Annotated in this window: 67 protein-coding genes and 1 tRNA gene (1 of these 68 running past the window's edge); 13 read left to right on the forward strand and 55 right to left on the reverse strand. The window is 70.8% G+C overall.

Going from position 1 to position 52718, the window contains the following annotated elements; translation table 11 throughout:
- The first annotated feature begins 143 nt into the window (after positions 1–143).
- Both HZF07_RS00005 and HZF07_RS00010 read left to right on the forward strand, forming a co-directional pair.
- Positions 144–1079 carry a tetratricopeptide repeat protein gene (locus HZF07_RS00005; RefSeq protein ID WP_181644573.1) on the forward strand — a complete coding sequence of 312 codons (936 nt, stop codon included), beginning with the start codon at positions 144–146 and terminating at the stop codon, positions 1077–1079.
- A gap of 293 nt (positions 1080–1372) precedes the next feature.
- Complete coding sequence (locus HZF07_RS00010; RefSeq protein ID WP_157345991.1) at positions 1373–1906, forward strand: DUF3145 domain-containing protein; 534 nt, start codon at positions 1373–1375, stop codon at positions 1904–1906.
- Positions 1907–1918: 12 nt separating this feature from the next.
- On the opposite strand, the gene HZF07_RS00015 is transcribed toward HZF07_RS00010, so the two are convergent.
- The 7 genes from HZF07_RS00015 to HZF07_RS00045 all read right to left on the reverse strand — a co-directional run bounded on the left by HZF07_RS00015 (position 1919) and on the right by HZF07_RS00045 (position 8943).
- Positions 1919–2392, reverse strand: a complete 474-nt coding sequence (locus HZF07_RS00015) for a hypothetical protein (protein ID WP_157345993.1) — start codon at positions 2390–2392, stop codon at positions 1919–1921.
- A gap of 67 nt (positions 2393–2459) precedes the next feature.
- Positions 2460–3890 carry an acyl-CoA carboxylase subunit beta gene (locus HZF07_RS00020; protein WP_157345995.1) on the reverse strand — a complete coding sequence of 477 codons (1431 nt, stop codon included), beginning with the start codon at positions 3888–3890 and terminating at the stop codon, positions 2460–2462.
- Between the two features lies 1 nt (position 3891).
- Positions 3892–5145 carry a beta-ketoacyl-[acyl-carrier-protein] synthase family protein gene (locus tag HZF07_RS00025; protein WP_157345997.1) on the reverse strand — a complete coding sequence of 418 codons (1254 nt, stop codon included), beginning with the start codon at positions 5143–5145 and terminating at the stop codon, positions 3892–3894.
- 34 nt (positions 5146–5179) lie between these two features.
- Positions 5180–5425: an acyl carrier protein gene (locus HZF07_RS00030; RefSeq protein WP_157345999.1), complete on the reverse strand. Its 246-nt coding sequence runs from the start codon at positions 5423–5425 to the stop codon at positions 5180–5182.
- 67 nt (positions 5426–5492) lie between these two features.
- Positions 5493–6494 carry a beta-ketoacyl-ACP synthase III gene (locus HZF07_RS00035; protein WP_157346001.1) on the reverse strand — a complete coding sequence of 334 codons (1002 nt, stop codon included), beginning with the start codon at positions 6492–6494 and terminating at the stop codon, positions 5493–5495.
- Positions 6494–7678, reverse strand: coding sequence for an acyltransferase domain-containing protein (locus HZF07_RS00040; protein ID WP_181644574.1), 1185 nt, complete (start codon positions 7676–7678; stop codon positions 6494–6496). Before HZF07_RS00040 ends, HZF07_RS00035 begins: the two co-directional genes overlap by 1 nt.
- Positions 7679–7758: 80 nt before the next feature.
- Positions 7759–8943, reverse strand: coding sequence for a PucR family transcriptional regulator (locus HZF07_RS00045; protein ID WP_309504117.1), 1185 nt, complete (start codon positions 8941–8943; stop codon positions 7759–7761).
- A 120-nt stretch (positions 8944–9063) separates the two neighbouring features.
- On the opposite strand from HZF07_RS00045, the gene HZF07_RS00050 reads away from it, so the two are divergent.
- A complete protein-coding gene (locus HZF07_RS00050) occupies positions 9064–9999 on the forward strand; it encodes an alpha/beta fold hydrolase (protein ID WP_309504119.1) in 936 nt (311 codons plus the stop codon).
- A 63-nt stretch (positions 10000–10062) separates the two neighbouring features.
- On the opposite strand, the gene aceE is transcribed toward HZF07_RS00050, so the two are convergent.
- Positions 10063–12798, reverse strand: coding sequence for a pyruvate dehydrogenase (acetyl-transferring), homodimeric type (gene aceE / locus HZF07_RS00055; protein ID WP_309504457.1), 2736 nt, complete (start codon positions 12796–12798; stop codon positions 10063–10065).
- Positions 12799–13077: 279 nt separating this feature from the next.
- Here aceE and HZF07_RS00060 point away from each other — a divergent pair, with 279 nt between their 5' ends.
- The 5 genes from HZF07_RS00060 to HZF07_RS00080 all read left to right on the forward strand — a co-directional run bounded on the left by HZF07_RS00060 (position 13078) and on the right by HZF07_RS00080 (position 16862).
- Positions 13078–13455 carry a DUF3052 domain-containing protein gene (locus tag HZF07_RS00060; protein WP_157346002.1) on the forward strand — a complete coding sequence of 126 codons (378 nt, stop codon included), beginning with the start codon at positions 13078–13080 and terminating at the stop codon, positions 13453–13455.
- A 9-nt stretch (positions 13456–13464) separates the two neighbouring features.
- A complete protein-coding gene (locus HZF07_RS00065) occupies positions 13465–15066 on the forward strand; it encodes an AMP-binding protein (protein WP_181644576.1) in 1602 nt (533 codons plus the stop codon).
- A gap of 59 nt (positions 15067–15125) precedes the next feature.
- Positions 15126–15590: a peroxiredoxin gene (locus HZF07_RS00070; protein ID WP_157346005.1), complete on the forward strand. Its 465-nt coding sequence runs from the start codon at positions 15126–15128 to the stop codon at positions 15588–15590.
- A 202-nt stretch (positions 15591–15792) separates the two neighbouring features.
- Positions 15793–15864 (forward strand) — tRNA-Val (locus HZF07_RS00075).
- A gap of 92 nt (positions 15865–15956) precedes the next feature.
- On the forward strand, positions 15957–16862 hold the full coding sequence (locus HZF07_RS00080; protein ID WP_181644577.1) for a tyrosine-type recombinase/integrase: 906 nt from the start codon (positions 15957–15959) through the stop codon (positions 16860–16862).
- On the opposite strand, the gene HZF07_RS00085 is transcribed toward HZF07_RS00080, so the two are convergent.
- From HZF07_RS00085 to HZF07_RS00095, 3 genes are read right to left on the reverse strand one after another with little or no spacing between them, the layout of a single operon-like run.
- Positions 16859–17086, reverse strand: coding sequence for a DUF3263 domain-containing protein (locus HZF07_RS00085; RefSeq protein WP_157346009.1), 228 nt, complete (start codon positions 17084–17086; stop codon positions 16859–16861). The two genes, HZF07_RS00080 and HZF07_RS00085, sit on opposite strands and share 4 nt — an antisense overlap.
- Positions 17083–17337 (reverse strand): hypothetical protein, encoded by a 255-nt coding sequence (locus HZF07_RS00090; protein ID WP_157346011.1) that lies wholly within the window; start codon positions 17335–17337, stop codon positions 17083–17085. Before HZF07_RS00090 ends, HZF07_RS00085 begins: the two co-directional genes overlap by 4 nt.
- A gap of 36 nt (positions 17338–17373) precedes the next feature.
- Positions 17374–17574 carry a hypothetical protein gene (locus HZF07_RS00095; RefSeq protein WP_157346013.1) on the reverse strand — a complete coding sequence of 67 codons (201 nt, stop codon included), beginning with the start codon at positions 17572–17574 and terminating at the stop codon, positions 17374–17376.
- A 158-nt stretch (positions 17575–17732) separates the two neighbouring features.
- Here HZF07_RS00095 and HZF07_RS00100 point away from each other — a divergent pair, with 158 nt between their 5' ends.
- Positions 17733–17945: a hypothetical protein gene (locus HZF07_RS00100; RefSeq protein ID WP_157346015.1), complete on the forward strand. Its 213-nt coding sequence runs from the start codon at positions 17733–17735 to the stop codon at positions 17943–17945.
- A 92-nt stretch (positions 17946–18037) separates the two neighbouring features.
- Here the strand turns inward: HZF07_RS00100 and HZF07_RS00105 are convergent, their stop codons facing one another.
- From HZF07_RS00105 to HZF07_RS00245, 29 genes are all read right to left on the reverse strand, one after another.
- A complete protein-coding gene (locus HZF07_RS00105; RefSeq protein ID WP_157346017.1) occupies positions 18038–18352 on the reverse strand; it encodes a hypothetical protein in 315 nt (104 codons plus the stop codon).
- Positions 18349–19368 carry a hypothetical protein gene (locus HZF07_RS00110; RefSeq protein ID WP_157346019.1) on the reverse strand — a complete coding sequence of 340 codons (1020 nt, stop codon included), beginning with the start codon at positions 19366–19368 and terminating at the stop codon, positions 18349–18351. The genes HZF07_RS00105 and HZF07_RS00110 overlap by 4 nt, the downstream gene beginning before the upstream one ends.
- A 42-nt stretch (positions 19369–19410) precedes the next feature.
- Positions 19411–19851: a hypothetical protein gene (locus HZF07_RS00115; protein ID WP_157346021.1), complete on the reverse strand. Its 441-nt coding sequence runs from the start codon at positions 19849–19851 to the stop codon at positions 19411–19413.
- Positions 19851–20525 carry a hypothetical protein gene (locus HZF07_RS00120; protein ID WP_157346023.1) on the reverse strand — a complete coding sequence of 225 codons (675 nt, stop codon included), beginning with the start codon at positions 20523–20525 and terminating at the stop codon, positions 19851–19853. The genes HZF07_RS00115 and HZF07_RS00120 overlap by 1 nt, the downstream gene beginning before the upstream one ends.
- A 10-nt stretch (positions 20526–20535) precedes the next feature.
- Positions 20536–20895, reverse strand: coding sequence for a hypothetical protein (locus HZF07_RS00125; RefSeq protein ID WP_157346025.1), 360 nt, complete (start codon positions 20893–20895; stop codon positions 20536–20538).
- Positions 20896–20909: 14 nt separating this feature from the next.
- Complete coding sequence (locus HZF07_RS00130) at positions 20910–21524, reverse strand: hypothetical protein (protein ID WP_157346027.1); 615 nt, start codon at positions 21522–21524, stop codon at positions 20910–20912.
- A gap of 16 nt (positions 21525–21540) precedes the next feature.
- Positions 21541–21681 carry a hypothetical protein gene (locus HZF07_RS00135; RefSeq protein ID WP_157346029.1) on the reverse strand — a complete coding sequence of 47 codons (141 nt, stop codon included), beginning with the start codon at positions 21679–21681 and terminating at the stop codon, positions 21541–21543.
- Between the two features lie 4 nt (positions 21682–21685).
- Positions 21686–21871, reverse strand: coding sequence for a hypothetical protein (locus tag HZF07_RS00140; RefSeq protein ID WP_157346031.1), 186 nt, complete (start codon positions 21869–21871; stop codon positions 21686–21688).
- The gene (locus HZF07_RS00145; RefSeq protein WP_157346033.1) at positions 21868–22968 is read right to left on the reverse strand and encodes a hypothetical protein; all 1101 of its coding nucleotides are present in this window, start codon (positions 22966–22968) and stop codon (positions 21868–21870) included. The genes HZF07_RS00140 and HZF07_RS00145 overlap by 4 nt, the downstream gene beginning before the upstream one ends.
- Before the next feature lie 23 nt (positions 22969–22991).
- Positions 22992–23390, reverse strand: coding sequence for a hypothetical protein (locus HZF07_RS00150; RefSeq protein WP_157346035.1), 399 nt, complete (start codon positions 23388–23390; stop codon positions 22992–22994).
- A gap of 65 nt (positions 23391–23455) precedes the next feature.
- Positions 23456–23830: a hypothetical protein gene (locus HZF07_RS00155; protein WP_157346037.1), complete on the reverse strand. Its 375-nt coding sequence runs from the start codon at positions 23828–23830 to the stop codon at positions 23456–23458.
- A complete protein-coding gene (locus HZF07_RS00160) occupies positions 23830–24243 on the reverse strand; it encodes a hypothetical protein (protein ID WP_157346039.1) in 414 nt (137 codons plus the stop codon). Before HZF07_RS00160 ends, HZF07_RS00155 begins: the two co-directional genes overlap by 1 nt.
- 18 nt (positions 24244–24261) lie before the next feature.
- Positions 24262–24597, reverse strand: coding sequence for a hypothetical protein (locus tag HZF07_RS00165; protein ID WP_157346041.1), 336 nt, complete (start codon positions 24595–24597; stop codon positions 24262–24264).
- A complete protein-coding gene (locus HZF07_RS00170; protein ID WP_157346044.1) occupies positions 24594–25625 on the reverse strand; it encodes a hypothetical protein in 1032 nt (343 codons plus the stop codon). The genes HZF07_RS00165 and HZF07_RS00170 overlap by 4 nt, the downstream gene beginning before the upstream one ends.
- Positions 25612–27420 (reverse strand): hypothetical protein, encoded by a 1809-nt coding sequence (locus HZF07_RS00175; protein ID WP_157346046.1) that lies wholly within the window; start codon positions 27418–27420, stop codon positions 25612–25614. Before HZF07_RS00175 ends, HZF07_RS00170 begins: the two co-directional genes overlap by 14 nt.
- Positions 27420–30803: a phage tail tape measure protein gene (locus tag HZF07_RS00180; RefSeq protein ID WP_157346048.1), complete on the reverse strand. Its 3384-nt coding sequence runs from the start codon at positions 30801–30803 to the stop codon at positions 27420–27422. Before HZF07_RS00180 ends, HZF07_RS00175 begins: the two co-directional genes overlap by 1 nt.
- Before the next feature lie 44 nt (positions 30804–30847).
- Positions 30848–31207, reverse strand: a complete 360-nt coding sequence (locus tag HZF07_RS00185; protein WP_157346050.1) for a hypothetical protein — start codon at positions 31205–31207, stop codon at positions 30848–30850.
- A gap of 65 nt (positions 31208–31272) precedes the next feature.
- Positions 31273–31929, reverse strand: coding sequence for a hypothetical protein (locus HZF07_RS00190; protein WP_157346052.1), 657 nt, complete (start codon positions 31927–31929; stop codon positions 31273–31275).
- 122 nt (positions 31930–32051) lie between these two features.
- Positions 32052–32561: a phage tail tube protein gene (locus HZF07_RS00195; RefSeq protein WP_157346054.1), complete on the reverse strand. Its 510-nt coding sequence runs from the start codon at positions 32559–32561 to the stop codon at positions 32052–32054.
- A 4-nt stretch (positions 32562–32565) separates the two neighbouring features.
- Positions 32566–32991, reverse strand: a complete 426-nt coding sequence (locus HZF07_RS00200; RefSeq protein ID WP_157346056.1) for a hypothetical protein — start codon at positions 32989–32991, stop codon at positions 32566–32568.
- Complete coding sequence (locus HZF07_RS00205) at positions 32991–33314, reverse strand: hypothetical protein (RefSeq protein ID WP_157346058.1); 324 nt, start codon at positions 33312–33314, stop codon at positions 32991–32993. The genes HZF07_RS00200 and HZF07_RS00205 overlap by 1 nt, the downstream gene beginning before the upstream one ends.
- Before the next feature lie 39 nt (positions 33315–33353).
- Entirely contained in the window at positions 33354–33839 is a 486-nt protein-coding gene (locus HZF07_RS00210; RefSeq protein WP_157346060.1) for a hypothetical protein, read from the reverse strand.
- Positions 33839–34207: an HK97-gp10 family putative phage morphogenesis protein gene (locus tag HZF07_RS00215; protein WP_198346512.1), complete on the reverse strand. Its 369-nt coding sequence runs from the start codon at positions 34205–34207 to the stop codon at positions 33839–33841. The genes HZF07_RS00210 and HZF07_RS00215 overlap by 1 nt, the downstream gene beginning before the upstream one ends.
- Positions 34208–34225: 18 nt before the next feature.
- A complete protein-coding gene (locus HZF07_RS00220) occupies positions 34226–34654 on the reverse strand; it encodes a DUF6093 family protein (protein ID WP_157346062.1) in 429 nt (142 codons plus the stop codon).
- Positions 34654–34992, reverse strand: a complete 339-nt coding sequence (locus HZF07_RS00225; protein ID WP_157346064.1) for a hypothetical protein — start codon at positions 34990–34992, stop codon at positions 34654–34656. The genes HZF07_RS00220 and HZF07_RS00225 overlap by 1 nt, the downstream gene beginning before the upstream one ends.
- 75 nt (positions 34993–35067) lie before the next feature.
- Positions 35068–35406 carry a hypothetical protein gene (locus HZF07_RS00230; protein WP_157346066.1) on the reverse strand — a complete coding sequence of 113 codons (339 nt, stop codon included), beginning with the start codon at positions 35404–35406 and terminating at the stop codon, positions 35068–35070.
- A gap of 14 nt (positions 35407–35420) precedes the next feature.
- On the reverse strand, positions 35421–36590 hold the full coding sequence (locus tag HZF07_RS00235) for a phage major capsid protein (protein WP_157346068.1): 1170 nt from the start codon (positions 36588–36590) through the stop codon (positions 35421–35423).
- A gap of 22 nt (positions 36591–36612) precedes the next feature.
- A complete protein-coding gene (locus HZF07_RS00240; protein WP_157346070.1) occupies positions 36613–36969 on the reverse strand; it encodes a DUF2190 family protein in 357 nt (118 codons plus the stop codon).
- A 5-nt stretch (positions 36970–36974) separates the two neighbouring features.
- A complete protein-coding gene (locus HZF07_RS00245; RefSeq protein WP_157346072.1) occupies positions 36975–38171 on the reverse strand; it encodes a hypothetical protein in 1197 nt (398 codons plus the stop codon).
- 194 nt (positions 38172–38365) lie between these two features.
- Here HZF07_RS00245 and HZF07_RS00250 point away from each other — a divergent pair, with 194 nt between their 5' ends.
- Positions 38366–39016 (forward strand): hypothetical protein, encoded by a 651-nt coding sequence (locus tag HZF07_RS00250; RefSeq protein ID WP_157346074.1) that lies wholly within the window; start codon positions 38366–38368, stop codon positions 39014–39016.
- On the opposite strand, the gene HZF07_RS00255 is transcribed toward HZF07_RS00250, so the two are convergent.
- Positions 39013–40083, reverse strand: coding sequence for a structural protein (locus tag HZF07_RS00255; protein ID WP_157346076.1), 1071 nt, complete (start codon positions 40081–40083; stop codon positions 39013–39015). The genes HZF07_RS00250 and HZF07_RS00255 overlap by 4 nt on opposite strands.
- Before the next feature lie 7 nt (positions 40084–40090).
- A complete protein-coding gene (locus tag HZF07_RS00260; protein WP_157346078.1) occupies positions 40091–41725 on the reverse strand; it encodes a hypothetical protein in 1635 nt (544 codons plus the stop codon).
- A gap of 236 nt (positions 41726–41961) precedes the next feature.
- Here HZF07_RS00260 and HZF07_RS00265 point away from each other — a divergent pair, with 236 nt between their 5' ends.
- The gene (locus HZF07_RS00265) at positions 41962–42336 is read left to right on the forward strand and encodes a DUF6221 family protein (RefSeq protein WP_157346080.1); all 375 of its coding nucleotides are present in this window, start codon (positions 41962–41964) and stop codon (positions 42334–42336) included.
- 96 nt (positions 42337–42432) lie between these two features.
- Here the strand turns inward: HZF07_RS00265 and terL are convergent, their stop codons facing one another.
- Both terL and HZF07_RS00275 read right to left on the reverse strand, forming a co-directional pair.
- Positions 42433–43962 carry a phage terminase large subunit gene (terL, locus tag HZF07_RS00270; RefSeq protein ID WP_309504137.1) on the reverse strand — a complete coding sequence of 510 codons (1530 nt, stop codon included), beginning with the start codon at positions 43960–43962 and terminating at the stop codon, positions 42433–42435.
- Positions 43963–43994: 32 nt separating this feature from the next.
- The gene (locus tag HZF07_RS00275) at positions 43995–44336 is read right to left on the reverse strand and encodes a hypothetical protein (protein ID WP_157346082.1); all 342 of its coding nucleotides are present in this window, start codon (positions 44334–44336) and stop codon (positions 43995–43997) included.
- A gap of 368 nt (positions 44337–44704) precedes the next feature.
- On the opposite strand from HZF07_RS00275, the gene HZF07_RS00280 reads away from it, so the two are divergent.
- Positions 44705–45814 carry a three-Cys-motif partner protein TcmP gene (locus HZF07_RS00280; protein ID WP_157346084.1) on the forward strand — a complete coding sequence of 370 codons (1110 nt, stop codon included), beginning with the start codon at positions 44705–44707 and terminating at the stop codon, positions 45812–45814.
- Here HZF07_RS00280 and HZF07_RS00285 read toward each other — a convergent pair.
- The 9 genes from HZF07_RS00285 to HZF07_RS00325 form a co-directional block, all read right to left on the reverse strand.
- Positions 45811–46557: a DUF5131 family protein gene (locus HZF07_RS00285; protein WP_157346086.1), complete on the reverse strand. Its 747-nt coding sequence runs from the start codon at positions 46555–46557 to the stop codon at positions 45811–45813. The genes HZF07_RS00280 and HZF07_RS00285 overlap by 4 nt on opposite strands.
- Before the next feature lie 256 nt (positions 46558–46813).
- A complete protein-coding gene (locus HZF07_RS00290; RefSeq protein ID WP_157346088.1) occupies positions 46814–46954 on the reverse strand; it encodes a hypothetical protein in 141 nt (46 codons plus the stop codon).
- Entirely contained in the window at positions 46951–47118 is a 168-nt protein-coding gene (locus HZF07_RS00295; RefSeq protein WP_157346090.1) for a hypothetical protein, read from the reverse strand. Before HZF07_RS00295 ends, HZF07_RS00290 begins: the two co-directional genes overlap by 4 nt.
- Complete coding sequence (locus HZF07_RS00300) at positions 47115–47915, reverse strand: DUF7341 domain-containing protein (RefSeq protein WP_157346092.1); 801 nt, start codon at positions 47913–47915, stop codon at positions 47115–47117. Before HZF07_RS00300 ends, HZF07_RS00295 begins: the two co-directional genes overlap by 4 nt.
- Positions 47912–48049 carry a hypothetical protein gene (locus tag HZF07_RS00305; protein ID WP_157346094.1) on the reverse strand — a complete coding sequence of 46 codons (138 nt, stop codon included), beginning with the start codon at positions 48047–48049 and terminating at the stop codon, positions 47912–47914. Before HZF07_RS00305 ends, HZF07_RS00300 begins: the two co-directional genes overlap by 4 nt.
- 452 nt (positions 48050–48501) lie before the next feature.
- Positions 48502–48669, reverse strand: a complete 168-nt coding sequence (locus tag HZF07_RS00310) for a hypothetical protein (protein WP_157346096.1) — start codon at positions 48667–48669, stop codon at positions 48502–48504.
- Between the two features lie 181 nt (positions 48670–48850).
- Complete coding sequence (locus tag HZF07_RS00315) at positions 48851–49171, reverse strand: hypothetical protein (RefSeq protein WP_157346098.1); 321 nt, start codon at positions 49169–49171, stop codon at positions 48851–48853.
- A gap of 136 nt (positions 49172–49307) precedes the next feature.
- Positions 49308–49520 (reverse strand): hypothetical protein, encoded by a 213-nt coding sequence (locus tag HZF07_RS00320; protein ID WP_157346100.1) that lies wholly within the window; start codon positions 49518–49520, stop codon positions 49308–49310.
- A complete protein-coding gene (locus tag HZF07_RS00325) occupies positions 49517–49819 on the reverse strand; it encodes a hypothetical protein (RefSeq protein ID WP_181644578.1) in 303 nt (100 codons plus the stop codon). Before HZF07_RS00325 ends, HZF07_RS00320 begins: the two co-directional genes overlap by 4 nt.
- A gap of 24 nt (positions 49820–49843) precedes the next feature.
- On the opposite strand from HZF07_RS00325, the gene HZF07_RS00330 reads away from it, so the two are divergent.
- The gene (locus HZF07_RS00330) at positions 49844–50353 is read left to right on the forward strand and encodes a hypothetical protein (protein ID WP_157346104.1); all 510 of its coding nucleotides are present in this window, start codon (positions 49844–49846) and stop codon (positions 50351–50353) included.
- A gap of 7 nt (positions 50354–50360) precedes the next feature.
- On the opposite strand, the gene HZF07_RS00335 is transcribed toward HZF07_RS00330, so the two are convergent.
- Together HZF07_RS00335 and HZF07_RS00340 are read right to left on the reverse strand one after the other, a co-directional pair.
- Complete coding sequence (locus HZF07_RS00335; protein ID WP_157346106.1) at positions 50361–51002, reverse strand: hypothetical protein; 642 nt, start codon at positions 51000–51002, stop codon at positions 50361–50363.
- Positions 51003–51320: 318 nt separating this feature from the next.
- A protein-coding gene (locus HZF07_RS00340; protein ID WP_396954795.1) for a DnaB-like helicase N-terminal domain-containing protein crosses the window boundary here: on the reverse strand, positions 51321–52718 show its 3' portion. Its footprint extends 192 nt past the window's final position; 1398 of the gene's 1590 nt are visible here — the last part of the coding sequence; its start codon lies off the right edge, out of view; it ends in the stop codon at positions 51321–51323.

A 52718-nucleotide genomic window follows, 5' to 3' on the forward strand; every position in this document is an offset into this window, starting at 1 on the left:
AAGCCTTTCAGCGCCGATGGTACTGCAACCGAGAGGTTGTGGGAGAGTAGGACGCCGCCGGACATACACTCAGTAGAGGCCACCGTAAGGTGGCCTCTACTCATTTCTGCACCTTCCCGTACCAGCCCAGCAGGAGCACAGTCGTGGCCGATCAGCGTCGCAGCCAGCGTCCGTCCGGTGACGGTCCCCGCCGCGGGGGTCGTCCGAGCGGGGGCAAACCTCAGTCGGGCGGGAAGCCCGCGTCGTCGCGAGGCGGCAAGCCGGCGCAGGCCCGCGACGGGAAGCCCGGGCAGTCGCGAGGCGGGAAGCCGGCCGGCAAGGGCGCGCCGCCGCGCCGCGGCGGCAAGCCGCCCGCGCGCAGCGGCCCGCGCGAGCAGGCGCCGCGCTCCGCCGAGCAGGCGGTCTACGACGGCCCGGACCTGCCGGCCGACATCACCGGCGCCGAGCTCGACCGGGCGGTGTCCGCCCAGCTGAAGGGACTGCCCGAGAAGCTCGCGAACCGGGTGGCCCGCCACATGGTCGCCGCCGGCATGCTGGTCGACGACGACCCGGAGACCGCCTACCAGCACACGCTGGCCGCGCGGGCCAGGGCGCCCCGGATCGCGGTCGTGCGCGAGGCGACGGGCGAGGCGGCCTACGCCGCCGGCCACTACGCGGAGGCGCTCGCCGAGCTGCGGGCCGCCAAGCGGATGAACGGCGCCACGGCGTACCTGCCGATCATGGCCGACTGCCACCGCGCACTGGGCAAGCCGCAGGAGGCGCTCAAGCTCGCGAAGAGCCCGGGTGTCGCGAACTTCGGTCCGGAGGCCAAGGCCGAGATGACGATCGTCGAGGCCGGCGCCCGCCGCGACCTCGGCCAGCTCGACGCCGCGCTGCGGACCCTCGAACTCGCGCCCCTGCAGTCGAAGAGCCGGTCCTCGTGGGTCGTGCGGCTGCGCTACGCGTACGCCGACACGCTCGAGGCCGCGGGCCGTGAGCAGGACGCGCTGGCCTGGTTCCACCGCACGCACGCCATCGACAGCGACGAGCTCACCGACGCGGCCGAGCGTGCCGAGCTGTTGGAGAAGCACCAAGGCTGAGCGCATCTGCGCTTCGGGGGCGAGGGCGTCGCGCTGGCCCCCGAGAGCCTGGGAGCGGCGGTCGGGGTGGGCGACGGCCTCGTCCTCGGAGCGTTGACGGACCCGGCCCACAGCGTCGTGGACCCGGCATCGGTGCGCGCGGCGCCTGACCGCGACACGCGTGTGTCCTGCGCGGATCTGCTGGCGTTCGGCGGCCCCATGGGCCACAATGGAGCCACAATTTCACGTTCGTCACTCCCGCCTCATTTCATCCCGGAGAGAGACCGCTGGGGAAGGCGCATCTCGCGCTGGAGATGAAGGAGGCAACGGTGACGACTAGCACTGCCACGCGCACCGCGACGCGAGGTGTCCTCTACGTGCACTCAGCGCCGTCCGCGCTGTGCCCGCACATCGAGTGGGCCGTCAGCGGTGTCCTCGGCGTACCCGTGAACCTGGACTGGACCCCGCAGCCGGCGCAGTCCGGCACCTACCGTGCCGAGCTGTCCTGGAGCGGGTCGGTCGGGTCGGCGGCCGCGGTCGCCTCCGCGCTGCGCGGCTGGAACCACCTCCGCTTCGAGATCACCGAGGAGCCCACCGCCGGATCGGAGGGCGCCCGCTACTCCTTCACGCCCGAGCTCGGCGTCTTCCACGCCGTCACCGGCCTGCACGGTGACCTGATGATCCCCGAGGACCGGCTCAAGGCCGCCGTCGTGAAGGCGGCGCTGGGCGACACCACGCTGCTCGTCGAGATCGACAAGCTGCTCGGGAAGCCGTGGGACGACGAGCTCGAGACGTTCCGGCACGCCGGCGACGGCGCCCCGGTGCGCTGGCTGCACCAAGTCGTCTGACGCCCACGTCGGCTAGCGGGGCCGGCGCAGCCGGAAGCGCGTCTCGCCGAGCCACTGGCGGTGGCCGGTGCCGTCCGCGTCGTACCAGTGCAGGAGCGACCGGACCGTGAACCAGCCCGGTCGCGTGGAGTAGCGGCAGAAGCGGAAGCGGGCGGCCCGCTCGGTGGGATCGCTGTCGGAGATGAAGGTCCCGGACGCGAGGTTGCGACCGTCGCGGTCGCGCAGGAACACCTCGAGCGTCCACTCGTCGGTCGGCGTGCTGATCGCGTAGCGGTAGGGGTAGTCGCGACACCCGTGGCGCAGGACCCCGTCGAACCCCCAGGCCGACCCGGAGGCGGTCGCTGTCCTCGGGGTGGTCGGGCTGGGCGCCGACGCGGAGGAGGGCGGACCGAGGAGCTGGCCGACCAGCCCCGAGATCGGGTCGGACGGCCCGTCGGCAGATGCCGGAGCGACGAGGAGCGCCAGCACGAGCGGGGTGCTGGCCAACGCCGTCGCTCCACGTGTGGCCCACGTCATACCTGTCCAACGCGAGGCCGCGCCGTGGGTTATGGGGCTACAGCGGGATGTTGCCGTGCACGCCGCGGCGTACGCCGTCGGCCTGGACGGCGGCCTCGAGCGCCTGGGCGAGCGCGGACCGGGTCCGGGTCGGGTCGACGACCTCGTCGACGACCCCGATCTCGACGGCCTTGTCGACGCCACCGGCGATCCGCTCGTGCTCCGCGGCCAGCTCCGCCTCCACCTGCGGGCGGATGTCCGGAGCGACCTCGGCGAGCCGGCGCCGGTGCAGGATCCGGATCGCGGCGACGGCGCCCATGACGGCGACCTCCGCCCCCGGCCAGGCGAAGACCTTGGTCGCGCCGAGCGAGCGGGAGTTCATCGCGATGTAGGCACCGCCGTAGGTCTTGCGGGTGACCAGCGTGACGCGGGGGACCACGCACTCGCCGAAGGCGTGCAGCAGCTTCGCGCCGCGGCGGACCACGCCGTCCCACTCCTGGCCGACACCGGGGAGGTAGCCGGGGACGTCGACGACCACGACCAGCGGGACGCCGAACGCGTCGCACATCCGCACGAAGCGGGACGCCTTCTCGGCGGAGAGCGAGTCGAGGCAGCCGCCGAGGCGCAGCGGGTTGTTGGCGACGACGCCGACGGTGCGCCCGCCGAGCCGGCCGAGCGCGGTGACGATGTTGGGGGCCCAGCGGGCGTGCAGCTCCTGGGCGGTGCCCTCGTCGAGGATCGACTCGACGAGGGGGTGCACGTCGTAGGCGCGCTTCTTGGACTCCGGCAGCAGGGCCGCCAGGTCGCGGTCCTCGACCTCGTCGACCTTCATCGAGCCCTGCGAGCCGAGCAGCGACGCGAGGTCGCGGGCGCGGTCCAGGGCGTCGCGCTCGGAGTCGGCGAGGACGTGCACGACGCCCGAGCGGCGGCCGTGGGGCTCCGGGCCGCCGAGCCGCAGCATGTCGACGTCCTCGCCGGTCACCGACCGGACGACGTCGGGGCCGGTGACGAAGATCCGGCCCTCGGGGCCGAGGATCACGACGTCGGTGAGCGCGGGTCCGTACGCCGCGCCGCCGGCGGCCGGGCCGAGGACGACGGAGATCTGCGGGATCTTGCCGGAGGCCTGGGTCATCGCCTGGAAGATCCGACCGACGGCGTGGAGCGACAGCACGCCCTCGGCGAGGCGGGCGCCGCCGGAGTGCCAGAGCCCGATGATCGGGCTGCCGTCGGTCATGGCCCGGTGGTAGGCGTCCACGACGACGCGGCAGCCGAGGTCGCCCATCGCGCCGCCCATGACGGTGGCGTCGGAGCAGAACGCGACGACGCGCGTGCCCCGGACCGTGCCGACCGCGGCGAGCATGCCGGAGTCGTCGTCGGGGGTGATCAGCTCGAGGGTGCCCTCGTCGAAGAGCGCGGTGAGCCGGTGCACCGGGTTGCGCGGGTCCTCCTCGCGGGGCAGCTTCGTCGGTCGGGCGACGGTGGCCGTCATCTCAGACGCTCCCGAACGCGACCGCGACGTTGGCGCCGCCGAAGCCGAAGGAGTTGTTGAGGGCCACGATGTCGCCGAGCGGCAGGTCGCGGGCCTTGGTGGCGATGTCGAGCTCGACCTGCGGGTCCTGGTTGTCGAGGTTGATCGTCGGTGGCGAGATGCGGTGGTGGAGGGCGAGCACGGTGGCGACCGCCTCCAGCGCGCCGGCGCCGCCCAGCAGGTGACCGGTCATCGACTTGGTGCTGGTGACCACGACCTCGTTGACGTGCGAGCCGAGGGTGGCGTGCAGCATCAGGCCCTCGGCGATGTCGCCCTGCGGGGTCGACGTGGCGTGGGCGTTGACGTGCGCGACCGTGGTGGGGTCGACGTCGCCCTCCTCGAAGGCCATCCTGATCGCGCGGGCTCCGCCGCGACCGCCGGGGTCCGGCTGCGCGATGTCGTGGGAGTCGGCGGTGATGCCGGCACCGAGCACCGTGGCGTAGATGCGGGCGCCGCGGGCACGAGCGTGCTCCTCGGACTCCAGCACCAGGACGCCGGCGCCCTCGCCGAGCACGAAGCCGTCGCGGGCGAGGTCCCACGGCCGGGAGACGGTGGTGGGGTCGCCGCCCTCGGGGCCGCTGGCGGTCTTGGAGAGCGCCATCATGTTGGCGAACGCCGCCATCGGCAGCGGGTGGACCGCAGCCTCGGTGCCGCCGGCGACCACGACGTCGGCGCGGCCGAGGCGGATCTGGTCGACGGCGTGGGCGATCGCCTCGTTGCCGGACGCGCACGCCGAGACCGGCGTGATGACCGCCGCGCGCGCTCCGACGTACAGGCTGATGTTCGCCGCCGGGGCGTTGGGCATCAGCATCGGGACCGCGAGCGGGGAGACCCGCCGTGGACCCTTGGTGATCAGGTTGTCGTACCCCTCGAGGAGCGTGGTGACGCCGCCGATGCCGGAGGCCATCGCGACGCCCAGGCGGTCGCCGTCGACCTCGGCGCCTTCGAGGCCGGCGTCCTTCCAGGCCTCCATCGCGGCGACCAGCGCGAACTGCGAGCTGCGGTCGAGGCGACGGGCCTTGACCCGCTCGAGCACCTCGGTCGGCTCGACGGCGATGCGGCCGGCGATCTTGACCGGCATCTCCTCGGCCCAGTCGTCGGTCAGGAACCGGACGCCGGAGCGCCCGCTGACCAGGGCGTCCCAGGTGCTGGGGGCGTCACCGCCGACGGGGGAGGTGGTCCCGAGACCGGTGACGACGACTCGTGTGGAAGACATGCTGCTCCTTGAGGGGTACGACGAGCGGGTCAGCTCAGGACTGGGCCCGCTCGATGAATGCGACGGCGTCGCCGACGGTCTTGAGGTTCTTGACCTCGTCGTCGGGGATCGAGACGCCGAACTTCTCCTCGGCGGCGACGACCACCTCGACCATGGACAGCGAGTCCACGTCCAGGTCGTCGATGAACGACTTGTCGAGCTGCACGTCGTCGGCGTCGATGCCGGCGACCTCGTTGACGATCTCGGCGAGGTCGGCGCGGATCTCTTCGGTGGTGGCCATCTGGCGGTTTCCTTCTCTCTGGGGGTTTTCCGTCGGGTGGTGCGTGAACCGTGTGGAACGGGGTGGGTCAGGGGACGGTGACGACCTGCGCGGCGTACGCGAGGCCGGCGCCGAAGGCGATGAGCAGGGCGGTGTCGCCGCTCTTGGCGTCGCCCTCCTCGATCATCCGGTCCAGGGCGAGCGGGATGGACGCGGCCGAGGTGTTGCCCTGCTCGGCGATGTCGCGGGCGATCTTGACGCGCTCGGGCAGCTTCATGGCGCGGGCCATGGCGTCGGTGATGCGCATGTTGGCCTGGTGGGGGACGAAGACGTCGAGGTCGTCGATGCTCACCCCGGCGCGGTCGAGGGCCTGCTGGCCGGTCTTCGCCATCTGGTAGGACGCCCAGCGGAACACGGCGTTGCCCTGCATCACCAGGTGCGGCATCTCGGGGCGCTCGGAGGCGACGACGTCGCGCCAGTCCTCGCGCTGGCGGATCAGGTCGAACTGCTCGCCGTCCGAGCCCCAGACCACCGGCCCGATGCCCGGGGTCTCGCTGGGACCGACGACCACGGCGCCGGCACCGTCGGCGAAGATGAACGCCGTGCCGCGGTCGCCGATGTCGGTGATGTCGGAGAGCCGCTCGACGCCGATCACGAGGGCGTAGCCGGCGCTGCCGCCGCGGACCAGGTCGGACGCGAGCGCGACGCCGTGGCAGAAGCCCGCGCAGGCGGCGGAGATGTCGAACGCCGCGGCCTGGTCGGTGCCGAGCTCGTGGGCGATGGCCGTGGCCACGGCCGGGGTCTGGAACATGTGGGTGACCGTCGCGACGATGACGCAGTCGATCTGGCGGGCGTCGACGCCGGCGCGCTCGAGCGCGGTGCGCGCGGCGGCGACCGACATCATCTGCACGGTCTCCTCGGGCGTGGCCCAGCGCCGCTGCTTGATGCCCGAGCGCTGCTGGATCCACTCGTCGCTGGAGTCGATCGCCTCGACCACCTCGGCGTTGGGGATCACCCGGCTCGGCCGGTAGCTGCCGAGGCCGAGGATCGCGGCGTGCTGGGCGCCCGTGGCGGGGGTGAGCGCGGCCATCACTGGCCACCCTCGGGGTGCAGGCGGAGCAGCGGCTGCCCGGGGGAGACCAGGTCGCCGTCCTCGACGAGCCACTCGACCACCCGGCCGCCGTGCGCCGCGGTGATCGCGCTGCGGTCCCGCAGGCTGGCGATCTCGCCGATCGTCGTGCCGGGCGGGAGCACGTCGGCGTCGGCCGCTTCGGCGGCCACGTGGAACGTGCCCTTGGCGGGGGAGACGACGATCCGCCACGTGGGCGTGGTCTCCATGCCGGAGGACTCGCCGTGCTTGGCGCAGAACGCGCGTGCGTCCTCGAGCTGGTCGGGCGTCTTGAGGGCGAACGTCTCGACGCCCTTGAGCGCCCGCTTCGCGATGCCGGTGAGGGTGCCCGCCGGCGGCATCTCGAGGATGCCGGTGACGCCGAGGTCGGCCATCGTCTCGAGGCACAGGTCCCAGCGCACCGGGCTGGCGATCTGGCCGACGATCCGGGCGAGCACGTCGCGGCCGTCGTGCACGACCTTGCCGTCCCGGTTGGAGATCACCCGGGTGCGCGGGTCGTGCACGGACACCGACTGGGCCAGCCCGGCGAGGTGGCCCACCGCGGGCTCCATGTGCTGGGTGTGGAAGGCGCCGGCGACGCTGAGCGGGACCAGCCGGGCCTTGGCGGGCGGCTCCTCGGCGAACGCCGCGAGCTGCTCGAGCGTGCCGGCCGCGACGATCTGGCCCGGGCCGTTGTCGTTGGCCGGGGTCAGGCCGTGCTTGTCGATGGCCGCCAGCACGTCCTCCCGGTCCCCACCCAGCACCGCGGTCATGCCGGTCGGGGTGACCGCGGACGCCTGGGCCATCGCCTTGCCGCGCTCGCGCACCAGCACCATCGCCTGCTCGGCGGTGATCACCCGGGCACCGGCCGCGGCCGCGATCTCGCCGACGCTGTGGCCGGCGACCGCGCCGACCTGGTCGTAGGCGTCGGCGGGATGCGGGAACAGCTCGAGCGCGGCGACCAGCCCCGTCGCCACCAGCAGCGGCTGGGCGATCTGGGTCTCGCGGATCGTCTCCGCGTCGGCCTCGGCGCCGTAGTGGGCGAGGTCGAGGCCGGCGACGGTCGAGAGCCAGTCGAAGCGGGCCGCGAACGTGGGGTCCTCGAGCCAGGGCACGAGGAAGCCGGGAGTCTGAGCACCTTGACCGGGAGCGACGATGACGAGCACGTTGTCCACTCTGCCCCGCGGAGCGACCGAACCTCGACCGCGGCCCGCACGAAATCACTGCGCGAGTCTTTGTAGGGTTCCTACAAACGCCCGGAGAGCCGACCGAGGATGAGCGCGATCTCCAGCGTGAGCGACTCGCGCGGGTCGGTCGCCGAGAAGCCGGTCAGCTCCGCGACCTGGCGCAGCCGGTAGCGGACGGTGTTGGGGTGCACGAACAGCGCCCGCGCCGTGGCCTCGAGCGAGGAGCCCTGCTGGAAGTACGCCGAGAGCGTCTCGATCAGCGTGCCGCGGGCGTGCACCAGCGGCAGGTAGACCTCGTCCACCAGGTGCCGGCGCGCGTGGCCGTCGCCGCTGAGGGCGCGCTCCGGGAGCAGGTCGGCGCTGCGCACCGGCCGCGGCGCGTCCGGCCAGCCGGGCGAGGCGCGGTGGGCGGCCAGCGCGGCCCGGGCGGAGACGTGCGCCTGACCGAGGCCGTCGGTCACCGGCCCGACGACGACCGCCCCGGGGCCGAACAGGTCCGCGATGACCGCGGCCGCCTCGCGGCTGCGGTCCGCGCCGCCGAGGACCACGACCAGCCGGTCGCCCTGCACCGCGCACAGGGCGTCCATGCCCGCCGCGCGAGCGGTACGGCGTACCTCGTCGAAGGTGTCGGTGTCGCTCCGCTCCGCGGGCACGGTGCCGAGCACGACGGCCACGTCGCCCCGGCCCGCCCAGCCGAGGGCGCTGGCGCGGGACAGCAGCGCCTCGTCGGGGTCGGAGCGGAGCACCGCGTCGACGACGAGGGCCTCGAGCCGGGCGTCCCAGGCACCGCGGAGCTCCGCGGCCCGGGCGTAGACCTCGGCCGTCGCGAAGGCGACCTCACGGGCGTAGCGCAGCACCGCGGCGCGCACCTCGGCGGCGTCCACGGGCTCCAGCAGGTCGGGCACGTTCTCCTCGACCACCTCGATCGTGAGCCGCACGAGGTCCACGGTCTGCTGGAGGTTGATGACGCCCGCCAGGGCGCGCGGGGCGGCGCCGAAGACCGAGGCGACCATCTCGGTGCCGGCGGGCGCGGGCTGGTCGGCCACGCGGTACCAGTCGACGAACCCGCGGATGCCGGCCTGCAGGATCGTGGCGACCCAGGCGCGGTCCTCGGCGCTGAGCGCCTGGAACCAGGGGACCTCCTGGTCCATCCGGGTCATCGCAGCCGTGCTGAGCGCGCCGCTCGCGCGCTGCAGCGCGTCGGCCGCCCGCTGGTGGGGCGACACACCCGGTCGAGTGGCCACGCCGCGAACCTATCGGGCGAGCAACGATTGCGTTAAGACCCGGGCGCCGAGCGGGATCCCTGCTCGGTCGGCGATCCGTCATCTGGTTGAATCGACCCTTCACGTCGGGGGGAGCACACCGTGACCCAGCACGAGGTCCAGTTCGTCACGATCCACGGCCATCGCCGCGCGTTCGTGCGGGTCGGCTCCGGTCCGGCCGTGCTCCTGCTGCACGGGCTCGGCTGCGACCACCGCACCTGGGAGCCCGTGATCGACGCGCTCAGCCGGCGCTACACGGTGATCGCACCCGACCTGCTCGGCCACGGGCAGTCCGACAAGCCGCGGGCCGACTACACGCTCGGCGGCTTCGCCAACGGGATGCGCGACCTGCTGACCGTGCTGGGCATCGACAAGGTCACGGTCGTCGGGCACAGCTTCGGCGGCGGGGTGGCGATGCAGTTCGCCTACCAGTTCCCCGAGCGCACCGAGCGGCTGATGCTGGTGGCCTCCGGCGGCCTCGGCCCCGAGGTGCACCCGGGCATCCGCGCGATCGGCACACCGGGCTTCCACGAGGTGATGGGCGTGCTGACGCTGCCCGGCGTACGCCACCTCGGCATGGCCGGCCTGCGCACCCTCGCCAACCTGGGCCTGAAGTCGACCCGCGACTTCGACGAGGTCGCCCACATCTACGACTCGATGCGCGACCCGAAGGCGCGGGCGGCCCTCCGGCACGTCGTGCGCGCGGTCGTCGACTGGCAGGGCCAGATCGTGTCGATGGCCGACCGGGCCTACCTCACCGAGGAGATGCCGATGTGGGTCGTGTGGGGGCGCGACGACCGGGTGATCCCGGTGCGCCACGCCAACCACGCCGCGGCCCTGGCGCCCCGCTCGCGGGTCGAGGTCATCCCCGACGCCGGGCACTTCCCGCACAAGGACCACCCGCTGCGGTTCGCCCAGGTCGTGCACGAGTTCATCCGCACCACGCAGCCGGCGACGTACTCGCGGGCGCGGTTCCGGGCGCTGCTGCGCAACGGCGCGACGCAGCCGCGGCTGCGGGCCGTGGAGGACACGGCCTAGCAGCGCCGGAAATGCCACAGGGCGGTGACCAGCGGTCACCGCCCTGCGTGCGTCCGGGAGCGACTACGCGTCGCCGCCCTCCTGCTTGACGTCGGCGACCGCGGTCGGGTCGTCGATGCGGTAGCGGTTGAACGCCTCCTCGACCTTGTCCCGGCCGATCTGGCCGGCGTCGGCGAGCGCCTGGAGCGCCTGGACGACGACCGACTGCGCGTCGATGTGGAAGAAGCGCCGGGCGGCCGGGCGGGTGTCGGCGAAGCCGAACCCGTCGGCGCCGAGCACGCGGTAGTCGCCGGGCACCCAGCGGGCGATCTGCAGCGGCACCGCGCGCATGTAGTCGGACACCGCGACGACCGGGCCCTCGACCGCCTGGAGCTTGTCGGCGACGTACGGCGTGCGCGGGGACTCGCCCGGGTGGAGCAGGTTCCACTCCTCGGCGGCGGCACCGTCGCGGGCCAGCTCGTTCCACGACGTCACCGACCAGGTGTCGGCGGACACGCCCCACTCCTCGCGGAGCAGGCGCTGGGCCTCCTCGACCCACGGGAAGCCGACGCCGGAGGCGAGCAGCTGCACCCGCGGGCCCTCGCCCTCGCCCGCCTTCACGTGGTGGATGCCCTTGAGGATGCCCTCGACGTCGACGCCCTCCGGCTCGGCCGGCTGCGCGACCGGCTCGTTGTAGACCGTCAGGTAGAAGATGACGTTCTCGCCGGTGCCGTCGAAGCCGCCCTCGCCGTACATCCGCTCGAGGCCGGACTTCATGATGTGGCTGATCTCGTAGGCGAACGCCGGGTCGTAGTGCACGACTGCGGGGTTGGTCGCCGCGAGGAGCGGCGAGTGGCCGTCGGCGTGCTGGAGGCCCTCGCCGGTCAGCGTGGTCCGCCCGGCGGTCGCGCCGACCAGGAAGCCGCGCGCCAGCTGGTCGGCCATCGCCCAGATCGAGTCACCGGTGCGCTGGAAGCCGAACATCGAGTAGAAGATGTAGAACGGGATCATGTGCTCGCCGTGCGTGGAGTACGCCGAGCCCGCGGCGGTCGCCGAGGCCAGCGCGCCGGCCTCGGAGATGCCCTCGTGGAGCATCTGGCCCTGCGGCGACTCCTTGTAGGAGAGCAACAACTTCCGGTCGACCGACTCGTACTGCTGCCCGGCCGGGTTGTAGACCTTCGCGCTCGGGAACATCGAGTCCATGCCGAACGTGCGGTACTCGTCGGGCGCGATCGGCACGATGCGCTTGCCGATCTCCGGGTCCTTCATCCAGTCCTTGAGCAGCCGGACGACGGCCATCGTGGTGGCGATCTTGTGCTTGCCGCCGCCCTGCTTGAGCTCGGCGTACATCGCGTCGCCCGGCAGGGTGAGCGCCTTGGCGCGCACCTCCCGCTTGGGCAGCGAGCCGCCGAGCGCCTTGCGCCGCTCGAGCATGTACTCGATCTCGGGGGAGTCGGCGCCCGGGTGGAAGAACGGCGCGCTGCCGGTCTCCTCGTAGGAGCGCTCGAGGTCGCGGTCCGAGATCGGCATGTAGAGGCGGTCCCGGAACTTCTTGAGGTCGTCCTGGGTCAGCTTCTTCATCTGGTGGGTGGCGTTCTTGCCCTCGAGGGCGTCGATGGTCCAGCCCTTGACGGTCTTGGCCAGGATCACCGTCGGCTGCCCGACGTGCTTGGTGGCCGCGTCGAAGGCGGCGTAGACCTTGCGGTAGTCGTGGCCGCCGCGGGGCAGCTTGCGGATCTGGTCGTCGGTCATGTGCTCGACCATCCGGCGCAGCCGCGGGTCGCTGCCGAAGAAGCTGTCGCGGATGTACTCGCCGGTCTCGACCGAGTAGGTCTGGAACGCGCCGTCCGGGGTGTTGTTCATCCGGTTGACGAGCACGCCGTCGACGTCGCGCGCGAGAAGCTGGTCCCACTCGCGGCCCCAGACGACCTTGATGACGTTCCAGCCGGCGCCGCGGAAGTTGGCCTCGAGCTCCTGGATGATTTTGCCGTTGCCGGTGACCGGGCCGTCGAGCTGCTGGAGGTTGCAGTTGACGACCCAGACCAGGTTGTCGAGCTCCTCGCGGGCCGCGGTGCGGATCGCGCCGAGCGACTCGGGCTCGCCCATCTCGCCGTCGCCGAGGAAGGCCCACACGCGCTGGTCGCTGGTGTCCTTGATGCCCCGGTTGTGCAGGTAGCGGTTGAACCGCGCCTGGTAGATCGAGTTGAGGCCGGTGAGGCCCATGGACACCGTCGGGAACTCCCAGAAGTCCGGCATCAGCCGGGGGTGGGGGTAGGACGACAGGCCGGCGTGGGCCCCGTGCTGGACCTCCTGCCGGAAGCGGTAGAGCTGCTCCTCGGTCAGCCGGCCCTCGAGGAAGGCGCGGGAGTAGATGCCGGGGGAGGCGTGGCCCTGGATGTAGATCTGGTCGCCGCCGCCGGGGTGGTCGTGGCCGCGGAAGAAGTGGTTGAAGCCGACCTCGTAGAGGCTGGCCGAGGACTGGTACGTCGCGATGTGGCCGCCGACCTCGAGCCCCTTGCGGTTGGCGGAGGACACCATCACGGCGGCGTTCCACCGGATGAACGCCCGGATCCGGCGCTCGGTCTCCTCGTCGCCGGGGAACCACGGCTCCCGCTCCGGCGGGATGGTGTTGATGTAGTCGGTGCTCCGCAGCGCGGGCACGCCGACCTGCATCTCGCGCGCCCGCTCGAGCAGGCGCAGCATCACGTAGCGCGCCCGCTCGCGGCCGCGCTCGTCGACCATGCTGTCGAACGAGTCGAGCCAGTCGCGGGTCTCGTCGGGGTCGATGTCGGGCAGCTGGGTGGGCAGTCCTTCGTGGATGACGGTCGGGGTGGTGCCGCTCCGCTGGGTGTCCGTGGGGGTTACGTCTTCGGTCACGTCGCCAATCGTTGCACGCGCTCAGACGGGGAGAAATCTACCGACGAGTACGCGGAACCTCGGTCTCTCGTGGTGGAGACGGGTTGCGCCCTCGGGGGAACTCCGCTGGACTACTCCCCACTTCGATCCCAACCCCGGGATCCGACCGACGGGAGGCAGGCGTTGAGCTCGACGCAGGGTGGTGGGTCCACCCAGACCGGACCTACTGGCCCGGCCGACCGCATGGGCTTCAAGCCCGGCATGGTCGTCCAGGAGCTCGGCTGGGACGCCGACGCCGACGACGAGCTGCGCGTTGCGGTCGAGGACCGCATCGACGCCGACCTGGTCGACGCCGACTACGGCAACGTCGTGGACTCGGTGCTCCTGTGGTGGCGCGCCGAGGACGGCGACCTCGTCGACGGCCTCGTCGACGCACTGACCGACCTCGTCGGCGGTGGCGCGATCTGGCTGCTCACCCCGAAGGTCGGTCGCTCCAACGCGGTCGACCCCGCCGACATCGCCGAGGCCGCGCCGATCGCCGGCCTGTCGCAGACCACCACGGCTGCCGTGAGCAAGGACTGGTCCGCGACCCGCCTGGTCGCCCCCAAGTCGCTCGCGTAGCCTGCGGGGGTGCTCCAGAAGGTTCGCTCGGGACTGACGGCAGCCGGGACGACAGCGCGCGTCCTCGGCAAGTCGGGCGTCATCCGGCCGCACAGCCCTGCGGGACTGGTCCGGGGCGGACTGGCGCTGAGGAGCTGGGGCCTCGGCCCCGCGGGCGGCTTCACCGCCGCCGCCCGGCTGGACCCGCACCGCACGGCCGTCGTCGACGAGCTCGGCTCCCTGACGTACGACGAGCTGCACCGGCGCTCCAACGCGCTCGCGCGGGCGTTCGCCGACCACGGCGTCGGGTCGGGGGACGGCGTCGCGATCATGTGCCGCAACCACCGCGGCTTCATCGACGCGAGCATCGCCACCGCCAAGCTCGGCGCCGACAGCCTCTACCTCAACACCGCGTTCGCCCGGCCCCAGCTGCTGGAGGTCGTCGAGCGCGAGCGCCCGAAGCTGATCGTGCTGGACCAGGAGTTCGCCGGCCTGCTGGAGGGTGCCGAGGTCGACGTCCGCGTGCTCGCCTGGACCGACGGACCGACCGAGGGTCCGACGATCGAGTCGCTGGTCGCCAGCCGCTCCGACGCCGACGTGCCGCCCGCGAGCCGGCACGGCCGCATCGTGATCCTCACCTCGGGGACCACCGGCACTCCCAAGGGCGCCCCGCGCAGCGAGGCCGGCCTGGAGGCCGCGGTGTCGCTGCTGTCCCGGATGCCCCTGCGCTACGGCTGGCGCACCCACATCGCGGCGCCGCTCTTCCACACCTGGGGCTTCGCCCACTTCGCGCTCTCGATGCTCCTCGGCTCGACGATGGTGCTGCGCCGGCGCTTCGACCCGGAGTCCTGCCTGGCCGTCGCCACCGACGAGCGGTGCGACTCGATCGCGGTGATCCCGGTGATGCTCCAGCGGATCCTCGCCCTGCCGGCGGAGACGCTCGACCGCTACGACCTGTCCCGCGTCAAGGTCGTCGCGTCGTCCGGCTCCGCGCTGCCCGGCGACCTGGCGCTCACCTGGATGGACCGCTTCGGCGACAACCTCTACAACATCTACGGGTCGACCGAGGTCGCCTACGCCTCGATCGCCACCCCCGAGGACCTCCGCGCCGCTCCGGACGCGGCCGGGAAGCCGCCGTACGCGACGGTGGTGAAGATCCTCGACGAGGCCGGCGTGGAGGTGCCGCACGGCGACAGCGGGCGGATCTTCGTCGGCAACGGGCTGCTCTTCCCGGGCTACACCGGTGGCGGCGGCAAGGAGCTCATCGGCGGGCTCATGTCGACCGGCGACGTCGGCCGGTTCGACGCCGACGGCCGCCTGCACGTGGAGGGTCGCGACGACGAGATGATCGTGTCCGGCGGCGAGAACGTCTTCCCCAAGGAGGTCGAGGACTGCCTGGCCCGCCACGACGCCGTGCTCGAGGTGGCGGCGGTCGGGGTCGACGACGCCGACTTCGGCAAGCGCCTGCGGGCGTACGTCGCCGTCGCCCGCCCGGTGACCGAGGCGGAGCTCAAGGAGCACGTGAAGGACAACCTCGCCCGCTTCAAGGTGCCGCGCGAGATCGTGTTCCTCGACGAGCTACCGCGCAACGCGACCGGCAAGGTGCTCAAGCGCGACCTCTCGACCGAGTGACCGACGCCGATCGGAGGACCGGTTGAAGGTCTGTCCCCGGCCGGTGACAGGATTGAGCCATGACCGGTCTCGAGCTCGGCGCGCCCGCACCTGACTTCACGCTGCGCGACCAGTTCGGCCAGGACGTCACGCTGTCGTCCTACCGCGACAAGAAGGCCGTCGCGATCCTGTTCTACCCCTACGCGTTCTCCGGGGTGTGCACGGGCGAGATGACCGGCGTGCGCAACCGGCTGGCGGAGTTCCTCACCTTCGAGACCGAGGTGCTCGCGATCTCGTGCGACCCGGTCTACTCGCTGCGTGTGTTCGCCGACCAGGACGGCCTGAACTTCCCGCTGCTCTCCGACTTCTGGCCGCACGGAGAGGTGGCCCGCGCCTACGGGGTCTTCGACGAGGCCAAGGGCTGCCCGCAGCGCTCGTCGTACGTCGTCGACAAGCAGGGTCTGCTGCGCTGGGCCGTGCACAACGCGATGCCCGAGGGTCGTGACCTCGACGAGCACCTGCGCCAGCTCGCGGCCGCGATCTGAGCGCCGGCGCGCGACGTCTAGACAGCGCGGCCGGATTCGGCGGAGTCCCCGGACAGGCCACACGCGTCTCGCCTAGACTCCGGCTCGTCGGACCGCAGGTGACCCGAGACGCCTGCGGTCCGACCTCATTTCAGGCCGGGTTCGTGCCGACGTCCGAACCTGCGTAGTCTGTCCCCGCTCCGAACGCGTGTCCGGGAGCGTCGGGCGTATAGCTCAGCGGTAGAGCACCTCCCTTACAAGGAGGTGGTCGGGGGTTCGATCCCCTCTGCGCCCACAAATGTCGGCGTGACCTGCAAGAATGACCCTCGGGTCGAACACGTAAGCGAACGCACAGCGTTCACACACCACCTCTTGCAGGAGACACACGTGGCCGACGCCTACGCGCTCAACGCGCTCATCGACAGCTGGGAGCTGACCCTCCGCCAGGAGCGAAAGAGCCCCCGCACCATCGGGAACTACCGCGAGGCCATGAGCCTCCTCGCCACCTGGCTCGTCGACGAGGGCAAGCCCCACGACCCCCGCGAGATCACCACCGAGGTGCTCAGGGAGTGGCTGGTGCACCTCGACGAGACCCGGTCGGCGGCCACGGCCCGGACGAGGTGGACCGCGCTGCGGTCGTTCTGGGCGTGGGCGCTCGAGGAGCAAGAGATCGAGGCCAACCCGATGGAGCTCGTGAAGCCCCCGCAGCTGCCGGAGAAGCTCGTCGACTTCCTCACCGCCGATCAGCTCCGCGACGTCATAGCCGCGTGCGACGGACCCCGGATGGTCGACCGCCGGGACGCGGCGCTCATCCTGCTCTACGCCGACAGCGGGGGACGGCTGTCCGAGATCGCCGGCGCGGGACGCGCTGGGCTCGACCTGCGGGCCCGCGAGCTCCTGGTGGTCGGGAAGGGCGACCGGGAGCGGATCCTGCCGTTCGGGGCCACGACGGCCCGGGCGCTCGACCGGTACCTGCGGATCCGGGCTCGGCAGCCGTACGCCGAGTCGAAGTGGCTGTGGCTGTCGGGGAAGGACGGGAAGGCGATGAGCGCGAACGCGGTGCACCAGATGCTGAAGCGCCGCGGCGCGGCCGCTGGCGTGCCGGAGCTCCACGCGCACATGTTCCGGCACGGGTTCGCCGACGCCTGGTTGTCGTCGGGTGGCAGCGAGAGCGACCTGATGGAACTCGCGGGGTGGCGGTCGCGGCAGATGCTGAACCGGTACGGTGCGAAGCGCCGCTCTGAGCGTGCGCGGGAGGCGTACCGGGGTCGGTCGCCGATGGACAACCTCTAGCGAGCGGCGCGCTGGCGTTTCCGGGCGTCGCGGACCCGGCGGAGCCGGTGGACCTCGGCGGGCATCTTGGCGAGCGCGTCGGGGCGGTCGAGGAGGTGGTCGACGAGCGCCCAGTAGCGCGTCGGGGTGAGGCCGAGCTGCTCCATGGCGTGGGTCTCCCGTACGGCGGGGTGGCGGTAGTGGATGGCGGCCAGCGTGAGGGCGGTGCGCTCGTGGTCGGTCACGGGGTCGGCTCCAGGAGGGCGTCGAGGAGGTCGGCGACCTCGAGGTACTGGGCGCGGCCGGGCTCGGGGCGCTGCTCGTACCAGGCGCGGCGGGAGGCGGCGGTCTCGGCGATGAGGTCGGCTGGCGCGCCGATGCTGCGGAGGTCCTCGAGTGCATCGTGGCGTGGGATCTGGTGCTCGAGCAGGTAGCGGGCACGGCCGTCGAGTTGGGCGGCGACGATGCCGGGTTCGATGTTGGAGCGGGATGCCATGGCCGGGAGGCTAGACGGCGGCGCCGACAGCCCGGGTCAGCGCAGGCAGATGGTCTGGACGACAACCTGAGAGGTGGGCTCTGCGGTACCGACGCGGACGACGTAGGCGTTCTGCGCTTGGTCGATGAAGGAGGAGGAAGCATCCATGGCGAAACCTCCGGACTTCACGTAGCCGCCGACGGCCAGCGTGCCGACAGGGCACGGCGATGCGACCTGCTTGACCTCGCCGTTGTTCACGGTGAACGCGTTGTCGACGTACTCGACGGTCGGCGCGAGCTCCTGGACGGTCTCGTCGGTCAGCGCGTCGGGCGTGACGGAGTTGTCGGCGAGCTGCTGCTGGGTGATCGCGTCGGCTGCGATGCGGTCGGACCGGATCGCGCCCTTCTTTGATCTGCGTGCCTCCGACGCTGCCCTTCTGGATCCGGTTCGCGGGGATCGAGTTCTTCTCGATGCGCTTGCCGTCGATCCACTTCGCGCCGGCGACGGCGCCGGCCGTGGTGGTGCCGAAGAGCAGCATGACCGCTGCGATGGCGATGACGACGACGTGGGAGGTGCGGAGGTGGATGTTCATGGAGGGACGGTACGCCGCGGCACCCCCACTCGCTTGACCCTTTCGGGCGACCTGTGGATAACCCCTGGACGCGACGGAGCTGCCCCGCCGAGCGCGAGGCTCGACGGGGCGGGTGCTGGGTGGCGGCGGCTAGTAGAGGTGGACCCGACCAACGTGGATGACCGGCGTCTCGCCGTTGGCGACATCGAGACGGGCGTAGAGCCCGTAGAGCTCCTCGGGGTAGGCGTCGTCGAGCTCGATGACGGCGGTCGTGCGCGCGGTCCGGGTCGTTCCCGGGTCTCCGACCCAGACCGCCGGGTGCCAGGCGGTGTCGACGTGGATGCCGTCGCGGGAGAGCGCGAGCTCGACCCCCATGTCGAGGGTGACGTTCGCCTTCACGCTGCCCTCGAGCAGCTCGGTGCTGCCGCGAGGCCGGTGGAGCAGGGGGAGTGGGGCGTCTGTCATGGGCTGCTCCATCGATGTGGGGTGGCGGCACCGCCGTAGCGGTGGAGGGTGGCCGCTGTGCTCCAGCGGGCGTCGGTCTCGACGCCGTCGGCGATGACCTTGGGGATGGTCGTGTCGAGGATCGCGAGCGAGGCCAGGTCGATAGCGGTGGCCGTGTCGGTCCGGGCGAGCAGCGCGGACAGCTGGGAGGCGGTGTCGATGCCGTTCGCGGCGTCGGTCGCGGTGAGGACGACGGTGACCGTGGCGGCGTCGACCGCGGTCGCCGTGTCCGCCCTGGTCGTCGACGCGGTGAGTGAGCTCGCTCCCTCGACACCGGTAGCGGTGTCGGTGCCGGCCTTCGCGGTAGCTCCGGTGTCGAGGACGGCCATCGCATCGGTGCCGTTGGCCGTATCTGAGCCGCTCACAGCGACTGTGACGGCTCCGGCGTCCGTGCCTGCCGCCGAGTCGCCGCGCGTCAGCGAGACGGCCACCTGGGCAGCGTCAGCACCTGTCGCGGCGTCGGCCGCGGTCGCCGTGGTGCTGAGCGAGGACGCGTCGGCAGCTGCTGCGGTGTCCGCGCCGGTGAGAGCGACCGTCAGCGAGGCTGCGATGTCGGTTCCGGTCGCGGCGTCGGTGCCGGTCTTCGCGGTCGCGCCGGTGTCGAGGGTCGACATGCCGTCGACGGCGGTGGCCGTGTCGGTACCGGTGACCGCGACGGTCAGGGTGCTCGAGGCGTCCGTCGCGGTGCCCGTGTCAGAACCGCTGGCGGCCGCGACGGGCGAGGACGCATCGGCCGCGGTGGCGGTGTCGGATCCGGTGACCTGGACAACGAGCGCGGACGCATCAGCCGCGGTGGCGGAGTCTGAACCGGTGACCGCGACGGTCAGCGAGGACGAGGCGTCGGTGGCGGTCGCGGTGTCGGTGCCGGCGACCGGTGTGGGGCCGCCGCCGGCCGCAGCTGGGGCGACTCGGAACGACGGCCGGTGTCCGCCGCCGGGTCGGGTGCGGGGCACGCCGTAGCGGATCAGGTTGGACACGGCGTCTCCCTCCGCTCGGTGCTGGTCAGATCAGCGGCGGGGTCACTCGCTCCACTTGAAGTACACCTGGAGGGCTTGGCCGGTGCCGTTCTCGACGAGGATGCCGACGCCGGCGTTGGCGGCTGCGTCGACACAGAGGTCGAAGTCATCGAAGGTCCACACGAACCCGGAGCCGACCGCGGCGCCGAGGACGGCTCGGAAGCCGAGGTCCGTGGTCGTCGGCGCGGTGCTGGAGTAGGTGTTCCTCAGTGCCGCGACCGCCGCTTCGGGGTTCCTGGGGTTCATCGCCACTGCGCCGAGTGATGCGCCGGGGGTGCCGGCGGTCGTGAGGCGGCAGAGCTTGAGCGCCACCGCGGTCGAGGTGGTGTTGAAGACACCGATCTCGCGGATGCGGGGCAGCACCGCCGCGGAGCCGACGAGGGCGGCGACCGGGAGTGTGGTCGAGCCCGCGGAGGTCAGTCCGCCGGCAACGAAGTTGGCCATCAGAATCTCCTGGGTGGCTGGACGAGGATCGGCGGAAGGGCAGGTCCGCCGCCGCCGGACTTCAGAATTTCGATGGCGCCTGTGGTGAAGGAGGCGCCGGTCGGGGTGGAGAGCCCGACGGACGTGGTGGCGCCAGTCAGGTCGCAGTGGGCGCCGTACTGGGTGCTGTCGGTGCTCGAGAACTGGTACATGTCCTCGACGGCCGACGCGAGCCACGCGCGCGACGCGCCGCTGCCGCCGGACCAGTCGCCGACGGCGACGATGCCGAGGTTGCCTGAGGCGCCGGACAGGCTGGCGGACGACCCCGTGGTCGAGGTCGCCGTGTTCGGCGTGGCGGCGAGGCTGTAGCCGTCCGCGGTGGGGCAAACGTAGAGGGTGCCGTTGTGGATGCTGTTCGACGCGGCGAGGACCGAGCAGGTCACGACGACGCTGGAGCCGGCGCTCGAGGCGACGGCCGTCCAGATGTAGACCCGGGTATGGCTCGCGGCGTTGGCCGCGAGGCGTTGCGTGAACGTGAGCCCGGTCCCGGACGGCGGGTTGAGGGTGTTCGCCTGGTCCCAGGTGACAGCCGCGACCACCACGACGTCGCCGACAGCGAGCGTCGGGATCGTCCACGACAGCGTGCGCTGGTCCTGGGTGATCGCGACGTTGCCGGAGACGACAGTCAGCGCCATCTGTCAGTCCTCAGAGAGTGGGATCGACGAACGAGAACTGGACCGAGCGCACGTCGCTCGCGTTCGACAGCCCGAGGTTGCTCAGCGTGCCCTTCTGGGTGACCGTGACGTCGGTCTGCGGGTCGAGCTTGATCCACAGGTTGCCGCGCTTCTTGTCGGGCAGCATGGCCCAGGCCGGCGAGGTGCCGGTGTTCCTGGTCCAGAGGAAGATGACCGGCCCGTCGCAGCCGGTCGCCTTCGTCGAGACGCCATCCCAGGTGTACCGGCAGTCGATGAGCACATAGCCGGTCCGGTCGGGCAGCGGGAGCTCGATCGCGAACTCGTTGTACGCCTCGCCGCGCGCGTTGTGGTCGCAGGTGCCGATGGGCATGTCGCCGCCAGCCCTCAGGCGATCGTGATCGTGACAGTGAGAGCCCAGGCGCCGGAGACCTTCGTGCCGAGCGACTCGACCTTCCGGTTCAGCATGACCGCGTTGACCGTGGTGCCGTCCGCGACCGTGGGGGTGCCGATGTCGAGGCACCACTCCTGCCAGGCGAAGTTTGCCTCACCGGTGGCGAAGGTCGACTTGGCGGTCACGACCCCGTTGGACTGCTGCGGGTAGGTGGCGTCCATGACCTTGAACTGCCGGTTGGCGGAGCCGGCCGAGGCCTGCAGGTCGGTCTGTCCGACCGCGGCGGCGGTTGTGGAGTTCCCGACGCCGAGCCGCGCGGACGTGTTGGTCAGGGCCTGGCCGCCGGCGCCGATCAGCAGCGACGTGAGCCGGTTCAGGCCTGCGGTGGTGAGGAGGTTCCCGGCCGCCTCGGCGACGTCGTACGGGGCGACGTGAGCGGCCAGGAGGTCACCGGACGGGACGAGGACGCCGGTGCGCCGGGCGACCCAGTCGACCTGCTCCTGGTCCCACTTCTCGACGAGGGCGTGGGGGCGCCAGGTGAAGCCGTCCTTGCTGGGCAGGTCGGCGAAGACGCTGCCGGCGTCGTGTGCGATGGAGGTCTCGTGCATGACCGGTTCTCCTAGCTCAGAACTCGATGAGGTTGTCGTCGACCGCGCGGAGCGCCCGGCCGAGGAGGATCAGCGCGACGCCGCCAAGGAAGACGCCCGCGTGGATGAGGTTCTCGGTGACCGAGCCCTGGTCGAAGCGGCGCGGCTTCTTGGCCATCGGACTACTCAGCCCTGGGCGTGGTGTTGAGGCCCGCGAGGAGGAAGGCTGCAGAGACCTCGCCGCTCCAGAGCGTGACCTCGAGCTGGCCGATCCAGCCCTTGGCGAAGCAGTAGGCGACCAGGGGTGCGCCGACGACGTTGGCGATGTAGATGGCGGCGCGGACTCGGCGCGGCGGGTTGAGGTTCACGGCTTCTCCTGGTTGCGGTGGATGGCATCGACGTCCACGGCCCGGAAGTCGGCGCACTCCGATGCCAGGACGACGTGCGGCTTGAGGGCGAGGCCGGCCGCGAGGATCTCCGACGACTTGGCCGCGCCGGCGGAGACCGACATGGCGTTGATGACGAGGATGCGGACGACGACGCCGGTCTTCTTGTGGCGCATCCTGGCGAGCACGGCTTTGTGGTCGCCGCCCACATCGACCGCGACAGTGGAGAGCACCTCCCAGCCCAGCCGGGGGACCGTCATCCACAGCACGCCATCGCCGACGACCCGGCGACCCGTGAGGCGCGCTGCAAGGGGGCCGCTGACGTTCATGTCGCCGCCCTTGAAACGGGCCGGGACCTTGGCGAGCTTCGTCATGAAGGCCGACCGTGCCTTCGGCGCTCGAGGCGGTGGGGCGTGGCCCGCAGCGACTGGGAACGACAGGCGCTTGCGAGGTGGCGTGGTCACGACGCGCGCGCGGAGGATGGATCGCCGACGGATCCCGCCGCCCTCACTGGTCGCGTTCGAGCCGACGACGACAGTCGGGTCGAGGAGGTCGCCGAACGACTTGCGCACGCCGAGTGCCGACCCGGACTCGGCGGAACCGAGGTCGCCGGGCTGGAACCAGTGGTAGGCGGCCTGCTGACGCCGAGCCCACTCGATGCCCTCTCGCCAGGTGCGCCCAGAGAGCGGCCTGGGGCCGTCGTCAGGACCACCCCGGCCCTCGCGTCCGAGGCCGTTGAAGCCAGCGTCGACAGCGTCGATCTGGTACCGCGCAGGGCCGTTGTGGGGGCAGTCACGCAGCACGCCGTGCGTGTGTCGGTTGCTCGCGAAGGCTCCGGTTGTTCGAGCCCAAGTGGCGTCGGCGCCCATCTGCCGCGCGACCTCGACAGCCTCGCGCTGGGTCTGGCCGATGTCGAACGCGCCGCCCTTGGAGTGGACGCCAGCGCTGGCGGGGGCGTTGCCGATCAGCTGGAAGATGTCGATGTTGAACTGGATGACGCCGCGCCGAAGCAATTCGGCCTCGTAGACGGGGAGCCATTGCACGAGGCACGGGCAGGCCGGGCGGCCGCGGAGCGTCACGGCGTAGGACGGCAGGGTGCTCATCAGCACTGGCTCCAGACGCCGTGCTCGATGTAGCCGTGGAACGGCTCGCTGGTCTCGGGACCGCCTGTGATGAGGATGCTGTTGCTGCTGCCGTCCCCGGGGCGCACGCTGATCGTGCCGTCGTCGTGCTCGCGGACGGTGTGGATGCTGAGCATTCCGTAGCGGCCGGTCGGATCGATGACGCCCCAGACGCCGCCGGTCAGGTTGCCGGCGAAGCGCGGGTCGTCGGCGTCGCCCCACCAGCGTCGGTCCTGGGTGTTGTCGCGGACGTTGAGCGGCCGTGGGTAGTCGGGGTGCTTGTCGCGCACGGTGACGCGCCAGTAGTCGCCCGGCTGGAGGTCGTCGTACTCGATGGGGAACGAGCCGATCGGGGCGTCGGGAAGTCGTCGTCCCTGCATGGGTGCCTCCTTCGGGCAGGCGGAGATGGCGTCGAGCAGCTGCGCGACGCGGACGCGGAGACGGGTCAGGGCTCGTCGGGGAACGCGAGCCGCAGGGCGTTCTTCGCGGTGTCGAGCTCGGCGCGGCAACCGGCGAGTTCCCGCTCGAGGTCCGTCACCCGGGCCTTCAACCCGGCGACGTCGCCCTCGAGCTCGTGGATCTCCCGGTCCTGCCGGTCGATGGTGTCGGTGTAGTAGGTCTTCGCCCGCTCGAACGCCTCAGCCTCGATCACCGCGCGGCTCGTGGTGTCGGTGTTCTTCACCGACGCGTTCGCGGCTGCACGCTGCGAGGCGAACGCCGCCAGCGCAGCGACGACCGCGACAACGACCGACGCGATGCTGGTGAGCAGCGGCGCGTCGATCGCGTAGGCCGCGAGCTGCTCGGCGGCGTAGACAGGCATCAGTCGGCTCCGGGGTTCACCAGGCCGGAGATGGCCCACCACAGGAAGGCGACTAGCCCCCACGCCAGCACGCCGGAGATCCCCTGGTGGGGCGCGCCCATGATGATCCCCACGGCGTAGAAGGCGGCCCACCCGGCGGAGAGCCCGGTCATGGTCGTGTAGCCCCACGTCTCGGACGCTGGCGGCCAACGGGAGGAGAGGATCGCCAGGAGCCCGACCAGAATCCACACGCCGCCCCACGCGGGCAGCGGCATCCAGCTGATTGCGAGCTGTAGTGATGCCTCCCGGGACGGGGTCGCCTCCGAGAAGATGTACGACAGGCCGATGCACACGTAGACCGCGCCCGCCACCGCGAGCACCAGCGAGTGCCGTTGCCACGGCCGCAGGGTGAGCAGGTGTCGGTAGGGGTTCACGGTGCCTCCCACATCGGGCTAGTCGGTCCCGGACAGGTCGTTGACTGTGAGCCGAATGAGCGTGTTCATCTGTCGGGTCAGCGCCCGAACTTGGGCGATGACCTGCGCGTTGGTCGGCGATGTGAGCGCGAGGAAGGCCCGGTTCCCGGTCAATGCCGCGTGGACCTGGTCCGCCAACGTCGCGCGGTTCGCTTCAGCTTCGGCCTTCGCGGCGCGCTCGTCGGCTGCCGCGTTGTCCTCCGCGGTGTACGGCGCCGTTGCGTAGGGGGTCTCGGTGAAGTCGTAGTGCAGCCGCGTCTCGTCGTCGGTCCAGTAGCGCCGGTCGCCGGCCGGCCAGGCGTCCTCGGGGATCACGAGGCCTCCTCCACCGTCAGGACGCCCTCGAGGCTGCGGTCTGCGAAGCCCATCGGCGTGATGGTGATCTGGTCAGACCCGTCGGTGTACCTCGAGCCGCCGATCACGATGTCGGTGTACGCGGGCATCTGGTTCGCTCGCGAAGTGTCGATGGTGCCCGCTAGGCGCACCAGCTGCAGGGACCGAACCTGCACGAACGGCGCGCGGGTCCCGCCCAAGTTCGTGAGCTGGGTGGATGACAGCTCGAGGCCCTCAGCCCAGCCCATGCGGGCACCAGCGAGCAGGAACATGCCGGTGAGCACCGAGTCGGCGCGGGCCGGAGTGATGACTCCCATCGGGGTCAGGTCGACCCACTTGGTCTTGCGCCCGAATGCGTTGGCCGCAGCCGCCGACCCGATCGTCCTGGTGCTGTAGGTCGAGGCGCCGGACAGGTAGGTCCCGACGAGGTGGGTGGCGAACTCGTCATCCGCCGGGGTGAGCCCGCGGCCGGCGACGACATGGGGCACCACCCACAGTGGTGTCGTCGGATCCGCTTGCATGACGATCAGTGCGTTCGGCGTGACCGACCAGCGCAGGCCGTTCTCGTTCGCGTAGTTGTCGAGCAAGTACGCGAGCTTCATCTTCGGGTCCGGGCTCGTGCCGCCCCAGGTGGCTGCGGAGACCGAGCCGCCCCAGCTGATCTCGCCGCGGGCGCCTGCGCCGGCGATGGCGGCGTCGGGAACGGTGGTTGGCACGTTGGACGAGTCCATCGCCAACGCCGTCTCCGCCTGGTGCCACAGGCCGATCGCCTCGTACTCTCCGGTCGACCCCGGTTCCAAGAGCGTGCCGATCCAGACGCAGAGGCCCGCTTCGTAGATCTGCACGAGCTGGTTGCCGCGCAGCAGCGGGTGCCGGAAGTCGGGGTCCATGGTCCACGACGCGGCCTCGGAGCCGTGCTTGCCGTACTCGATGGTGACAGGGCCGTAGGAGGCGGAGGGGGCGAGGATGGACAGCCAGACGCCGCCGATCTTGACGCTAAGACTCCGCATGGGTGTGGGACCTGCGGTAGTGCTCGAACGACACGGAGGCGTCGGTGACGTTGGGCGTCACGGTGAAAGTGACGGAGCCGTCGGGGTCGAAGAGGTGGCCGGTCTGGTCGCACAGGATGGCGGACGTTGCGGGGGTGAAGGCGTCGGACCAGTCCGCGGCGGTGCCGATCATGATCGACCCGTTCGGCTCGTCCAGCGACGGGGCCGCGATCTTGAGCCGGTTCGCGGACCCGCCCGGCGACGGGGCCGCCGACCCGCAGTCGACGACCGTGAGACGCCCGCGCTCGGTGGCGAACAGGTACGCCTCGTCGAAGTAGACGAGCTTGGTGCTGTTGTCGCCGGCCTGGATCTCCACGAGCGTTCGGCCCGCGACTCCGGCTCGTGCGACGGGCAGCGGGAACGATGCGATCGGGAAGAGGTAGTTGGTTGGCGCGATCGCGGGGAAGGTGATTGTGGTCGAGCCCTGTAGCAGGACGCCGCCGATGATCCCGCCGGGCAGGGCGGCGTAGACCGACCAGAACATGGTGGTGGAACCGACGAAGCCGGACGCCGCCCGTACCCAGAGCTGGCAGCCGCCCTCGGGGATCGCGGTGTTCGGGATGCTGAACTGGGAGACCGTGTCGAGGAGGTTGTAGGCGCCGGAGACGCGGGTGGAGTCCGCGGTGACTGCGCTCGAGGCGACGCGCCACTGACGCAGCGGCGGGGAGTAGCCGCCCATGACCGGGTGTGAGAACACGACGGTGGTGCCGAGCGCCGTGGTGGGGTGCTGGACGAGGATGGTCCCCTCGGTCGGCAGCGATCCGCCAGGGTTGATGGTGCGCGACAGCTGTCGGGCGGTGCCGGAGATCGGCAGGGTCGCGGCGGTCTGCACGAGGTCGATCTCGAGGGTCGCGCTGCCGGTGCTCGCGGGGTGGACGATGCCGAACTGGATCCACGCGAGCGACGTGACCGAGTCGGGCACCTGGTACCACGAGCGCGTGAACCCAGCGACGGCCCCGGGCTCGCGCCGGACTTCGGGAAGGTTCCCCGTCGTGGCGTTGGTCTGGGCTCCGACGATCGAAGGGATCGACGTCTTCCAGTCGATCGAGATGTACTTTTCGGTCGACGTCGAGACCGCAGCCGTGCGCCGCAGTGCCGAGCCGTAGAGGCCGGCGCCGATGCTGGTGGCCGGGTTGTACGTCGACCGCACCGCGCCAGAGACGACGGAGAGCGTCGCGCCCGCGGGTGAGAGGACGGCCCAGTTGGTCGTGGACGCGGCGCTGTCGATGACTGTCGGCGTCGCGGTGGCGACCGCCGGGGTGATGATCTTGGTGGCGCCGCGGGCGCCCGGGAGGGCCTGCAACGCGATCGCGTACGACCGGCGAAGGAAACGCTCCCCGATCGAGCCGACCGAGTCCATCTTGTGGTCGAGCCGCGACCAGACCACGTCGAAGACGGTGAGTGCCGCCGTAGGCGACGGCGGCTGCCACTTCAGCTCCGCCGGCTTGCCGACCACGGCGACGAGCGCCTTCTCCGCCGCGGCCAGTCCGGCGCCGCCGGAGGCCTTGATGGTCAACGCGATTGACGGCTCACGGTTCTCGTCGCGCAGCTTGATCACCCGGGACCCGCTGGTCATCAGCGACAGGAGCGTCACCGTGATCGGCTGCGGGTTTCCCCAGTGGGTCTCGGGATCGAGGACGTTGAACGAGTAGGTCTCGCCCGAGGTAGCGTCGGTGTAGACGACGGTCTGCCCGTTCGCCACGAAAACGAGGCCTCCCAGCGACAGGCTGTGGATGGAGTTCGCGACGTAGCTCATCAGCGTCTCCTCGATCCCGTGCGCGACGCGCGTGCTGCGACGCTGTTGAGCGCCTGCGCGTAGTGCTCGGAGGCCGTGATCGTGTTCGCCGCCTGCGCGGCCGTCTGATTCGCCACCGTCTGGTTCAGCGTGTCGAGCTTCGACGAGATGGTCGCCAACTCCTGCGTCTGCTGAGCGATCTGCGCGCCGTACTGCTGGTCGCCGACACGGCTCGCCGCGGTCGTCGTGAGCTGGTCGCGCTGGCCGTAGAGCGAGGCGTACTGACCGAGCTGCTCGTCGGAGTAGCCGGCGAGGACCTCGAGGCCCTTCAGGCCTCCGTGCTCGGCCGCGTCCCGGAACGCGCCGCCAGTCAGGCCGCGGGCCATGAGCGACTGGGAGAGCTCGTCGTAGCGCTGGGCGTTCGAGACGTCCTCTTGCAGCGCTGCGAGCGGGTCGACCGACGTAGCGCCCTTGAGCCATGACGGGAGGCCCTGGGTCTTGCGCTCGGCCCAGATGTCCGAGGTGAGGCTGCCCTTGATGTTGCCGACGAGCTGGTTGCGCTGCCCGGTGGTGTCGTCGAGCCGCGACTGGGCATCCTGCCGGAGTTGCTCACCGAGGGCGCGCAGGTCGTCGAGCGCCTTCTCGCGCTTCTCGCGGGCGTCCTCGCGCTGCTGCTGGCGGGCCTCGCGCTGCTCGCGATTCTTTGCCGATCGGAGGTCGGCGCGGGCCGCCTCGAGCTGGAGCTCCATCACCTTGCGGTCGAGGCCGCGGACGGCGAACTCGCCCTTGTTCTTGCCCTTGTCGACCCGGTCCTTGAGTTGACGGCTCAGGTCGACGACCTCCTGTAGCGCCTGAGCGATCGCCAGTCGGTCGTCGAGCGTCCTGCGGCCACCGACCACGCCGCCACCCGCGAAGCCAGGGAGGTGGCCGTAGCGAGAGGAGAGCATCCCCCAGTCGCGGCGCACGAGCTCCTGCGGGATGACGACCTCGCCGCGGTGGACGACGCCGGCGACCTCGTGCTTGTCGCCGGCGCCGGTGTAACCGCCCGTGTCGAACTGGAAAGGCTTGAGCCCGGTGCGGACGGTGTTGACCGCGACGGTGATCGTCTTGGAGACGAGGTGGGAGAGCTCGGCGTTGAGGCGCTGGACCTGCCCGGTCGCGGCATCCGCGCCCTCGACGCCAACCTTCGCGACCCGCGATTTCGGGATTGCGAGGAGACTGTCGGCCAGCCGCACGGCCGCGTCGTGAGGGACCCTCATCGACTCGGCGACCTGGATGAACGTTCGCCGCGCCGCCTGGAACCGCTCCTCATTGTTCCGCACGGCGGCGGACTGGCCGTTCCACGCGTCCGCGAGACCCTGGAGCGCGGACCGGTTCGCCCGGCCGGCCTCGGTGTACTGGTTCAGGCCCTTCGCTCCGGTCGCGGCCTGCTCCCGCGCGTCCGCGATCGCCTGCCCCCACGCAGTCTCAGCGCCGAAGGCCGACACCGCGGCGTCGCGCTGCTTCAGCATCGCCTTCATCAGGTCCTGGATCGACGTCGTCGCCGCGGCCGCCGACTCACCGGCCTCGTCAGCGCCGCTCGCGTACTTCTCGTTTCCGCCGGAGGCATCCTCGGCCGCCGTGGCTGCGTTCTCGAGCGCGGTCGCATACTCGGGAAAGCGCTTCGCCGCGTCGTCGGCCGAGACGCCGACCTTGTCCGCCATGTTGACCAGCTCGTCGAACGCGGCGGCAGCGGTCTCGGCGTCGCCAGACTCGACCATGGCGGCCAGCGCGTCGTCGAGGCTACTGATGGTGTCGCTCGCCGCCTCGAAGCCGCTCGGGTCCCAGGACGAGACCCAGGACAGCGGGTTCGCGTTGCGCTGCCACTTGTCGTCGATGTCCTGGAACGCCATGGCGACGTTCTCGAGGTTGTCGACGACGCGGCCGTCGGCGAGTGCGACCAGGTCGCGCTCGAGGCTGCTGGAGTCGACCCGGGTGTGCGCCAGCTCGTCGAGGGAGTGCTGGAGAAGGTCAGCGACTGTCACGACGGCCGCTAGGCCAGCCCCAGCGGTCGCAATGCCCCGCAGGCCACGGCTGGCCTTCTCGCCAGACATTCCGACCTGGTCAAGAGCCTCGCGGGTCTGGGAGATGCCGCGGACGACCTTCGTGCCGAACCACGCTGCGCCGGAGGTGATGGCGGTGACCGCGAGCAGTCCGGTGACCGTGGACTGGATCGGCTGCGGGGCCTTCGAGAAGGCGCTCGTCATCGCCGAGGTACCTTCGGCGACCTTCGCGATAACCGGCAGCAGGGTGTCGCCGATCTCGATGCCGGCGTCGCGGATGTTGTTCATCGCGACCTGGGCCTGCGCGCCGGTCGTCTGGGCGCGCTTGCCGTACTCGGTGGTCAGCGCAGAGTTCTCTTCCCACGCCGACGCCGACTGGTCGAGCGCCGTGGTCAGGGAGTCCCCGGCGCCGGCGAGCCGCAGCATCACCTGCAGGTTCTGCGTGCCCTTGATACCCATCGCGTCCAGCGCCGATGCAACGTCCCCACCAGACGCCTGGATGCGACCCAGCCCCTGGATGAACGCGTCGAACGCCCGGACCGGGTCGCTCTCCCACGCCTGCGCGAACTGCTGCGCCGTCATCCCTGCCGTGGCGGCGTACTGCTCGAGGTACTTCCCGCCGGACGCGACCTGGGTGTTGATGCCGACCAGGACGCGCTGCACGGCGCCACCGCCGAGCTCGGACTCGATGCCGAGGTTCGCCATGGCCGCCGACAGCGCCAGTACGTCGGACTCGCTGGCACCGATCAGCGCGCCGGCGCCGGCGACCCGCTGCGCCATGGAGACGATCTGGGCCTCGGTCGAGGCGCCCTTGTTGCCGAGGTCGACGATGGTGTTGGCGATCTCGTCGACGTCACCGGCCGCCGTCTGCATCACGTTCATGAACTGCGCGATGTCAGTGGCGGCCTGGTCGGCGGTGAGGTTGGTGGTCTCACCCATCTCGACCATGACCTTGGTGAAGTCCGCGACGTCCTCAGTCGCCACACCCAGCTGACCGGCCGCCTCGGCGGTGGCGGCGATCTCCTGGTGGGTGGCCGGCATGGTGCGGGCCATCTCGCGCAGCTCGCCCTCGAGTCCTGAGAGCTGGGAGCGGGTGCCATCGACGGTCTTCTCGACCCCGGCGAACTGGGACTCCCAGTCGACCGCGGCCTTCCCCGACGCCACGAGCGCCGCGGTGGTGGCCAGCGCCACCTTCCCGGCGGTCGACGCGAGCTTGTCGACCGACTGGTTCGCCCGTGAGGACGACCGCTCGGCCTGGGTCATCGCCCGGTCGAACTCGGTGCCGAACTCCTTCGACGCCCGGATGGCCTGGGCGGTGTCCATGGAGAGCCGTACGACGACGGACCGGGCCTCGGCTCCCATGGACACCTCCCTCACGGACGGGGCGACGACCGGGGGAGTGGTCGTCACGAGCTGGTGGTGGTGACGCCCAGCACGAACGGAGGCATCGGCTTGTCAGCCGGCCGGGACGATCCGCCGAGCCGGTAGATGACGTCGCGGCCGGCGAGTGCCGAGCAGGCGAAGCACTTCACCGAGTGGGTGTCGTCGTAGTAGCCGTCCATCTCGGTGTGCCAGGCGACGGTCTTCTTCTCGCCGCACTCGCAGAGGGTCTGCTCGTACAGCTCGAGGCCTCGGAGAAGGACCTGGTCCTCGAGGGTGAACGCCGGCGACTGGATCACCTTCACGACCCGCGCCGGCGTGCCCGGGGGTCGCCGTGGTGGCTGGGCGGGGTCCTGGTCGTCGTAGACGTACGTCTGGGTCTGCACTCGCAGCCCGCAGAAGATCGTCGGTGCGACGCCGAGCTGGCGAGCGATTCGGATCTCGGTGCGGGCTACTTGGCCTTCGGGCTCACCGAGAAGCCGAGCGATTTTGGGATGTCGATCCGCCCGGTGCACACCTCGGCGGCGGTCTTCCACAGCTCCTGCCACGACGTCACCGGCAGCGTCTTGCGAAGCTGTCGTGCTTCCTCGACGGTGATCTTCGGCTCGACCGAGCACTCGGCGACCAGGAGCTCGTGGTACGGCTTGAGGTCGGCGCCGTCTTCCTTCGGGTAGTGCGCGGCGTTGAAGGTGGAGAGGTCGTCGGACGACATGCCGCGGAAGAGCGGGAGCCACATGTGCTCGGCCATCTGGACGCGGATCTCGTCGGCGCGGGCGTTGAGCCGGGTCGCGCGAGCGGTCTTGGACTCCTCGCCAATGGAGGCCTCGGGATCGTCGGTGACCTCGCCGTTGACGTCGAGCAGGCCGGCGAGCTCGGCGATGACGTCGTCGTACTCGGCGACCAGGTCCCCAGCCAGGCAGACGCGGGCGCGCTTCTCCGGCAGGCGGGCCGCGGCGAGGACGTCGGCGACGCTCATGGGCGCCTTGGCGGCGACGGCGGCCTCCGCGAGCGCGGCGGGGTCCGGGATGGGCGGGGCGGTCGGTGGCCGGGTGAACGCGTCGGGCGTCTGGGTGCCGGGGTCGCCGAGGGACTGGTCGGTGGTGTTCATGGTGGTGCTCCTGTCGAGGTCGTCGAGGTCGTCGAGGTGGGCGTCGAGGTGGTGATGCTGGCGAAGGGGTGGCGGGCGACCTCGACGTACGCCCGCCACCCCGGCTCGGAGGTGGCCCCGGGTCAGGCCGCTGCGATGTTCGGGTACATCTGCTGCGGCTCCAGCGGGATCCGCTTCTTGATGTAGCCGCCCATGTCGGAGGGCTCCTGCGGGAGGTCGGTGAGCACCGAGCCGCCGAGGTAGATCTCGTCGCCCGACGCCCACGCGGCGGTCTCGAGCTTCCCGGTCTTCCGGGCGTAGATCCACAGCGTGGTGCCCTTGACCTTGGTCGCAGTGAAGAGCGAGTCCTCGGTCGGGTCCGCGACACCGGTGCTGGCGTTGAAGAACCGGAAGATCGTCATGCCGGCCTGGAAGTTCGACGCCGCCAACGCGTTCACGTTGTTGATGTCGGCGAGCGCCTTTTCCGCGACCTTGTCGGAGTCGGTGGGCGACCACTGGAAGTCCGAGGAGAGCACCCGCGCGGCCGCGTTGATGCCGGCGTTCAGCTCGGCGATGGTGGGGGCCGCCGCGTTCGCCGGCGCCGTGGTGAGGATCGCGAGCTTGATGTGGCCGTCGGCCAGGCTCTTGGGCATGGTGTTACTCCTTCGCCCCGGCGGCCGGGGTCTCGGTGGTGCCGCCAGCGGCGGACGCCGCGGCGGAGTCGGTGGCCTGCCCGCCGGCAGGCGGCTGACCTTCGGTCAGTCCCGACGGCTGCTCGACGTCGACGTCCTGGTCGGCGTGCGGCTCGGGCAGCGGGTCGGTGCCGACGACGGCGCGGACTGCCTCGAGCAGCTCGTCGTGCTTCTTCAGCCCGGTGGTGTCGATCCCGGCCTTCTCGGCGAAGGCCTTGATCTCCTTGACGGTGGACTCCTCGGTCGGCGCCGGGCCGAGGTCACCGTCGAGCGCACGCTGGGACGGGGTCTTCTCGATGAAGCGGCCGAGCACCGGGTCGCCGATCCAGTGGGCGGGGACGCGCTGCTTCAGGTCGGTGCGGGTGTCGACGACCTCGACGAAGTCGCTCATCAGAACGCCACCACCCGGAGCTCGACCGACGCGGTGGCCGAGCAGGTGAGCTTCACGACCTGCGTGATCGGGTCGGCGAGGTCGACCGCGAACGGGCCGAAGATCGCGACCGCACCGGCCGCGACCGCGGTCACGATGTCCGGGCGGGCCTGGCCGTAGGTGTCGTTGCCGGGCGTGTCGATCGTGACGTTGATCGACGCTCCTGAGCCGTTGCGGACGATGACGCGGGACCCGATCGGGACGGTGTCGCCGCCCGCAGCTGGCGTGATCGGGGCGATGGTGGTGCCCGTGACCACCGTGGTCAGGGCAGGCAGGTTGGCCATGGGTTCTCCTGGTGGTGAAGGCCCCGGGCCGGTCCCGGGTCAGGTGTGGGCGGTGAGGCGGTACTCGAGGGGCGCGTAGTGCCGCTCGGGCGTGACGGTGTTGTCGATGAGCAGGGGGACGTCGCGTCCGGGGGTGGGCATCAGCTGGCCGCACTGGGCCCCGGAGACGACCGGCGCCCAGCCGCGCAGCAGGGTGTCGATGCGGCCGACCAGCGCTAGGAGGTCCTGCACGTCGCCGGCGGCCGCGGTGACGGCGTACGGCACGTCGCGGTCCCGGAACGGGTCGACGGCGCCGGCCGCGGACCGCTCGTCGTCGCGCTCGCGGCCGATGCCGGGGAAGACGACGAAGTAGGGCTTGACCCGCAGGTCCTCGCCGGGGACCTTCACGGGCGGGTCATCAGGGGTGTTGGTCACGCCGGGGAGCCCGTTGAGGGCGCCGACCTTGCCGAAGTACCCGGTCGCGTTCGTGACTCCGGTGAGGCGGGTAGCCACGGCGAGGCCGAGGAGGCGAAGGTCGATCGGCATCAGAGGACCTCGCTGGCGGCCGCCTGGGCCAGCGCGCGGGTGTAGCCGTCGATCTGCCGGTCGTACGCCGGCCCCAGGAACGGCGTCCCGGGCTGCGTCGAGGTGCCGTACTCCTGGTAGATGCCGTAGTCGACAGTCGGCCCGATCTCGGCGCTCATGGCGCCGGACCGGCCGTCGCCGGACAGGGTCGTGGAGATCGAGGCGCGTAGCGTGCCGGTGTCGACCGGGGCGAGCGCCTGGGCGCCGGCCTCGATGGCGTGCGCCGTTCGTCGCAGCACCATCGCGCTGACCGCACCGATGCGTGCACCAGCGCCGGCGATGCGGGACGCGACCGCGCGGGCCTCGGAGACGTCGATGTCGATGCCCACGGTTGGCCTCCTCCCGGGTCAGCTGTTCAGCACGCAGTAGAGGACCCGCTCGAAGCGGAGTGACCCGAGCTCGATCGACACGACCTTCAGCGTCTGGCCGTCGAGCAGCTGGTCGCCGGAGCCGGTGACGTTGACCAGGTCGTTGATGGCGCCGAGCTCGGTGGCCGGGATGGTGACGGAGTATCGGGCGATCGTCTCGGGGTCGTCGGCGGCCAGGATCTGTCGCGCCTGCGTATCGAGCTCTTCGACGCGGCAGGTGCCGGCGTAGTACGGCGGGTTCGGGACCGCGACGTTCTCCTGCGCGGCGTCGGACCAGGTCTGGGTGGTGCCCGGGTGCCGGATGGTGCACGCGGCGGTGCCGGTGGCAGCGGAGATGCTCTGGGGCGCGGTCTGCCAGTCGGGGTGGATGACGGGGGAGCCGGGTCGGCCGGTGTGCTGGCGAAGCATCAGCAGATCCCGGTGAAGTCGACGACCTCGAAGTGGCCGTCGGCGTCGTCGTCGGTGACAGCCTGCTCGCGCAGCGAGGCGGCCCGCTCCCGGAGCGCCGCGGCGACCTTCGGGCCGTCGGTGGAGAGGCCGGTCTGGGTGCGGATGACCTTGGAGACGAGGGCCTCGTTGTCGGCGATCATGTCGCAGGCCTGTGCGGCCGCGCGCTTGATCGAGCCGCCCTCGAGGTCGAGGAAGGTCTGGATCTCGGTTGTGGTGAAGACGACGTTGCCGGGGTCGTCGGGCCGGTAGTCGTTGATGAGGACGCGGACCTTGTCGACGTCGGTCAGGACAGCCACGGTCGCCTCCTCGAGGTGGAGCGGGGATGGGTACGGCCCGGCCCGATGACCTGGGCCGGGCCGTACCTGTGGAGCTCAGGACTCCTTCGGGGTCCCGTACTTCTCGCGGAGCTCGTCGCGGTTGAGACCGCCCTCGTCCTTGGGCTTGGTCTCCTCCTCGGGCGCGCCCTTGCTGGCGGCGTACGCCGCCCACGCGTCGCGTGAGGCGTTGCCGTCCGGCTCGGAGACCGGCTGGAGGTTCGCCGGCGGGATCTCCGGGAACACCGGAGCCGGCTCGGTGACGGCCACGACCTCGCCGTCGACCTCCTCGGGCGGCATCTGGCCGGTGACGATCCCGACGTAGATCCGGCCGGTCTGCTGGCCCTCCGCAGGGCCGTCGCCCTTCTTGGGCTTCTCCGAGGGCTGCACGTACATGCGACCCATGGCGATCAGGCCCCGATGTAGGCGAGCGCGGCCTTCGGCTCGAGCAGCGCGCCACCGAAGACGTGACGCACCTTGTAGTCGATGCCGTCGGTCTCGAACGAGCCCTCCTCGGCCCCCACGGTGCCGCCGCCGACGCGGACGGCGTTAGGGGTCTTCAGGAACAGCTCCGGCGCCTCGTGGCCGGCGAGGAACCCGACCTCCATCGCCGGCCGGCCGACACCCGGGTCCGCGAAGAGGTACCAGGTGGTGTTCTTGTTGGCCGAGACGTCGATGATCGGCAGCCACGGGTTGACGACCACCTCGGCGACCTGGCCGCCGATCCAGTTGCGAGCAGTGATCTGGTCCGCGGCCGCCGTGCCGCCACCACCGGTGGCGACGCGGATCTCGGTGGCGTTCATGATGTTCTGCGCGGCCACGGCCAGCGCCGGCGGGACCACGAGCCGCACCTGGCCGGTGAAGATCGGGTTGCCGTCGGTGTCCGTCTGCGCCCACAGCGCGCTGAGCGCGGTGGAGAGCTTGCCGACGTCGAGGCCGACGCCGCCGGTGGTGATGCGACGGGAGCCGGTGTAGAAGGCGGCGTCGGGGCCGGTGGAGTCGACGTACAGCTCGGTGGCGAACCGCTCCTCCGACATCCGGGCTGCCTTGGCCAGGCGGGACGGGGTCTCGCGCAGGGCGTCGAGGTCGTCGTTGACGAAGACCTCCCACAGGAACGGCACGCGGCGGCCGAACTTGGAGACCGCGTAGTCGTACTTGCCCTCGGTCAGCGCCGCCTCGGGGTACTCCGCGCCCGGGCCGACCGGGGACAGCACGCCCTCGGCGCCGTCCATCGTGAACATCCGCTTCTTGCGGAAGTCACGGACGGTGCCGCGGCGGGCCAGCTGCGCCCAGATGGTCGGCCACTCGCGGTACTTGCCGAGCATCGACCGGTCGATGATGTCGCCGAACAGCAGCGGGAAGTCCGAGGTGGACATCGCCTCCTGCAGCCGGTACATCGGGGTGCGGCCCTCGACGACGGCGGCCACCAGCTTGGCCGCCTCCGAGAAGGAACGCACGTAGCGGGGGTCGTCGCGGCGCATGGAACGCACGCCACGGCCGTCCTCCCGCGCGTTGAACATCCGCTCGATGCTGACGTCCTCGGCCTTGACGGTCTCGAGGAGGTCCAGGAACTCGCTCATGGTGTTGGTTCTCCTCGGGGGATCAGGCCGGCGCGTCGGAGGCGACGGCGTACTGGGCGATGCGGACGGCGATGGTGCCGGCGCCGGCGCCCTTCGTGGCCAGTGCGTGGCCGAAGAGCTGGATGCCGGCACCGGGCGCGACCACCAGGGCGCCGGTGGCGCTGGTGATGTAGACCGGGAGGCCGACGGAGGCGATGGCGCCGGTGACCGAGACGTTGAAGACGCCGTCGGTCTGGACGGTCGCGGTGCCGTCCGCGGCGCGGTCGGTGAGCGCGACGCCGGGGATCATCCCTGCGATCACGGGGCTGCCGGAGACGGTGCCGGCGATGACGGGCAGCGTGAGCTGCTTGCCGTCCTCGAAGACGCGATTCTTGGCCATGTCAGTCAGCGCCCCTTCGCGGCGATGTCGGCCTCGGACTCGGAGAGACCGAAGGCGGTGAGGGAGCCCTTGATGGACTCCGTGATGGCGGTGCTCTCCGCGGCCGGGGCGGTGCGGAGGGCGCTGAGACCGCGGGGGACCCCGACGCCGGCGGCGTTGAGGGCCTCGGCGGCCTCGAGCTCGTGCTGGTTGCGGCGCTCGATGACGCGGTTGCGCAGCGCCTGCTCGTCGAGCTTGAGGTCGTCGCCGACGAGGGGGAGGCTCTCGATGAGCTCGCCGGAGAGGCGGGCGACCGTGGTCGGCGGGAGCCAGGCCTCGGCGAGCTCCTCGCCGATGATGTCGCGGGCGCGCTCCCTGGCGGTGAGGGTGGCGACCTGGGTGCGGAGGTCCTTGTCGCGGGCCTCCATGACCTCGCGCGGGGAGCGCGGGCTCGTGGTGCGCTTGGCCTCGGCCAGGTCCTTCTCGGCCTGGTCCGCGCGGGCCTTCTCGGTGTCGCGCTCGGCCTCGAGCGCCTCCACCCGGCCAGCCAGGTCGACGAGGCGGGTGTGCTCCGACTCGTCGATCTCGATCTTGCCCATGAGGTTCTCCTTCTGGGACTCGGTGGTAGTGGTGCTGTCCGACCGGGTGGTCGGGACGTCTGTGGGTGAGTCGGGGACGGTGACGTCGCCGTTGGCGACCGCCTCCTCCATCGCAGTCCGGGCTGACTCGAGCACTTCGAGGACGCGACCGCCTCGGCCGGCGCGGGTGACGAAGTCGACGGATGCGGCCTGGACGAGCTCCTCGACGACGCGGCCCCGGCGGCCTTCCCGCTCGCCCTCGGAGACGCGTGCGGAGCCGCGGATGGAGACGCCGATCGCGTCCTTCATCTCCGCGATCACCTCGCGGTAGGGCCCGAACACGGTGGCCTCCCCGACCAGCGCTTCGCCGGTCCACACCGCGTCGGTGGTGAGGACCGCGGCGAGATCGCGCACGGACCGTTCGGGAAGCTCGGCTTCCTGGGTAGCGGTGGGGTGGTCGAGGTACATGTGGGTGCCGGCGGGGAAGACCCGGGCGTCGGCCGCCGCCTCGAGGACGTCGGCGGAGTAGTAGCCGGAGGAGCCCCAGCCGGGGTTGATGAGCTGGATCATCATCCGGCCGGACTTCGCGGTTGCCGCGGCGGCCTCGGCGACCGCCGCGGTCTCGCGGAGCTGCACCGTCTGCATGGCGTACCTCCTGGGGGCAGTGCGGGGTAGCGTTCTCGAGTGGATCCGGAGCCGGTCGAGCACATGTGGCGCCTGGTCGGCGCGGTGCTGGGCGGGTCGTCGGCGACGGAGTACGTTTGCGAGCTCTGCGACGCTGTCCTCGTTATCCCGGCGGGCGGAACGCCCCCGACGACCGTGTAATCGAGGGACGACGAATGGATCAACCAACAGCCACCCTCATCGCGGGCGTCACGGCTGCGGTCGGTTCCACGGCCGTTGGCCTGACCGCCCTGTTCTTCGCAGCACGCAACACGTCCAAGACCTTGAATCAGCAGGCTGCAGAAGCGGATCGAGGTCGTGCCCACGATTGGCGACGAGCGCGAGAGCAGCGGCTCTGGGACCGCCGGAACGACGCGTACCAAGCCCTGTTGGAGTGGCTAGACGGCCCGGGACACGCGATCGGGCCGTGGGAGATCGAGCGTGGACTAGAGGGTGACATGTTTTCCGTTGGCCCGCCTGCGCCTGGTGAGGCGCCGAGCTACCCGAGGCAGACGGTGGACCCGCCTGCGGAACTCGTGGCCGTTGTCGAGATGTTCGGCTCGGACGAGGTAGTTGAGAAGCTCCGGGCCCTTCAGGATTGCGCCTTGAGAGAACGCCGGTACGAGATCTCTCTCAGGTTCGACGTGATACTCAGGCTGCAGGACGACCAGCCCGACGTGGCAGCGATTGCTGACGACAATCGCGAGCGTTCGCGCATGACCCGCGTTGCCCGGGAGGATTGGAACGTCGCTCGCGGCGAGCTGTGGGCGACGGTCCGCGCCGAGTATCAGAACATCGACGGCGCTTCGAGTGGCTCAGAGCTCTAGACGGGCTGCAGCAGCCGGCGGCGGACGTCCTGTACCGGGACCGGCACCCAGGAGTCACGCCACCCGGTCGTCTCGCGCTTCACCGACAGCGCCTCCCAGGGCAGCGCCCCGGTCTCGATGCCCTGCAGGCGGACCGGGCCCATGATCCGGTTCTTCTCGTACGCCGGGAGCTCCTCGAACGCCGCGCGGGCATCGGGGAGCAGCGACGGAGGCTCCTCGATGTCGAACCCCAGCTCCGACCACGGCCGCACCAGCGGCATCCGCGAGCAGCGGCCGCACTGGTGGTCCTCGGGGCCGGGCTGCTCGAGCGGGTAGCGGCGGCCATGCTGGCCCCAGCACGACGGGCAGGTGCGGACGTCGAGCTTCGCGAGCCACACCCAGCCGGCGAGGACGTCGGAGTGCTCGAAGTGGTGGACGGCCGCGGCGGACCGGTGTGCGTCGATGATCTCAGTGCGGGCGATGGTGAGCGCCCGGTTGAGGCCGCCGTTGAACCGCTGCTCGGCCAGCCGCAGCATCCGCGCGGCCGCGGTACGAGGGTTCTCGCCCAGCGCGACGCCGCGGACGAGGGCCTGCCGCATCGCCTCGCGCGCGTGCCGCTCCAGCGGGCGGCGCAGGGACTCGATCTGGGTGTTGGTGCGCTCGACGATCGCGCCGATGGCGTCGGGGTCGACCCGGTTGAGGCGGGCGAAGAGCTCCATCGTGTAGGCCTCGGCCGGGAGCTGGGAGACCAGGAGCCGGGCCTGCCACATGGCGGTCTCGCCGGTGACGTCGCGGGTGGTGGCCATGACGGTGACGCCAGTGAACTCGGCCAGGTTGAGGATCTCCTGGGTGGTGACCTGCAGGGCGCGCTGCGCGGTCTGTGCCCGGGCGATCTGCCCGGCGCTCGGCCACCGGCCGGCCTTCGAGGTGGCGACAAGGTCGGCGATCGCGGTCTCCCACGCCGGCTCGATCTGCGTCCACGCACGTGCCCACGCCTGCACGAGCTCGCGGACGGCCTGGTCGACCTGGTTGTCGAGCCGCACCCGCAGCTCGTCGGCGATCCGGATCGTGGAGTGCCCGATCGCCATCAGCTGGTCACCGCAGCGCCTCGGCTGCGTCCTCGCCGCGGTTGAACGCGTCGACCGCGACCTGGCCGGCGGACATCTCGGGGTCGATGAAGTTGCCCTGGTCGTCGGTCATCTCGTCGACGATCTCGTCGATGTCGTCGACACCGAGGGCCTGGAGCAGGAGCTTCAGGACGGTCAGCGGCGGCAGCTTGCCGGTCCCGTCGGCGGCGACGATCGCGTCCACGAGGGTCTTCAGGTCGACCGCGGTCAGGTCCGGCCAGTCGAAGTCGATGGTGCGCGGGGTGTCGCCAGCGAGCTCGACGACCTCGCGGTCCCACTCGTCCCGGGTAACGGTGCCCTTGAGCGGCCCGCGCGGCGCCCGGACGGCGGCGTCGATGACGTACTCGAGGATGGTGCGCAGGTAGTCGGCCCACACGTCGCGGCGCTGCCCGGCCATCAGCTCGGTGGGCCGGTCGAGGGTCTCGGCGACCGCGCGGGCGCCGGTCTGACCTGGGTCGGCGAGCAGCATCGTGAGGGGCACGTCGAGGCCGGCGGCGACCATGCCGGCGAGCGGCTTCCCGGACTCGGAGTCGATCGTGGCGCCGGACTTCGGGATCGCCTCGAGGACCTGACCCTGGCTCATGTTCGCGATCCCGCCGACCGGGGTCTTCCCGGTGGTCGGGTCGGCGGTCGCGGCGGTGCGGATCGCGCCGGCGGTCTTCTCGGCCTGTCGCTTCGACCCGGACGTCGTACGCCACGCGAACCGCGACAGCGCCTTCACGAGCTTCGCCCAGTCCTCGAGGAACTCCTTGTACGCCTTCGCCCACGGGATCGCTGCGAACGCGTCGCCAACCCCGAAGTGCCAGTCGTCGAGGCCGTTGACCGCGAGGAAGGCGACGGGGGCGTCCCAGTAGATCTCCTCGCCGCGGTCCTCGCCGTCGCGGTTGACGCGCAGCGGGCGGGGCCCGCGGGGCCGGAAGTCGACGTCGGGGTAGTACGCCGTCCGCGTCTCGCCGGCCTTCGGCGACCAGGTCCGCTTATAGAACCAGACCTCGGAGTCGTCGTCGGGGTTCGTGATCACATCGGCGATCTGGTTGGTCGGGATGAGCCGGGGCTGCACGCGGCCGGTCAGCGGCTTCGTGAACAGCGCGACCGCGATCATGCCGTCGGTGCCGAGGGTGCGCTCGTTGCGTTCGCGGGCGACCGCGGAGGTCAGGGTCTTGCGGGTGGCCTTGTCGTCGAGGAAGGCCTGGATGACCGCGTTGACGTCCTGCTCGGCGGTGTTGTCGTCGTTCTGGCCGGTGGCGCGGGCGGTGATCTGGACGCCGCCGTCGCCCCAGATGTAGGCGGCGCGGAGGTTGAGGCCGCGGCGGATGAGGGGGTTGACGACGGCCATGACCCGGGAGAGCCGCGCGGCCTGGAGGAGTCCGGCGCGGGTGAACTCGATCTCCGAGCTGATGTTGAGCGACCGCCAGGAGCGGTCCTCGAGGCCGAGCTCGACATCGGCCAGGCCGGCCTCGCCGACGAGCTGCTCCTCGAGGAAGTGGATGGTCTCGATGGCCTGGTGCAGCTGCTCGGTGAGGTCGGCGGTGTGGAGGGTTTGGGCGACCTCGCCGACGGTGCTGGTGTCGGGGACCCTGGAGAAGACGTCGAGGATGCTCACTAGGTCACCGCCTCTGCGTGAAGTTGTGTCGTTGTTGCCCCTGAACTGCCGGCCACGTCCCTCCCGGCGCCGCGTCCGTGACCAGCAGCAGGGGTCCCACGGGCGCTAACCGCGACGGGCCGCCCGCTGTCTGTAGCTCGTAGCGCGGCATCTCGCCAAGCGGACTGACGCACGCGACGCTGGAGCGCACGGAGGATGGGTGGACGCGCCACCGAGCGCGACTACAGGATCAGCAGGTGAACGAACTTCGTGAGTTCCTACTTGCCCGCCTCGCCGAGGACGAGATCCTGGCATCGCACGCTGCGGCTGCGGCGCCGCCGCCCTGGGAGGCATCGAGTGGCTGGATCAACGCGGGTGGCATCGCGTACGACACCAGCTACTCCCCTGCGATGGGGCGGCACGTCGCGCAACACGACCCCGGTCGGGTGCGCCGAGAGGCCGCCGCCAAGCGACGCATCATTGACCTGTGCTGGGCCCACACCCAGGTCGCTAGGTCCGCGGAGTACCCGAACGTCGTGACCCGGATCGAGGCACTCGCCACATCAACGCTGCTGTCGCTGGCGGCCGCGTATGCCGACCATCCGGATTACCAGCCCGGGTGGATCGAATGAACCCAGCACGGGCCTGACAGGTCCTGGGCCGGGCACGGGCGCACTTCGTCCGCGTGTGCGTCCCAGACGCAACCGGAATCCGATCGGGCTCAACGTCTAGTAGGCCGAGATCTGGAAGTCGGCCAGGTCATCGTCGAGGTCGTCCTCATCAACGATCTCCCCAGCAAGGAACGGCTGCAGCACCAGCCGGTTCAGGCCCTGCGACAGGGCGTCGACCTGGTCATCGTTCGTCGCGGTCGGGAACCCAGCGCACTCCTCGATGAGACCACCGACCCACGGCGCGATCGCCGGCGCCGGGAGGTAGACGTTCCCAGCCTCGACCAGCGGCGACACCGCGGACGCCCGCGCCTCCTTGGAGCCATGCGGCTCCTCCGGCACGATCCCCGCGATCCGCTTGCGCAGCGACGCGATCACCGCGGTGCCGTTTGCCTTGTCCTCGACGAGCTTGAGCAGCGCCTGGGGCCACCGGGCCGCGAGCTGCTCGAACTGGTTACAGGTCTCGACGAAGTCCCAGCGGCCACGGACCTGCTCGAGGAGGTAGGCGTCGACGCCGCGGCGGCCCCACACCTGTCCAACCACGTAGTCGGAGTCCTCGGTGTCCTTGAACGCCATGTCCCACGACATGAGGACCTCGTCGAACCCAGTGACGAGCCGGGCGCCGTCCTCGCGCTCGAACCAGAGCGGCTGGTCGTACCGCTGCCACCAGTCCCGCTTGAGGATGCCGCCTTCGACGGGGGAGGGCCGGCCCTGGTAGAGCGCGATCCAGACGCGGGAGCCGACCTCCCGCATCTTCTTCGCCCAGTCCCGCAGCGTGCGGCGCCGCGCGGACTCCATGAACTCGCCGGGCTCGCGGCCGAGCGGGTCGGGCTTGCCGTAGTCCGGGTCGTCCTCGGGGAGCTTGGTCGAGTCGATCGCCTGTGCGGCTATGTTGAGCGCCGTCCACTCCTCGGGGTACTCGGCGCGGAGCCACCCCGACAGGTCGTCCTTGCGCCACCGGGTCTGCACGATCACGACCGGGGCACCGGGGGCGAGGCGGGTGAGGGCGACAGACTGCCAGAACCGCTGCACGGTCTGCCGCCAGGCCTTGGAGTCAGCCTGCTTCTCGTCCTTGTAGGGGTCGTCGATGATGAGGACGTCGACCGGCTTGCCCGTGAGGGAGCCCTCGATGCCGACGCAGACGACGCCGCCCTTGTAGCCGAGGAGCTTGAACTCGTGCTTCTTCGCGGTGGACTTCGACAGCGTGAGGCCGAGCTCGGGGTGGTCGCGGAGGATGTCGCGGATCTGCTCGCCGAAGGTCTGGGCGAGCTCGAAGCCGTTGCAGACGATGGCGACGCGGAGGTTCGGGTTGCGGTGCAGCAGCCAGACGACGAACCAGACGCTGATGCGCAGCGACTTGCCCTCCTGCGGGGGCATCGAGCACATGAAGCGTTCGATCTCGCCGGTGGCGACCTTGGCGAGGTGCTCGTCGATGACGTCTAGGGCGGGGGTCTGGATGGTTCCGCGGTCGAGAGCTTGGGCCATCTCGCCGGGTGTGTTCCAGGGGCGCTCGCGGAGCTCGGGGGCGAGGTCGGCGGCGATCATCTGGATCATGAGGTCGCGGCCGGCCCGGGCCTGGGTGACGGTCACAGGCACCCCCTGGGATCAGGCGGCGTGGGCCGCTACGCCATCTCGTCCCACACGGGGCCCCAGTCGACCTGGACTTCGGAGCCCTGGTCGTAGGAGGTCGGCGCGACGATCCCTTGTTCGCAGACCGCGGCGTCGTCGACGAACACGAGCACGCGAACGCCCGTGGGCGCATCGCGGGTCAGGGTGAAGGTCGACACGCGGTCCCCTTGCTCGTCCACGAACAGGAAGTGTGAGGCGGCGGTGAGGCTCACCGAGATCCACGCTTGGCCGCTGTGTCGCTCGCTGACCTCCTCGCCCGTCGAGTCGACAGCGACGGCGTAGCACTCGTCTCCGATGGCGTAGAAGTGCGCGCCAGCCGTTGTTCTGGGACTCACGTCGATCTCCTCAGGGTCGGCCAGCCGGACGCCGGCGGGCGGCGCGGGTCCACTTCACGGGCCGGGAGACGAAGGCCCCCGGGATCAGATGCTCGACCGAGGGCCTGGAACGGACCGGATACGGACTGCCCCCAGACGCACAAGAACCCGTGTGCGTCGGTGTGCGGGCATACGGGTTCTTGAGGAGATTGGACACGATCGGGCGTTCGGTGTCAAGGCCAGAGCCTTAAGTGCCTCCCGGTGAAGCCCTAGGCCTTTAGCGCCAGCGACATTCGCCAATCGCGCCTTCCCAGATCAGACCTCGCCCGTGTTGCTCCTGGGGGAGGATGCCAGAGCTGTGGCGCTACCTAACGGGAAGGGACCTGCCGATGGCGAGGCGAGGGGACAAGCTGCCGACGAGGTGGACTCGCTGGCCGCACACGAAGGCCAAACACGACCTGCTCGTCCGGTACCTGCAGGCGTGGTTCCCGATCATGGGGCGAACGGCAGGTCGGGCGATCGTGCTGGATGCCTTCGCAGGGCCGGGCCGCTACGACCACGGCGAGGACGGCTCCCCGGTGCTCGTACTGGAGACGCTGCTCGAGCACAACGACTTCGACAATTGGAAGTGCGAGTTCGTCCTGGTCTTCAACGAGCTCGACCCGGAGCGCTTCGAGTCGCTGGGCGACGTGCTGCGCGAGATCCGCGAGGACAACCAGCCATGGCCCGACAAGGTCAAGCTCATCGACCCGCGGAATCAGTCGTTCGAGGACCTCGGCAACGACATGCTGCGGAGCCTGAAGGGCGCCAAGATGGCGCCCACCTTCGCGTTCATCGACCCCTTCGGCTACATGGGCCTGCCGCTCGAGCTGATCGCGGAGATGCTTAGCTACGACCGGTGCGAGCTGTTCATCTACTTCGACTTCAACTCCGTAAACCGGTTCGCCACGGCCGGCAACGTCGACAAGCACTTCGAGCGGCTGTTCGGCACCGACGAGTTCAAGGACGCGCCCGACGGAGGGCCTGAGCGGCAGCAGTTCCTCCACGACCTCTACGAGCGGCAGCTCAAGAGCGTCTGCAACTTCGCCTACGTTCGCAGCTTCGCGATGGTCAACCAGGGTGGCCACATCGGGAACTACATGTTCTTCTGCACCCGCAACCTCCAGGCGTTCGACCGTATGAAGGAGGCGATGTGGAAGCTCGCGCCCAGCGGCGACTACCGCTTCGAGGACCGGCTGGCCGACCAGCTCGTGCTCTTCGACAACGAGGACGCGACCGGCCCGCTGCGGGACTACCTGCTCGAGCACTACGCCGGTCAGACCGTCCCGATCAAGGAGCTCGTCGACCATGTGATCGCCGAAACGCCGTTCCACAGCACCCAGGTCCGTCGGGCGACCCTGAAGCCGATGCAGGAGGACAACCTGATCCACGCGATCGGCCAGACCCGGAAGGGCACCTACAAGGAGGGCGTTGTCTCGATCGTCTTCCCGAGCACCTAGGCCAGGGCCAGCATCGGCATCTCGTCCCACGTGCGGCCGTCGAGTTCGCGGCCGTTGGCCTTCGGCGTGCGGCCGCCCCACTGCTTGAAAAAGAAGGCGACGCCGGCGTTCTCGCACTGGTCGCGTAGGTCGGTGACCCAGGCGGGATCCATCGGTCGGGCGTTCGGCCCGGACTCGCCGCCGGCGATGACCCAGTCGATGCCGTCGAGGTTGATCCCGGGAAGGGCGGAGAGCAGCGGCTCGCACGAGAGGAAGCGGACGGCGGCCGGCGTGGCGCGGAGGTGGTCGATGCGGTCGACGGCGTCGAAGGACTCGACGGAGACGCCCATCCAGACGTTGTCGGGCCAGTCGAGTCGGTCGGCGATCTTCGCGAGGCGGCTCGCTCGCTTGGTGAGCACCTGGTAGGTGTGCTGCGGGGTTTCCCGCATGACGTCGAAGACGTCGCGCACGAAGGAGATCGGGACCTTGGCGTGGAAGAGGTCGCTCATCGAGTTCACGAAGACGACCTTCGGGCTCTTCCAGCGCCGTGGCTGGTCGAGGGAGGCCGGGTGGATGGTGACGCCGAAGCCAGGCCCTGAGGTGCGCGGGTCGCCGTCATTCTGGTATTTCTCGGCGCCCATCGCCTTCAGCCGCTTCGCGAGCGCCAGCGCGTAGCAGTTGTCGCAGCCGGCGGCGACGCGGTCGCAGCCTGTGACCGGGTTCCAGGTGACCTCGGTCCATTCGATCGACGAGTACGTGCCCATGATTCCTCCACGACCCGATCAGTGACCCCTGGGCGACGCTCACCGGGGAGGAGCGATCGCTGTACGTATTCGGCGTCAGGCTAGCGTGACAGCTACACGGTGGCCTGCAGTTGGCATCTTCCCGGCGTTTGGCTGTGCACGACAACGGCGGGGAGTGTCTGGAGACACTTCACCCGCCGATCGACAGTTTGAGCGCGAAACCTTCGGGTGTCAAGGCCACAGCCCTTGCACCGGTTGGTGGTGAAGGCTCAGGACTTCACCACCCCAGCGGGTCGATGCCCGTGTCGGTGAAGTACGCCCAGATGCCGTACCCGACCAGGCCGATCACCACCAGGAGAGCGATCACGCCTGCGCGGCCCTCGAAGCGCGGATGGTCGTTGCGGTCGCGGTACGTCACGGTCGCCACTCCCACAGCGCGGGGTTCACCAGCAGGAGCTGGCCACGGGGCACGAAGCGGTTCCCGACGACGGTGGTGTCGTGCTGTGCGGCCAGCGCCTTGGCGTCAGCGAGGTTGACGTCATCAGGGTGGACCAACACGACGTGCTTGCCCAACACGCTCATGCGCCCATCCTCTCTTCGCGTAGGGACGCCAGCAACCGTGCGTGCACCGCGTTCCAACACCGCGCCGACCCGCACGCCGGGCACTGGAACCGCAGGTCCGGCACGTCCGGCTCCGGCACCGGACACCAGCACGGGCCCGCGCCCGGCCGCACCTGCCGCTCGGCCTCGGACTCCGCGCGGATGTGGTCGGCCAGCAGCCCGATCGTGGCCTCGTCCCACGTCGCGCCGCAGGGGTCGCGCCGGTCGTCACCCTTGAAGGTGCACCGGCCGATGTGCTCGGCGAGCCGGATCCGCAGCGTCCCGCGTTCCCCACAGGCGGGGCAGGTGTTGTCGGGGGACCACGCTGCCGAGTCCCAGCCGGTGACGATCCGGGCGTGGATCCACCAGCGGTGTACGTCGCGTTCGATCGCGGTCCGGGTGACCTGGTCGGCGCCGACGGCGAGGGAATGGAGCTGCTGGAGCGCGCGGGCCGTGTCGAGGTGCTGGGGCTGGTCGCCGATGTCGAGGATCCACCGGTTGACGGCGAGGTCGATGCTGACCAGGGCGTCGAGGGCTTCGAGGCGGGCGGCGGGCTTGGAGGCGTAGCCGGCGCGTGGTCCGTCGTCGGATGCTGCTGAGGGGACGTCGTTGTTGGCGAGCTGGACGAGGAGAGCGGGGGCGCGGGTGATGTGGCGGGCGTCGATGAACCCGGGCCCGGTGAGGGACTTGGTCTGGTAGGTCTCGACGTGGGTGTGGGGTTCGGTGAGCTCGCGGACGTAGTCGGCGAGGGTCATGGGCTGGCGGCTGGGTGCAGTCACGCGGCACCCCCGGTCGGAGAGCCGTCGACGCCGAGGGTCCCGTAGACCTGCGTCTGGATCTTGGTAAGGGTGAACTCCAGCGTCAGCTCGCGGCCGCCGTCGGGGGAGTCGTTGGTGGCGGGGCGATGAGCCACCGCGTGGACCAGATGTGCCCCTCCCCGCAGAGGTAGTCCGCGGAGGCGAGCGCGTCCTTGAGCATGACGTTCGCGTCGAGCGCGAGCGCTCCGCACGTGGGGCAGAACGCTCCGCCCGTTGCGGGGTCGTCTGTGGGCGTTAGGTTGTTCATCAGTCGGTCGTTTCCCTTCCGGCGAGGCCCCCGGCGGACTCTGACCTCCGCCCGGGGGCCGCCCAAGCGGCTGTCGTTTCCCGCTCCGATAGCACCACACCGCGCGTACAGCCGGTAGGTGGGTTTCCACACCCCGGTCGATCTGTGGGAAACGTCGGTCCGGCATGCCGGTCCGGAGCGTGAAAGTGGCCGCTCGGGCATGCTCGAACGCGGCTCGATCGGTCTCGCGGACGAGGTGCTGATAACCAGTCGGGTAAGGACCAGGCAACGGGAAGCTCCTTTCAATGACTACGACTTCGCTCATGCGGTGCGCTTCGATCCGGCGTCGAGGAGCAGCTGCCCCAGCACCGCCTCGTGCACCAGGGCCCGGCCGGTCTCGTCGAGGTCGAGGTGCAGCTCGGCCTGGGCACGGATCTGACCGACCGTGCCGACCGCGACAGGCCGGATCCACGTCTGCTGGTCGCTCATCGGGCCACCTCCACCCGTTGCACCAGGCGGAGCCGCGGCGCACGATGGAGGCGTGACCCAGCCCGCACCGGAGCACGACGACTACGAGGCCTGGCAGGACCTGCAGGCCGTCCTCGAGGAGCGCGACGCGGAGTACTGGGCCGGCCTCGATGACGAGGACGAGGACTGAGCTCGGGCGCGATCATCGGCGTGCTCCCTTCGGTGTGGGGTCGGGTCGGTTGCCGCCGATCGGCCACGTGGTGCCGAGGCGTGTGCGGTGTGGGACGCGGTGGTGGTACGGCTCGATGCAGGGGTCGGTCTCGTCGGCGTTGCCGCAGGTGACGGCATGGCACCAGACGCACCGGAGATAGGCGTGGTCGCGGGCCACGCCGCGGCCGCTGGACCCAGGGCGGGGCCCGAGGTGGGGCCGGTAGTCGTGGTCGACACCGTCGGCGGTGCACGCCCGGACGTGCTCATCGTTCGCGGTGGCCAGCTCGGGGAGCTCGGCCGCCGGCGTGGTCACGACGCCTCCCCAACGTTGGGACTGGCTGCGGACGGTCCCCGTCGGATAGGTTCCGCGCGACGGGCAGCCGCCGCCGTCGGCGCTAGCCCCCCGTGAACGCCGAAGGTGACCGGCTGTCCGTCTTCTCGCTGGGTGTTCATGCTGCCTCCAGGTCTTCGATGAGGACCTCGAACGCGAGGGCTTCGTACAGCTCGGTGCCGTATGGGCGTGCCTCCGTGGGGTCGCCCCACTCGCGCTCCGGCCGGGCCGTGGTGCTCCCTGTGCCGCCGCAGCGGGGGCACGCGTCGACCGGTGCGGGGTGGTGGCAGCTCGTGCACCAGGCCGGGACGGTGGCGTGGTTGTCGGTCATCGGATCTCCTCAATCGGGGTGAGCGCGGGCGGAGCGGTCGTGGGTACGGCCCCGGGGGCAGCCGCCGTCGGCGACGCCACCGACCGGACCTCGGCAGGCACCGGCGGCGGCTTCACCACGGCGGGCGGCCAGAGCTGGTGGGACGCCTCGACCTGGCCGAGGCCCTCACCGATCAGCACAGCGAGGCGTTCGACGTCGGGGTCGGCGTAGCTGGTCTCCTTCAGCTGCTGGGCACAGGCGCAGCTGGAGCAGGGGGTGAAGAGGCCGGGGTCGTCGGTCCGGTTCGCGCACACGGTCACGACGCCTCCCGGTACCGTCCGGCCATGAACCCGCCCGATCTCGACCCGAGCGACTCCAGCTGGTGGTGGCTGTACGGCCTCGACGGGATCATCGGCGGCGTCATCGCTGGCCTGGTCGCGGCAGTGGCCGTGCTCGCCACGCTCCGCCACGAGCGCAGGATGTCCGACCTGCAGCACGCCCGACAGGTCGCCTCACGCCTGCTCGCCGCGGCGTGGACGGCGCAGGACCGGAACGAAGACCCCCAGCAGATGATGCTGCTGGGCATCGTCGAGCTGGTAGGGCTCTCCCGGCGACGCTGGCCGGAGCTGAGCGACGAGCTCGAGCAACTCGTTACCCGGACCGACATCGACGACCGGGAGACCGGACGAGAGGTGACGGTCCTGCTGCTCCACTGGACCAGCTCGCCGCACGAGCTCGAGCGGAACTGGCGGAGGTCGCTGATTCGGCAGCTCAGGCGGGCTCGCACGTGGGTCCTGGAGAAGCGCTGGGGGTCACCGAACGACGCGGCCGATCCACCTAGCGAGAGGGACTGACGGGGCCTCACGGATCGACCTCGCCGGCCACGACCTCGCCCGCTCCCAACGACGTCAGGAACGTCCGCACCGCCAGGTCCCGATCCGCCGGCAACAGCTCGAGCACCCCGAGCGCCGCCCGGAATGCCGCCGTGACCAGCGACGCCCGCTCCTGCTCGAGCTCGACGTGCCGCTCAGCGATCCCCATGTCGTGCGCCGTCTTCGCGAACCGGACGACGCGGTCACGCTCGGCGGCCTCGAGCTGCGCCAGCCCACGAGCCCGCTCGCCCGTCTCCACCCGCGCACCGTCACGTCCGGCCGCGTACACCGTGCCGACCAGGCCGACCTCGTCCTCGACCTCCAGCTGCCAACGGAGCATCTCCCCGTACAGGTCCGCCCGCATCACCGCGACCCGCAGCTGATCGAGCACCACCGTGCCCGGATCCAACGCGACCGCGTCGGCCGGCTTCGCCGCCGTCGACCAGGCCGCCAGGTTCGCCTCACCGAGGGCCTTGGCCACGGCCAGGGACCGGCCGGCATGGTTCTTGCACAGCGCCAGACCACGGATCGCGGTCGCGTGGTGATCGGGCTTCTTCGCCGAGCACTCCCACCGGTCGTGCGTCTCGCACCACCGGGCACCGGAGCGAGCCATGAGGTCCTCGCCAGTCATGGGCGGGGTGCTCACGAGCAGACCTCGCAGCCGTAGCCGGTGGGGTAGGCGTGGTGTTCGCCGATGCTGCTGAGGTCTCGTGTGCCGGTGGCTTTGACCAGGGCGACTTCGACGGATCCGCAGGCGGTGCAGAGGCCGTAGGTCTGGGGGTCCGGGAACGGGTCTGGGGACACACTGGGGGACGCGGTCGTGAGGGGCTCGTCGAGTGTGTCCCCTCCGTAGGAGAGGGGACCAGGGGACACACTCGTCTCGCGGTGTCCCTGGCACCCGTCCGGGACACACTCGGGACACACTGAGGGACACACTCGGGTGGGGGTGTCAGTCGGGCTGTTGGACATGGTCATCCTCTGTCTCTCGGTAGAGGGCGATGGAGTGGTGGAGCTGGGCTCGGCGGGGTCCCTGGATCCGGGAGATGAAGCCTTCGGCGACGAGGGTGGTGATCGCGTGGCGCAGGATCTTGTCCTTAGCGGTGATGGCGTCCTTGATGTCGGTGAAGGTGCACTGGTCGTTCTCTTCGACGTAGCGCGAGATGCGCTCCATGACGTGGGTGGGGCGGAAGGTCCCGTCGTCGTTCGTCGGGGTTTCCTCGCGTCCGACGTGCCAGGTGGTGACGTGGGGCTGGGTGGAGTCGAGGGTGAAGGTGCCGGCGTAGCCGCCTCCTGAGGACTTGCGGAGCTCGCCAGCGGTGTCCTTCTCGATGCGCAGCGTGATGCGGCCGACATGGCCAGGGGCGGGCTGCTGGCGGGCTTCGGCGCGGAGGTAACTGCCGCGGATCATGCGCTTCTTGGCGATGGAGCCGATGGCGTAGCCGGTGGCGCGCGCTTCGGTGGACTTGGGGAGGTGGTCGATGGTGATGACGCAGGAGCCGGCCTGGGCGGGTTGGGTGCAGACCAGGCGCATGGCGGTGGTCATCTCGTCGCCGTCGTTGGTGTTGACGCCGAGCATGGGGAAGACCTCGCCGAGGCTGTCGATGATCGTGACGGTGGGGGCGAAGCGGACGATGTCGGTGACGGCGGCGCGGAGCTCGTCGGGGTCGTCGGGCTCGTAGTAGCGGAACCGGTTGGGGTCGGCGACGTGCTCGAGGCGGGCGCCGAGGAGGAGGAGCCTGGCGGCGGTGTGGTCGGGGCCGTTGTGGTCGACGTCGATCATGGCGAGGGTGCCGCCGGCGTTCATGGCTTCGACGCCGGCGGCTTGGGCGAGCCAGGTTTTGGCGGCTTCGGGGTCGCCGAAGATGCCGTTGACCTTGCCGGGGTAGAAGAGCGCGGTGCCGTCGGTGCGGCGGCAGATGGTGGGCGGTGGGATGACGGGGGGCTGGCCGCCGAGGATCCAGGAGAGGTCCTTGAGGCCGGTGCTGGTGGTGGAGGTGTTGCCGAACCGCATCGCGGTGTCTTCGATGAGGTCGACGGCGTCGGCGATGTGGGACTGGGCGGCGTCGAGGTTCCCGGCGTGGCCGAGCTGCACCATGCGTGTGCCGACGGTGACGATGCCGCGGAGCTTGGCCTTCTCGAGGACGGATGCGGCGTACGCGGAGGCGTTGGCGGCGACGGGGACCTGGGCGGCGAGGGTGTGGAGGTAGGGCGCGCCGCCGACGCGCTGCAGCTCGCCGCGGCGTTGGAGCTCGACGGCGACGGTGACCATGTCGACGGGCTCGCCGCGGTGGTGGAGGTCGACGATGGCGTTGTGGATGGTCTCGTGGTGGGGGCGGTAGTAGTCGCT

The organism is Nocardioides agri (genome assembly GCF_013778305.1).
GTDB classification, from domain to species: Bacteria; Actinomycetota; Actinomycetes; order Propionibacteriales; family Nocardioidaceae; genus Nocardioides; species Nocardioides agri.

What these genes read in the sequence shown, in the direction of transcription:
- HZF07_RS00060 (WP_157346002.1), top strand. Translation starts at nt 13,078, where the DNA reads ATGGGCTTCAAGCCCGGCATGGTCGTCCAGGAGCTCGGCTGGGACGCC.
- HZF07_RS00230 (WP_157346066.1), bottom strand. Translation starts at nt 35,406, where the DNA reads ATGTACGTGCAGCCCTCGGAGAAGCCCAAGAAGGGCGACGGCCCTGCG.
- HZF07_RS00155 (WP_157346037.1), bottom strand. Translation starts at nt 23,830, where the DNA reads ATGCCTGTCTACGCCGCCGAGCAGCTCGCGGCCTACGCGATCGACGCG.
- HZF07_RS00220 (WP_157346062.1), bottom strand. Translation starts at nt 34,654, where the DNA reads ATGCTTCGCCAGCACACCGGCCGACCCGGCTCCCCCGTCATCCACCCC.
- HZF07_RS00020 (WP_157345995.1), bottom strand. Translation starts at nt 3,890, where the DNA reads ATGACGGCCACCGTCGCCCGACCGACGAAGCTGCCCCGCGAGGAGGAC.
- HZF07_RS00245 (WP_157346072.1), bottom strand. Translation starts at nt 38,171, where the DNA reads ATGCAGACGGTGCAGCTCCGCGAGACCGCGGCGGTCGCCGAGGCCGCC.
- HZF07_RS00150 (WP_157346035.1), bottom strand. Translation starts at nt 23,390, where the DNA reads ATGCAGGGACGACGACTTCCCGACGCCCCGATCGGCTCGTTCCCCATC.
- HZF07_RS00335 (WP_157346106.1), bottom strand. Translation starts at nt 51,002, where the DNA reads ATGACTGGCGAGGACCTCATGGCTCGCTCCGGTGCCCGGTGGTGCGAG.
- HZF07_RS00250 (WP_157346074.1), top strand. Translation starts at nt 38,366, where the DNA reads ATGGATCAACCAACAGCCACCCTCATCGCGGGCGTCACGGCTGCGGTC.
- HZF07_RS00255 (WP_157346076.1), bottom strand. Translation starts at nt 40,083, where the DNA reads ATGGCGATCGGGCACTCCACGATCCGGATCGCCGACGAGCTGCGGGTG.
- HZF07_RS00120 (WP_157346023.1), bottom strand. Translation starts at nt 20,525, where the DNA reads ATGGCGCTGACTGTCGTCTCCGGCAACGTCGCGATCACCCAGGACCAG.
- HZF07_RS00130 (WP_157346027.1), bottom strand. Translation starts at nt 21,524, where the DNA reads ATGCACGAGACCTCCATCGCACACGACGCCGGCAGCGTCTTCGCCGAC.
- HZF07_RS00320 (WP_157346100.1), bottom strand. Translation starts at nt 49,520, where the DNA reads ATGACCGACAACCACGCCACCGTCCCGGCCTGGTGCACGAGCTGCCAC.
- HZF07_RS00195 (WP_157346054.1), bottom strand. Translation starts at nt 32,561, where the DNA reads ATGCCCAAGAGCCTGGCCGACGGCCACATCAAGCTCGCGATCCTCACC.
- HZF07_RS00190 (WP_157346052.1), bottom strand. Translation starts at nt 31,929, where the DNA reads ATGAACACCACCGACCAGTCCCTCGGCGACCCCGGCACCCAGACGCCC.
- HZF07_RS00285 (WP_157346086.1), bottom strand. Translation starts at nt 46,557, where the DNA reads ATGGGCACGTACTCGTCGATCGAATGGACCGAGGTCACCTGGAACCCG.
- HZF07_RS00200 (WP_157346056.1), bottom strand. Translation starts at nt 32,991, where the DNA reads ATGAGCGACTTCGTCGAGGTCGTCGACACCCGCACCGACCTGAAGCAG.
- HZF07_RS00115 (WP_157346021.1), bottom strand. Translation starts at nt 19,851, where the DNA reads ATGGCCAACTTCGTTGCCGGCGGACTGACCTCCGCGGGCTCGACCACA.
- HZF07_RS00135 (WP_157346029.1), bottom strand. Translation starts at nt 21,681, where the DNA reads ATGGCCAAGAAGCCGCGCCGCTTCGACCAGGGCTCGGTCACCGAGAAC.
- HZF07_RS00240 (WP_157346070.1), bottom strand. Translation starts at nt 36,969, where the DNA reads ATGGCCAAGAATCGCGTCTTCGAGGACGGCAAGCAGCTCACGCTGCCC.
- HZF07_RS00175 (WP_157346046.1), bottom strand. Translation starts at nt 27,420, where the DNA reads ATGAGCTACGTCGCGAACTCCATCCACAGCCTGTCGCTGGGAGGCCTC.
- HZF07_RS00235 (WP_157346068.1), bottom strand. Translation starts at nt 36,590, where the DNA reads ATGAGCGAGTTCCTGGACCTCCTCGAGACCGTCAAGGCCGAGGACGTC.
- HZF07_RS00310 (WP_157346096.1), bottom strand. Translation starts at nt 48,669, where the DNA reads ATGAGCGACCAGCAGACGTGGATCCGGCCTGTCGCGGTCGGCACGGTC.
- HZF07_RS00170 (WP_157346044.1), bottom strand. Translation starts at nt 25,625, where the DNA reads ATGCGGAGTCTTAGCGTCAAGATCGGCGGCGTCTGGCTGTCCATCCTC.
- HZF07_RS00210 (WP_157346060.1), bottom strand. Translation starts at nt 33,839, where the DNA reads ATGCCGATCGACCTTCGCCTCCTCGGCCTCGCCGTGGCTACCCGCCTC.
- HZF07_RS00070 (WP_157346005.1), top strand. Translation starts at nt 15,126, where the DNA reads ATGACCGGTCTCGAGCTCGGCGCGCCCGCACCTGACTTCACGCTGCGC.
- HZF07_RS00280 (WP_157346084.1), top strand. Translation starts at nt 44,705, where the DNA reads ATGGCGAGGCGAGGGGACAAGCTGCCGACGAGGTGGACTCGCTGGCCG.
- HZF07_RS00125 (WP_157346025.1), bottom strand. Translation starts at nt 20,895, where the DNA reads ATGCCCATCGGCACCTGCGACCACAACGCGCGCGGCGAGGCGTACAAC.
- HZF07_RS00010 (WP_157345991.1), top strand. Translation starts at nt 1,373, where the DNA reads ATGAAGGAGGCAACGGTGACGACTAGCACTGCCACGCGCACCGCGACG.
- HZF07_RS00330 (WP_157346104.1), top strand. Translation starts at nt 49,844, where the DNA reads ATGAACCCGCCCGATCTCGACCCGAGCGACTCCAGCTGGTGGTGGCTG.
- HZF07_RS00025 (WP_157345997.1), bottom strand. Translation starts at nt 5,145, where the DNA reads ATGTCTTCCACACGAGTCGTCGTCACCGGTCTCGGGACCACCTCCCCC.
- HZF07_RS00180 (WP_157346048.1), bottom strand. Translation starts at nt 30,803, where the DNA reads ATGGGAGCCGAGGCCCGGTCCGTCGTCGTACGGCTCTCCATGGACACC.
- HZF07_RS00205 (WP_157346058.1), bottom strand. Translation starts at nt 33,314, where the DNA reads ATGGCCAACCTGCCTGCCCTGACCACGGTGGTCACGGGCACCACCATC.
- HZF07_RS00030 (WP_157345999.1), bottom strand. Translation starts at nt 5,425, where the DNA reads ATGGCCACCACCGAAGAGATCCGCGCCGACCTCGCCGAGATCGTCAAC.
- HZF07_RS00295 (WP_157346090.1), bottom strand. Translation starts at nt 47,118, where the DNA reads ATGAGCGTGTTGGGCAAGCACGTCGTGTTGGTCCACCCTGATGACGTC.
- HZF07_RS00090 (WP_157346011.1), bottom strand. Translation starts at nt 17,337, where the DNA reads ATGGCATCCCGCTCCAACATCGAACCCGGCATCGTCGCCGCCCAACTC.
- HZF07_RS00105 (WP_157346017.1), bottom strand. Translation starts at nt 18,352, where the DNA reads ATGACAGACGCCCCACTCCCCCTGCTCCACCGGCCTCGCGGCAGCACC.
- HZF07_RS00035 (WP_157346001.1), bottom strand. Translation starts at nt 6,494, where the DNA reads ATGGCCGCGCTCACCCCCGCCACGGGCGCCCAGCACGCCGCGATCCTC.